Below are 54,876 nucleotides of genomic sequence, written 5' to 3' on the forward strand. Positions count from 1 at the left end.
TGGAGGACGCGGCCAACCGCGGCCGCCTGCTGGCGACCGGCTACTCCTGCCGCAGCCAGGCTGGGCGGCTCTCCGGCCAGGCGCTGCCCCACCCGCTCGAGGGGCTGCTGACGCAGCTACGCCGGCTAAGCTGGTGAAAAGGGGCCGGCGGCCATGCCGCCGGCCTTTCGGGACAGAAGCGGCGTGGTAACGAAAACCCGGAAGAGAGGAGGCAAATGTCTCGCACCCTGATTGTCATCGGCTTGTGCATCGTCGCCATCGGCCTGCTCTGGCCGTGGTTGTCCAAGTTGCCCTTCGGTCAACTGCCGGGGGACATCGCCATTCGCCGCGAGAATTTCGCTTTCTACTTCCCCATCACCACCATGATACTGCTGAGCCTGCTCATCAGCGGGTTATTGTGGCTCTTCAACCGTTGAGACGCGGCTCACCCGAACCACGCCATATGGACAGTAAGCAGGCGGGATAGATAAGTCTCCTCTTTGAAAGGTGCCTGCTATATCAGGCGATAGGAAAAATATATCGGTGTCGTGGCTAATGTCCTCCTAGGCTGATGGTGGCACGCCTCGCTTGGTTAAGGTCCACACCAGCGGCGAACAAGAACGCGAACAAGAACAAGGAGTCAACCATGTCTCCCGCTTTCCTGCAGCGCTTCGTCCTGACCGTTACCGCCTCTGGCCTGATCGGTGCCTCCTCTCTCACGGCGCTGGGCGACGAGCATGAACCCGCCTGGGCACAGGGCCGATCGTCCGGCATGGCCGACTCTCCCCTCTCGCCTCATGCCACCCCATTGACGGTCACGCCGGAGGAGGACATTCCGCTCGACCACCTGCGCATGCCCGACGGCTTCAGCGCCGAGCTATGGGCGCACGGTATGCCGGGGGCACGCATGATGGCGCTTGGCGATGAAGGCACGTTGTTCATCGGCACCCGCGGTATCGGACGGGTCTACGCGGTACGCGACAACGGCGACGAGCGCGAACACGTTATCGTTGCCGAGGGCTTGACCCAGCCCAACGGGGTCGCTTTCCACGAGGGCAGCCTCTACGTGGCGGCCATCAACCGAATCTTCCGCTACGACGATATCGAATCACACCTGGCCAACGGCGAAGACATCCCCGACCCCGAGGAATTGACCGACGCCTTTGGCCTGCCTGACGACGAGCATCATGGTTGGAAGTTCCTGGCCTTCGGTCCGGACGGACGGCTGTATGTTCCTGTCGGGGCACCCTGCAACGGCTGCGAGGTTGATCCCGACACCCATGCCACCATCCATAGTTTCGCGCCGGATGGCAGCGACATGCGCATCGAGGCTCGCGGTGTGCGCAACACGGTGGGCTTCGACTTCCATCCCGAAACCGGCGAGTTGTGGTTCACCGACAACAATCAGGACTGGATCGGCGAACACGGTCCCGGCGACGAGCTCAACCGGCTGGACGAGCCTGGTGAACACTTTGGTTTCCCCGTCTGTCATAGCGTCGGCTTCGTCGACCCCGAGTTCGGCGACACCGCCTCCTGCGATGACAAGGCGCTGCCCGCCGCGGTGACAGATCCCCACAGTGCCCCGTTGGGGATGCGCTTCTATACCGGGGAATTGTTTCCCGAGGAGTATCGCGACGCGATTTTCATCGCCCGTCGCGGTTCCTGGAATCGTACCCTGAGCGTGGGTTACGACGTGCTGGTGGCGAAACTCTCCGAGGATGGGACCCACGCCGACCTCTCGCCCTTCATGGTGGGCCTCCTTGATCCGCGCGAGAACACCTTCTCGGGGAGACCGGTGGATGTACTGGAGATGCCCGATGGCGCCCTGCTCGTTTCCGACGAGCAGAATGGCGCAATCTATCGCATCAGCTACGAGCCCCCCGAATACATGGAGTGAGCGATGCTCCGCCACGCTTGCGCGCCGCCTTGGCGGCGCGCCCTCGTTATTGCTTTGGCCTGGGGCGGGCTGCTGGCCCTGCCAACCTGGGCGCAGGATGGGCCGGCAGCGGGCCTGTCGATGGAAGAACAGATCCAGGTATGCGGGAGCTGCCATGGCGAAGACGGCAATGCCGCCGAGAAAGGCGTTCCTTCTTTGGCCGGACAACCCGCGCTCGCTCTCACCAACCAGCTGATCTACTTTCGCGAGCGCCTGAGACGCAACGAGATCATGACACCCCAGGCTCAGGGGCTCTCCGATGAGGAGATCCAGGCGCTCGCCGAGCACTACGCCGCGCAACCCCCGGCACCACCCGACGGGGAGCCGAACGAGGAATTGATGGAGCGGGGTCGCGAAATCGCCCGCGAGCATCGCTGCGCCAGCTGTCACCGCAGCGACTTCTCGGGCCAGGAACAGATGCCGCGCCTTGCCCACCAGCGGGAGGACTATCTGGCCCTGACCATGCGCGCCTACCGGGAACGAACACGCGGCGGGCCGGACACCACCATGGTCGAGGTTCTCCGCAACGTCGATGACGATGAGATCGACGCCCTGGCCCACTATCTCGCCCACTTCGAACGTGATTAGTCCGACAAGGCGCTTGCTATGGACGCCGCAGGCCACCTCACGTTGCCCGGCAGCGTTCCCGATCTGTCAGAGATCGTCAGTAAAACAACCGCCGTAGCGCCTCGCCCGGCTCGGCTTCGCGCATGAACGCCTCGCCGACCAGGAAACCGTGCACGTCGTGCTCGCGCATGCGCAGCACGTCGCTACGGGTGTGGATGCCCGATTCCGTCACGACGGTAACGCCGGCGGGGATGCGTGGCAAAAGCTCCAGGGTGGTTTCCAGCCGCGTCTCGAAAGTGTGCAGGTTGCGATTGTTGATACCCACCAGGCCGATACCCAGCTTGAGCGCGCGCTCAAGCTCCAGAGCATCGTGCACTTCGACCAGTACGTCCATGCCCAGCGCCGTTGCCTGCTGGTAGAGATCGGCCATTTGCGCATCGTCCAGCGCGGCGACGATCAGCAGGATGCAGTCGGCGCCGATGGCACGCGCCTCGCTGACCTGGTAGCCATGAACGATGAAGTCCTTGCGAATCACCGGCAGCTCGCACGCCTCGCGTGACTCGACGAGAAAATCCTCGTGGCCCTGGAAGAAATCGGCATCGGTCAGTACCGAGAGGCAGGCGGCACCGCCAGCGGCATAGTCGACCGCGATCTCGGCAGGACGAAAGTCCTCGCGGATCACACCCCGGGAAGGAGACGCTTTCTTGATTTCGGCAATCACAGCCGGATCGCCTTCGGCAATGCGCCGATCGAGGGCCGCGATGAAACCGCGCGGGTCGCTCTGCCGCCGAGCCTGCTCGAGCAGCTCGGCTTCGGATACGACGCGGCTGCGCTCTGCCACCTCCTCGTTCTTTCGCACAAGGATACGGTTCAGAATGGTCGGGACGTCCTGAGTTGGGCTCATGATACTGTCTCGGTACGGGCGGCGCGGGCCGCGGATAAGCCGGTAAGCGCCCCATCTTACCTAGCCCCGGTTCGACATGGAAAGCCAGAGTCGCATTACTGCCTCCATCGCCCAGCATGGCGCCGATGTGCCGGCCCGTGCCAGAATTCCCCCATGAACCCGTCTTCCTTTCTCGGCCCCTTCGCGACCGACTGGCCCTGGTCCACGCCCCTCCCGGGCGCCTACCTGGTCACTGCTCGATTCGATCCTGTCCTGTTCGACGAACTCGGCGCGGACGCAACCCCGGCCTGCCAAGGCGTTCCCCTTCCGCCACGCCTGCACGGAGCGATCGTCAAGCGGCGAGCGGAGTACGTCGCCGGGCGCCTGTGCGCACGTCGGGCGCTGGAGTTGCTTGACGGCCGCGACGCGACTCCTGAGATGAACGATGACCGTTCCCCCCGCTGGCCGGGAGATTGCGTGGGCGCCATCACTCACAGCGAGAGCTGGGCTGCCGCACTGGTTGCCCACCGGCAAGCCTATCGAGGAATCGGCCTGGATGCCGAACGACACTTGGGTCCGGAGGAAGCCAGACGGCTGGCCAGAAGAGTGCTGACCCCTGGGGAGCAATCTCGCCTGCTGCGGCTGGATTCCTCTGAAACAGCGCTCATGGTCGGCTCGACCTTTTCGCTCAAGGAGAGCCTGTTCAAGGCCCTCTACCCCTTGGTGGGTCGAATGTTTCACTTCCAGTCCGCAGAGCTGGTGGCCTGGCGTGGCCTCGGCGACATACGGCTGCGCCTGTTGGAAGACTTGGGCAATGGCTGGACGGCGGGTCGAGAAGTCTCAGGTGCAGTGTGCCTTCACGAAGGTCGGCTTTTGAGTCTGGTGGCACTGCCCGGACAGGATCACGAGCATCACCGGGACGACACGCCAAACCATACATGAGGGTAGTTGCCATCCGCATTCGTTCTGCATACGATAACGATTATCATGAACACGGATGGGTTGACTCATGGCCACAGTCGCACAGCGGCGGCCACGCATTCTGGTGGTCGAGGACGACCGAACGCTGAATGGACAGATTGCCGGCCTTCTGGAAGGCAAGGGTTATCGGACACACCAGTGTTATGAAGGCGAAGGGGCGCTGCTCTCCGCCCTGGGGCAGCATTTCGACTTGATCCTGCTGGACGTCCTGCTGCCGAAACTGGATGGATACGCCGTCCTCGACCGGCTACGCAAGACGCGCCGGACGCCGGTGATGATGCTCACTGCCTGCGGGGCGGAAGAGGAGCGCATTATGGGCTACCGCTGCGGTGCCGATGACTACGTTCCCAAGCCGTTCGGCTTCACCGAACTGCTGCTGCGCATCGAGGCTCTGCTACGTCGCACGCTGGGGGTCACCGACCAGCGGGCCGATCCGGAAGAACTGACAATGGGTCCGCTGACGCTCGACCGCGCCCGCCTCGAGGTTCGCCACGACGACATCCCTGTCGGCCTGACCCCGATCCAGTTCCGCCTGCTCTGGGTGCTGGTGCTTCACCAAGGCGAAGTGCTCAGCAAGCCGTACCTTTATCCGCTGGTACTCGAACGCGAGTTCAGCCGCTACGACCGTAGTCTCGACATGCACCTGAGCCGGGTCCGCCGCAAACTGGTAGCGGCGGGGATGGCTAACGATCGGCTGCAAACGGTACACGGCAAGGGGTACTGCTTCCTGTGAATCGGCGACTTTTCTGGAAGCTGTGCGGTCCCCTCACGCTTGGCACCCTGGTTCTGGTCTGGGTGGTTACCTTCCTCGGCGCCGAGTCCGAGCAGCAGATGAGTTTCATCGCCGAGCATCACCAGCAAACCCTGAAGCAGTGGGGAGCGACTGCCGAGCAGCTATACCACGCCGGCGACGAGCAGGCCCTGGCCGACTGGCTGGAGGCGTTGCAGGCCCGCGAGGACACCTGGGCTGCGGTAGTGCGTTCCGATGTCCAGCCCCTCGCCGGCAGCACGCTTTCCGCCCAGTTCCAGGAAGGGTTCCGGCTGGGTCGCAACGTGGAGTGGAAGATTCACCTCTACTTCACCGAGAACCCCATCATGGACCTCACTTTCGCCGATGGGCGCACCCACTTCCTGGTCACACTGCCCCAGCGCATGCGCCCCGGCACCTATCTTCCTGGGGTCAAGCTGCTGCTCAAGGTGGTGTTGCCCCTCGCCGTGCTGGTGGTGCTGGCGGTCGTGATCTATCGCCACTTGATGGGGCCCCTGCGCCAGCTCGAGTTGGCGACCCGTGCTTTCAGCGAAGGCAACCTGGGGGTGCGGGTGCGCTCGCTGCTGGGCCCACGCGACGACGAACTTACCGCCTTGGCAGAAACCTTCGACCGCATGGCCGAACGCACCGGCGACCTCATCCTGACCCAGCGTCGACTCATCGCGGACCTTTCCCACGAGCTTCGCACCCCACTGACCCGTATCGACATGGCGGTGAGCTGCGTTGAGGAAGGCATCGACACCTCGCAGCTCCTGCCGCGCATCCGCCGCGAATGCCGCTTGATGCGCGACCTGGTGGAAGATGCCCTGACATTGGCGTGGTTGGAGAATGAACAGCCCAGTCTCGATCAGGACAGCCTCGACCTCACCGATCTGCTCGACAGTGTCGTCGATGACGTCCGCTACGAATATCCCGCACATCACCTGGTAAGCGACCTTCCCGCCCAGGCGGAGATAAGCGGCAGCAGCCATCGCGCCCTGGCCCAGGCGATCGAGAACGTGATGCGCAACGCCTGCCACTACACGCCTTGGGGAGGCCACATTCGGGTCTGCCTCCGGACGGATGGCGAAGGCTACCGGCTCACCATCGACGATGAAGGTCCCGGCGTGGCCGCCGATCAGCTTGAGCGTATCTTCACGCCCTTCTACCGCACCGCCCAGGCGCGTGACGATCGCCCCGACGGCCACGGCCTCGGCCTCGCCCTGGCACGTCGGCAGATCGAAGCGGTGGGCGGCTGGATACGCGCCGAGAACCGTGCCGAGGGTGGCCTGCGCATGTCGCTCTGGTTCCCCGCGTCGCGCGCGACCCTGGCATGAAGGCAGATGGTAACAATTGTAAAAGCGGTTCACTTTGCCGGCGAGTTAAACAAGAATGCCCTCCAAATAAGAACACTTATCACTCAATGGAGCGCAGATGAAACCCATGATTCTCGAACGTCCCGGCAACAGCACTGGGCGGTATAACCCCCTGTGGCTGGCCATTGCCCTTCTTAGCGTCAACCATGCGGCCTCGGCCCAGAGCGATCCCCAGCAGCTCGACACTCTACAGGTGACAGCCGATCGCGCCACCGAAAGCGACCGTACCGTGGATTCAGACGAGCTCGACCGCCGCCAGGCCACAGACTTGCAGGACATCTTCGCCGAGTCGCCCGACGTCGCCGTGGGCGGCGGTGCCCCGGCGGCCCAGAAGGTCTACGTGCGGGGCCTGGAAGACACCATGCTCAACGTCAGTGTCGACGGCGCCACCCAGGCCGGTTATTTGTTCCACCATCAGGGTCGCCTGACGGTGGAGCCCGAACTGCTCAAGCAGGTCGATGTCGTGGCCGGCGCCGGGGAAGCGACGCATGGTCCCGGCGCCCTGGGCGGTGCCATTCGTTTCATGACCAAGGATCCCGAGGATCTGCTGCGTCCCGGGCAGAATTTCGGCGCGCTACTCAAGGGCGGTTATTTCAGCAACACCGACGGCTACAAGGCCTCCACTTCGCTCTATGGGCGTTTGACTGATGATTGGAGCGCGCTGGCCACGCTGACCCAGACCGATCACGGCGACTACGAGGATGCCGAGGGTAACGCCCAGCCTTATACGGGCTCCGAGCGGTTCACCGGGTTCGCCAAACTGGTAGGCCATCTCACTGATGAGCAGCGGGTCCGCCTGAGCTATGAACGCAGCGAGGACGAAGCGTATCGCCTGCATCGCCCCCATTGGCGTCCCAGCGCGGGCAACGCTCCCCTTGACCAGGAAGTCGTACGGGAAACCGTGACCGGTCAGTACGGTTTTACTTCCGACACGAATGACTGGCTCGACCTGGACCTGACGCTCTACCACACCGAGGCGTCGCTGGAGCATATCGCCGGTCCCTATGGCGACTACATCGGTACCATGCAGAGCCAAGGCGGTGACCTGCGCAACCACAGCCAGGTCGATGCTCTCAGCTTGACCTACGGGGTCGACTATCGCCAGGACGAGGCCAGCCTGCACAGTCCCCTTTATGGCACCGAACGCGAAGAAGGCAGCGTCGTGGGGCTTTACCTGCAGAATCATTATCAGCTGACCGACCGGCTGCGGCTCAGCGCCGGAACGCGTTACGATTGGTTCGAACTGGATGAGCGCCTCACCGGCAACACCTTCAGCGAATCCGGCTGGAGCCCCAACCTGGGCCTGCGCTTCGAGGCGACCGAGCAGCTCACTCTGCACGGCGGCTGGGCACGTGCCATTCGCGGCACCCAGGTCAAGGAACTGTACGTTCTCGATTACTATCGCAATGCGGAAGATCGCAGGGAAGAAGTCGCCGAGAACGTCGAGCTGGGCGCCACCTATCGCAGCGGCAACCTCCATCTGGCGGCGGAAGTCTTCGAGACGCGTATCGACGACGTCGTGGGCCAGGTCGAGCGTGGCGTGCTCGACAACCTCGGCGAGCTGGAATCCCGCGGCTTCCGTGCCAGCATCGGCTACGAGTGGGACCGCCTGGACGCCTCGCTCGCCTTCAGCCGGGCTCGACCCGAGCTCAACGGCGAGCCGCTGAGCGACGACGACATGGCGATCGGCACCAGCATCGGGGACAGCTGGGTGGCCAACGTGAATTATCAGGCAACCGACGATCTCGACCTCGGCTGGACAGGTCGTTTTGCCGAGCGGCTGACCCACGTGGCCGAAGGCTACCCCGAGAAAGCCGGCTACGGCGTCAATGACCTCTATGCCAACTGGCACCCTCTGGCCGATGATCGACTGGCCCTTTCGCTGCGAGTCAACAACGTCTTCGACAAGCAGCACGTCGACCATGCCAGCTATGGCGATGCCGGCGACATCGCCCATGGTCTGCCCGACCCGGGACGGGATTTCCGCCTGAGTGCCACCTATCGCTTCTGACCCGAACAACGCTAGGTGATGGAACGCAGAGGGGCGCCATATGGCGCCCCTTCTCATCTCATGCTCTTTTCGTGGCTGCCCCTTCCTCGCCATCCCGCACATTCGGCGTTACCGGGACGGGTCCGCCGTCGCAGGCCCGCTCCGGTTGCAGCTCAGCGACAGGCCACGGCGGTGGGCAGCTTTCGGCTCGCGGGGCTCAACCGCGAGCGCAACCGCTGCAGGTCGAGCTTCAGTACCTCATGGCAATCGGCCCCGAACCACTCCAGCGAGACGTCCATCGGCTCGCGGCACTCGCTGAGCCAGTCGAGCAAGGCAGAATAGTCGCAGGCGCCCTCCAGAACCGGCACCATTCCTTGGCGGCTGCCCGATGGCGAGTAGACGTTGTCCGGTGCGAAGACCGACAACTGGCTACGCTGGGCGATGTTCTTGAAATGGAAGTGACGCACCCGAGGAGCCAGCTCGCGCAATGCCGCCAGCGGATCGACGCCGGATTCCCATACGTGAAGCACATCGAAGTTGAGCGCGAGGTTGGGATGGTCCACCGCATCTAGCAATTCGCGGGTAGTCGCCAGGCTGTCCGCCAGGGTGTTGGGATGCGTCTCCACCACTAGCGTCAGCCCTTCGTCGGCCGCACAACGGGTCAGGGTAAGCAGGCGTCGCGCCAATTCGCCACGCTCGGCAGCGGAGAGCTCGGCGCTGGCACGATGGCCGGCGAAAGTGCGCAGCTTGTCGGCGCCCCACCGGCGGGCCAGGCGACACAGCCGCAGCGTAATCGCGATGGCCTCGTTTTCCGACCCCTCCAGCGGCAGGTAGTCGCTGATCATGGGGATGGTCAGCCCCTGGCGGCGGATCCATTCGCCATCGACGACGGCATGCTCGAGCAGGTGGCGGGCATGCACGCCCCACAGTTCGATACCGTCGAAACCCGTGCGGGTCGACCAGGCGGCGAGTTCCGGCAGAGAGACGAGGTGATGACGGAAAGAGATGGTACACAGGTGCAGCCGGATCATGACATGACTTCCTTGTGGGGAGCGGCCTGGGGTAGTGGCTGGTCTGCCTGGCCTAGCCACCAAGCGTCGAACAATGTCTGCAGGGCCCGCTTGATTCGAAGTTCCCGCTCGTCCTGCTCGTCCAGCAACGCCTCGACGCCGGGAGCGAGCGCCGAGTGACGCGTCATCGCCAGCTTCATGGCACGATACTGGATGCGGGTGTAGGTCTTCACCAGCACCTCGATCTCCTCGCACCAGCCTTCGAACCAGGCGTCGCCCTCTGCCTGGCGCCCTTGCGCTTCCAACAACCAGGCGAAGGCGTGTTCGTAGGCATACTTGCGGATCGCCATCACCGGAATCTCGCGAAAGGCTTGAGTGAGGTGAGCCAGTGGCTCGTGAGCCTCGGGCCCGACGTGTGCCCGCAGGATGCGTCGCAAGGCATCGGTGAAAGGGTTCTCGTCGCGCTTCATGCACTGGCGGAAGTAGGCGGCCACGGTATCCCGCGGGGTATGACGGATCTCCAGCCCGTCGAAGTAAAAGCCCCCGGCGACGGCCGGCGAGCGAACGGCGTCGAGTATGCGCGACTTGGGCAGCTCACCCTCCCAGCGGAAATCGGGATCCGACATGAACCACATCTCCGGGTCGGCAGTGGTTTCCAGCATCACGAAGTGAGGAAAGGGGTTCTGGTGGAATTTGTTCTCTCGCTCCGGCAGCCGGTACATGTCCAGCATCACCATCACCTGGCGATCCGCGGGGCGGCGCTCCACCAAGTCCACCAAGCGGGCGATATTGGCCTCCTTTTCCTGGCCGTGTTCGTACCACTCCTCGATCCGGATGCCGTAAAGCAGGCGATACCATTCGCGGAACCCTTCGTGACGGGTATTCGGGGAGTGGTAGGAGAGTTCGTGACGCGCGTTGACCGAAAAATCGGCGTCCCACACGCCGAAGTAGAAGGGTCGGTGGTCGACACCGCGGGTGCGCTTGATGATTTCGCAGACGCAGCTGACGAAGCAGTGCACCTTGATCATGAGGCCAGCTCCTCTTGCCAGCGCTGCAGCAGGACGACCAGATCCTCGACCCGCTGGAGGTCATCGCCGACCACGGCGTCCTCGGGAACCGCCAGGCCATGTTCAAGCTCGAGGTGGACGAAGAGCTGAAGCAGCATGATGGAATCCAGCGCCAGGTCCTCGTTGAGCCGGGCTTCGGGAGCGAAGCGGCTCAGCTCGGCCTGAGGCAGGTGCCGCCTCAGCACATCGACAATGGCCGCCAGCAAGGGCATCTCGGTGCGGGTCATGGTGTCGCCTCCTCGGCCTGGACACGCTGCGCTTCGGCGTAGGCCTGGACCAACCGCTGCCGGCTCACCTTGCCGTTGGGCAGCTTGTCGATCCGTTCTACCTGTTCCAGCATCATGGGCACTTGATGCGGCGCGAGCCGCTCGCGACACCAACGACGCAGCGCCTCGCTATCCAGCGCTTCACTGGCCACGAACTGCAGACAGACTCGCTCGCCGGCATAGGCATCGGGGCATTTGAAGGCCACCGCCTCTTCGACCAGCGGGTGGCGCAGGAACACGTTCTCGACATCGCCGGGATAGACGTTGATGCCCGCCACGTTGATGGTGTCATCCAGCCGCGCCAGGAAATGCAGCTGGCCCTGTTCGTCAACGAAGCCCAGGTCGCGGGTCGCAATGATGCGCTCGCCTTCCCCTTCGACGACGACGCGGATCTCCTCCGGGGCATCGATGGCTTCTCCCGCGCTCACTCGAAGGTGAGCCAGGGGCCGTCCCATCAGCCCGGGGGAGTCGGCACGCGCCGCGATGGCGATGCAGCCCGCTTCGGAGCAGCCATATTGCTGGCAGACCCGCCGGGCGCGAGAATCGAGGGTCTCGAGCAGCGGAGCCGGCAGGGTTGCGCCGGAAAGCATCACGGTATGAAAGCCTTGCCCCTGCGGCAGCATGCGCACCAGCAGACTCACCAGGGTCGGGGCGGCATACAGCACGTGGCGCGGATGATCGCGCAGGGTACCGAGTATGTAGCGCGGGTTGAGGTTGGTAACGACCCGGGGCGCCACGCCGCGGCGCAGGCCGGCGAGAACCCCGCAGATCAGGCCGTAGGAGTGTGTGACGGGGCAGGCAACGATCGGGGTAAGGCCCTCGGCCTCGGGAAAGGCCGCGAGGTAACTCTCCAGCTCCCGGTCGATGGCCGCCCAGGAACGCACGATGGTCTTGGGCTGGCCGGTGGTGCCTGAGCTGAGCTGGATCAGCTCCCCCCCGGGGAATGGTGAGTGCCCGGGCGCGGCATCCAGCGCTTCGAGCGTCGCACCGCCGTCATGCAACAGGTGGTCGCAGCCGGTTTCGCGGGCCAGGCACCGGGCCGCTTCGAGAGGTGTCGCGGGATGAATGGGCAGGACGCTTCCCCCCTGCTCCTTCAAATGAAGGCACAGCGCCAGCCACTGGAAGCTGTCCTTGAGACAGACGGCGAGACGCCGGCCCTGCGGCGCGGCAATGGCCGGGTGACGGCACAGGTCTTCAATGGCCCGGTCAATGTCATCGCGGTTATAAGGGGTGGTATCCACCACGAATAGGGGAGCTGAGTGAGTCACGCTAACCTCGGTCGTCGTTTCGATGGTCGGGAAAGTCGGCGTTCGCCAGGGCGTTGGGAACGCGGTGGTGGCATTCGGGGGCGCCGGGCCCGTGCAGCTTGCGAGTGAGTAACGCTTCGGCGGCAATCCTGGGTCGTCGGTAATCCAGTGCCCCCAATCGCTCGGCCAGCTCGGGATGCCGCCGGGCATAGGCTGTCAGGCAGCCGTTCACACGCGACCAGAAGTCGCTTTCGGGAAGGGAGTAGTGGCGCTCCATGAGCAGCGCCAGCTCGCTGAGGTGGTAGACGAAGAGGGTGTCCATCACCAGCTCGCGCAGGGCCTCGACGTTTTCCATGCGGTAGTAGCGCCCGTCCGGGGCCTGGTCGTAGAGGGGCTGGCGCTCAGCGAAATCGGGCCGGGCAGCCCCCGCGGGGAGGAAGGCCTCGACGTATTCCACGCTATCGTGAAAGTCGCGCAGCAACAGCGCTACCGGCCATCCATCACGTACCACCAGCAGGCCGTTCTGGGCGTGAGCCTCCACGCCGATGCCATGGGCCACCAGCAGGTGCCACACCGGCAGAACCACGCGGCGGATCGCCGCCCCCAGCCAGGACACCACGCCATACCGCTCGATCCAGGGCTGGATGAAAGGACGGCCGTCCGCCTCCACGGCGAAGAGCGCATTGAGCGGCACCGCCCTTTCCCCCTGCGCCAGCTGGGAGGCGATACTGCGACGCCAGATGGCCCCCAGTTCGCCGGCCACGGCCTCGCCTGCGGCGGGATGGTCGGGGTGTCCGGTATAGAGCAGGCCGGCGTACTCCTCCAACAGGCGCAGCGGGTACTCCCCATCGAAGCGAGGATCGCTCTCGACGGTTTCACGCAGCCAGCGGGAGATGCCGGGCGCCGAGGGCACCGAATGGGGCTCGAGGTGACGCCTTGTGGACGTGTTGCCGATACCCAGGGGCAACTTGATGCAGGCCTGGCCCGGTCGGCTGACGTTGAACAGTGAGCGCAGCGACTGGCTGGGCCGGTAGCGGTCGCCAAGCGGCCCGAGAGCGATGGCCTCGCCTCGCGCCAGGGCCGGCCCCAAGGCGCCATCACGTAGCGCCTTCCACTGCCAGGGGTGCACCGGCAGCACAGCATGGCGAAGCGGATCGGCTCCGGCCACATGCAGCCTCGAGCGCAGCGCCTGGGCGGTCTGCGCTCCCAGTTCCTGGCGCCAGAAGGCCTCTTCCACCTGGGGCAGGCAGGCCAGACGCTGCTCACGGGGCACGGCCAACCAGTGCAGGCGGAAAGTCGCCCCCGCCTCCGGCCCGTAGCGCAGCGGATCGTCGCCCTCGAAGCCGAGGCGGGCCTTGAAACACGGGTGGTAGGGATGCCCCTCGTGGAGCGCAGCATCGAGGGCTTCCGCATCCAGCTGGCGACGCTGTGTCACCCTGGGACAGTCTCGCGCGTTACGCACGGTCGCCTCCAGCTCCTCCAGCAAGGCCAGCCGACACCCGCGAGGTGCGGGCAACTGGTTGACCAGGTCTTCCAGGCTACAGGACACCCGCCGTCCATGACGTAGCAGGGACAAGCTCTGCACATTCAGCCGAATGCGGCCAAAGCCGCGAACTCGCCCCTTGCAGCGCCCCTGCAGTTCACCCAGAGAGAAGCGCAACCACTGCCAACCGGATGAAGAGGCATCGCCGCGATAGGGCATCAGGCTTTCGAACAGCAGGGCTTCCAGGAGCTGGCGGATCACACGCGACGCCACCGGCTCGCAGCGGGCCAAGGGGCCGGCGGCCACCGGCCGTCCCGGTACTTCAAGCCACATCATGGCGAGGCTCCCGCTCCTCCCGATGAGTGCCATGAGCACCGACAGGCACCGGTAACAGCGGGTTGGGAATACGGGTATACACCGCCATTTCCAACTCGGCATCCAGCTCGTCCACATCGTGGACGCGAGTCAGCAGGTTGCCCTTGTAGGGCAGGCTTGCCGTCTGCAGCAGCATGTCGAGCAGGGGCCCGGCGGGTCCCTGCATACGCTCGCGCCAACGCATCAGGGCTTGACGCAGCAGCGTCAGAAGCGAACTCTCCTCCAGCAGGCCATCTTGACCGAAGCGAGCAATCACCGAGAACAGCTGGTTGGCCACCAGGTAGTAGCAGAAGCGGTCGCGGATCATCTCGTCCCGATAGAAGAGTTCCGGGCTCTCGGCCACCTCGGGGCACAGGGACTCGAGCTCGGCCCGGCGCGCCTGCGAAAGATAGAAGCCCTGGTTGTCGCGGTAGTAGAAACGGGCGGGATAGCCGGCGCCGAGGTCAAGCAGGCTATTCTGCAGATGGGCCTCGAGGGCGATGCCGTGATCATCGTACAGGCGCAGCGCAGGCTTGATGGCACAGTGCAGGTAGTGGCGGAACCAGTCGCGACTGACGGCAGCCAGGCTGCGGCCCTCGTTGAGCGCCAGCCCCTCGATCAAACCATGGAGTCGAGAGGTTCGGCCCTCCAGGGGATCCTGGGTCAGGGTCGCCAGCGAGATCACGCCGCGGTCTCGCCCGGGAGCGAAGGGGTTCTCACGCAGGATCACCTCGAAGCCACTCTCGCGAAGCCCGTCCAGGCGCACGGTGAGAAAGGCCGGGTCCTGCAGAAAGCGAAAGTGCGGCTCGGCATCGAGGAAGCCGGTACGCTCGATCAGCCGCGCCATCACCATGCCGGCGCGCAGCTCGTGGCTCTTGTTGATCCTCAATGAATTGGTGACCTTGACCGGAATGGAGAACTTGAACATCCATTCCGCCTTCTCGCTATAGAGGGTGCGAACCGAGGATGTCGCAGTGAACAGGGGCCCCAGACTCCCCAGGGGCTGGATACGCCCTTTGGCGATGGCCTCGATTACCGCCGGCTGGGAGAGCAGCCACTGGGCCTGCAGCGGGTGGGCTGGTACCAGGACTCGATCGGCGGGCAAGTTTGGTGCGCCCTCCCCGCCCCCTAGTGCATCCGACACCATGGCCTCGGCATCGATATCGAGACAGGAGCCCTGCTCGACGAGATCCCGATGCACGGCAAAACAGGCCAGCTGGAAGCGCCCGGTCAGCTCGGGGGCATAGGTGTCGTGCTGCCATTCCGCCAGGCCCTGGCGACTCTTGGGAGTGGGATGGGCGGCATGCCCGAATAGCAGGGCTTGCTCGCTGTCGATGAAGCGGTCCGAATCCAGGCGAGGGTCGTGTCGACGCGCTGCCACGTAGCGGGTCATCACCCGATAGCTATCGGCGAGACGGTAGAACAGTTCCAGTTCCCGGGCCTTGCGCAGCTCCGGCACCATGCCGGTGGGACGGGCGTAAAGCTCGCGCACCAGCAGGCTCATGGCCTGCCAAGGTTCCAGCCGGTTCCAGTCCTGCTGAACGCCGCTACAAAACCAGATCCGACCGAAGCGATGGCGCCCAGCGCGGGAGCGATAGAGCACCTCAATGGCCAGTCGTGTCTCTTGGGCGGCCAGCTCCAACTCGCAAAGTGCCTCGGCCCGGCCAGCCTCGATCGCTCCAGTCGCTTCGTCGTTGCGGGTTCTCCATCGTCCCGCGTCGACCTCTCGAAGGTAGCAGTGCAGGAACGCCTGCAGGCTGGCCTGTTCCGCAACGGCCCTGGCGGAAGGTCCCATAACGATATCCCATGACGTTTTTCTGGGAACAATCTAAATGAGAAACATCCGCAAACGTAAATGGTTTTACAACTTTTACACTGCCGGTCCCTTTGGCGCGAGTAGCCGCTGGGGACGGAAGCGCACGGAGAGGGCCAGCGCCAGGCCGAAGGTGAGCCATTCGGCCAGTGGCAGGGCCACCAGCAAGGGCCAATGGGGAGTGAAATGGGCGATCAGCATCAGGAGCAGCGCCGGCAGTACCAGGCTGCGGGAGAGAGCCACGGCAGCGGAGGGCAACGGCTGCTGCATGGCGGTCAGGTAGACCGAAAGCAGCACGTTGAGGCCATTGACCAGGAACAGCGGCCACAGGATGACCAGGAAGCGATCGGCGAGCCCGGCGATGGCCGGGTCGGCGGCAGGATCGAGGAAGAGCCGCACCATAGCGCCGCCCTGGAACCACACCGCCAGCACCAGCATGCCCCCCAGCCCCAGGATCACGCCGACACCGCAGATCAGGAAGGTGCGAATCCGCTGGGCATTACCCGCCCCCAGGTTGTGGCTGAGCAGGACGTGCATGGCATCGGCGATGCCGTAGAACACCATCAGGCTGAGGAAGATGAGATAATTGACCACGGTGAAGGCGGCCACGCCTGCCACGCCATGGAGACTGATGAGGAGCCAGTTGATCAGTAGCATGATCAGCCCCACCGAAGCCTCGTTAATCCACTCGGAGACACCGTTGCCCCCCGCCTTGAATACCTCGCTCCAGGCAGCCTGACGCAGGCGGAAACGCAGGCGACGACGCTTGGAAGCGAAATAGCGCAGCAGGACCGCGAGCTGGAGCAGCTGGGCGATGCCGGTGGCCAGGGCAGCACCGCGAAGACCGTAGTCCAGATAACCCAACAGCAAGGCATCCAGCAGGATGTTGGTAACGGCGCCTGCCAACAGCGCGGCAGTGGCAAGCCCCGGAAAGCCGTCCACTCGGACGAAGTAATAGAGCACCATGGTAACCAGCTGCACCACCAGCACCCAGGCGAAGACCAGGAAATACTCTGACATGAGTGCAAAGAGTTCGGGAGAGGCGCCCAGCAGACGGTACAGCGGTTCATGCAACGCAACGCCCAGCAATGCGGCGGCCAGCCCCAGGACGAAGGTGGCGACCAGGCACTTGCTGAAGATCGCCGAAGCCGAGGCGTGATCCTCTTCACCCAGTGATTTGCCGGCCCGCACCGTGCCACCGATGGCCAAGGCCAGCGCCAGGCCGAACAGCATGGCGAAACAGGGGATAAGCAGGTTGAGCGCGGCCAGCGCCTCGCCGCCGACAAAATTGCCGATGAAGATGCCATCGACGATGCTGGCTGTGGTCAGCGCCAGGAGCCCCGCCACCGAGGACACGGCATAGCGAAAGAATACCGGCCAGTGGGGGCCGGCGAGAATGGGATCGTGCCGCTCAGCAACGGTAATGGCAGCCATGGCGAGATTATCCTGACCGATCGGCGCTCGTCATGGCTAGCTCGGCTCTGCGCCAGGCAGGAAGGACGGCTCGACACGCTCTCCGACCCGCATGACATGCGTCGAAATGAGAATGAAAAGCAGCCACAATACCGTGAAAAGCGCGTTCAGGAAATCAGCACGCGGGTGAAATCAGCCAGTTCCTTCATTTTTTCCAGCGGCAGCTTGGAGGCCTGGGCATCCTGAGCCATCAACACGCCCTCCTTCAGCGTATCGGCGATACCGGCACAGTAGAGTGCCGCCCCGGCATTGAGCGAAACGATATCGGCCGCCGGGCCTTCACCCACCAGCGCTTCTCTCACCAGGCGCAGGCTATCCTCGGCGCTGACTACCTTGAGCGGAGCGAGCTCCTGGCGTTCGATGCCGAAATCCTCCGGCGCGATGGTATAGCAGTGAATCTCGCCGGCCTTGAGTTCGGCAACCCGAGTGGGCGCCGCCAAAGAGATCTCGTCAAGGCCATCCTCGGCATGCACGACCATTACATGACGGCTGCCGAGCTGACGCAGCACCTCGGCCATCAGCGGCACCAGCTCGGCGGAGTAGACCCCCAGTACCTGGTTGGGCGCGCCGGCGGGATTGGTCAAGGGGCCCAGGATATTGAACAGGGTGCGTACGCCCATCTCGCGCCGCGGGCCGATGGCGAAGCGCATGGCGGGGTGATGATTGGGCGCGAACATGAAGCCCACGCCCACCTGCTCGATGCAACGCGCCACCTGCTCCGGTCTGAGGTCCAGGTGGATACCCGCCATATCGAAGAGATCGGCGCTGCCCGAGGAGGAGGATACGCTGCGATTGCCGTGCTTGGCCACGTGAGCGCCGGCAGCGGCGGCAACGAAGCTCGAGGCAGTCGAGACATTGAACAGGTTGGCCCCGTCGCCTCCGGTACCGACGATGTCCACCACGTTTTCGGTGGCGAGAGGCACCCGCTTCATCAATTCGCGCATCACCTGGGCGGCGGCACCGATCTCCTCGGCGCTCTCTCCCTTCATGGCCAGGCCGACCAGCAGCCCCCCGATCTGGGCGTCGGTGGCCTCCCCGGTCATGATCTGGTGCATTACCGCATGGGTATCGTCGAAGCCAAGGTTTTCACGGCGCATCACCGCGGCAATGGCATCTCGCATCTGCATGGACAGGCACTCCTCTCTCTTCGTGCGGATCAGCGACGCTTCAGGAAATTGGCCAGCAGTTCATGCCCCTGGCGAGTCAGGATCGACTCCGGATGGAACTGCACCCCCTCGATGTCGAGCTCTCGATGACGCAACCCCATGACGAGGCCGGGCGTCACGTCGCTATCGCCCGTCCAGGCCGTGACCTCCAGGCACTCGGGCATGGTATCGGCTTCCACCACCAGGGAATGGTAGCGAGTGACCTCGAGTGGATCTTCCAGGCCGGCGAATACGCCCTGGCCATTGTGATGAATTCGCGAGGTCTTGCCATGCATCACTTCTGGCGCACGTATCACTTTACCGCCATAGACCTGGCCGATCGCCTGGTGTCCCAGACAGACCCCGAGGATGGGCAGGCGACCGGCGAAATGGCGGATGGCGGCCAGGGAAATGCCCGCCTCGTTGGGCGTGCAGGGGCCCGGCGAGATCACCAGATGACTGGGTGCCAGCGCCTCGATCTCCTCCAGCGTAATGGCATCGTTTCGATAGGTAACCACCTCGGCACCAAGCTCGCCGAGGTATTGCACCACATTGAAAGTAAAGCTGTCGTAGTTATCCAGCATCAGCACGGACATGGCGTAAGGTCCCGTTCAATCTGTGCAGTGTTTCCGTCATCCCGGCCAGCCGTGCAGGGCCTGCTTCGGACACAAAAAAGCCGCCCTGACGGCGGCATTTTCTTCAGTCGTCAGCGTGCCGCCCCTCGCTCAGGAGCGCCACCACTGGATCGAACTTGGCATGTAGGCGTTGGCATTCATCGTGTCATAGTGCCGTCGTGGCGGCCAGGATGTCAACGCACGATAGACCCTGCCGCATCACAGGGCACGGGGAGACGACATGACTGGCGATAGCGATCACGGCTGGCCAGGGTACCCCCTAATCTCTATCATCGGGCATGCGCTACCGCAAAAAGGAGATTGACGATGCGCTCACACCGCCGTGCCGGTTTGTGGCTGGCTCTACCTTTCGCCGCCATGGCAGGCAGCGTTGAGGTAGCAGCAGCCAACCCCAAGGTGGTCGCCAGCTTCTCGATCCTCGGCGATCTCGTTCATCAGGTGGGCGGTAACGATATCGAGCTGGTGGTGCTGACTCCGGTCGACGCCGAAGTGCACGAGTGGGAGCTGACGCCGAACAACTTCATCGCGCTGGAGGACGCCGACCTGGTGCTCTACAACGGCTACCAGCTCGAGCAATGGATGCGTCAGGTTCACGCCACCGTGGGTAACCGAGCACCGCTGGTACCCGTCGCAGAAGTGTCGGAGTATCCGACACACCCGATCGTCACCGGTGAATACACCGGCGAACCCGATCCTCACTTGTGGATGGACCCGCGTGCCGTAGCGGCGTATCTCGAGGTGATTGCCGAACAACTGGCCGAGCTCCACCCCGAAGCAGCCGACGAGTTCCGGGCGCGAGCCGCTGCCGCCAAGGAGACTCTCGCTGCGCTGCATGAGGAATTGAAGGAAACGCTGGACGAAATACCCGAAGAAAAGCGGACCTTGATCACCACCGAAGCGGCCCTCGTCTATTTTGCCGACGCCTACGGCTTTCGCCACGACGGCGTCTGGGGCAACAACGCCGAATCCGAAGGCTCACCGCAGCAGGTCATGCGCATCGTCGAGCTGATCGAGCAGACACGACCCGGTGCACTATTCTGGGAGAGCACGCTGTCGGATCGCTATGTTCGCAGTATCGCTGCCGATACCGAAACGCCCGTCGCCGGCCCGCTCTACGTCGATTCCCTCGGCGACCCCGATAGCGACGCCTCGAACTACGTGGCCATGATGCGCCACAATGCCAGCCTCATACGCAGCGCCCTGGCCGTCCGAGACGATGAGAAAGAGACACAAGGCGATGAGCACCTAGAGGAGGAGTGCCAAGAGGACGAGGAACGAGAGGCTGAGCAGCGGAAGAAAGAGGAACGAAAGGAAGACGCCAGCAGCGAGTGACCCCGAATCACTGACGAGTTCAGCCGACCTGCCCCCTCAGCAACGAGGACAGGGGCGGCTAGCGGATGTAATTGGCGTGCTAAAGGTTATCCAGCCCCTGCTCGGCCATCGCCACGGCGCGGAAAATGGCGCGTCCTTTATTCAGCGTCTCCTGCCATTCGAGCTCGGGAACGGAATCGGCCACCACGCCTGCGCCGGCCTGCACGTGCAGCTCACCCTCCTTGATCACCGCCGTGCGTATGGCGATGGCAGTGTCCATGTTGCCATGCCAGGAGAGATAGCCCACGGCACCGGAATAGATGCCACGCTTGACAGGCTCCAGCTCGTCGATGATCTCCATCGCCCGGATCTTGGGCGCCCCGGAGAGCGTGCCCGCCGGGAAGGTGGCGCGCAGCACGTCCATGGCGGTGAGGCCCGGCTTGAGCCGTCCGGTGACGTTGGAGACGATATGCATGACATGGGAGTAGCGCTCGACGGCCATCCGGTCGGTCACCTGCACCGAGCCCGTCTCACTGATGCGCCCCACATCGTTGCGCCCCAGGTCGATCAGCATGAGGTGCTCGGCGATCTCCTTGGGGTCGGCAAGCAGGTCGGCTTCAAGCGCACGGTCCTCTTCCTCGGTCTTGCCACGCACGCGAGTGCCGGCGATCGGCCTCACCGTCACCGCGCCATCTTCTAGCCGAGTGAGAATCTCGGGAGATGAACCCACCACATGATGGTCGTCCAGATTGAAGAAGAACATGTAGGGCGAAGGGTTGAGGCTACGCAGCGCGCGATAGAGATCGAGAGGAGAGGCCCGGTAGGGGATCGACATGCGCTGGGACGGCACGCACTGCATCACATCGCCGGCCAGCACGTACTCCTTGATCTTGCCTACCGCCGCCTTGAAGCCCTCTTCGGTGAAGCCTGAGGTGAAATGGCCCTCCTCCACCGCGCTGCGTCCCGTGCCGGGGCTTGCGGCATGCACGACGGCGCTGCGCAGGCGCCGCTCCAGCCCCTCGAGGCGCGTCACTGCCATGGCATAGGCGTCGTGGCCGGCGGGGTCGACGTGGGTCCACAGGGTCAGACGCCCCGACAGGTTGTCGAACACCACCAGGTCATCGCAGACCATCAGCAGGATATCAGGCACGCCGAGCGGATCGGGCTTCTCGATGCCTCTGAGACGCGGCTCGATGTAGCGGATGGTGTCATAGCCGAAATAGCCGACCAGGCCACCATCGAAGCGTGGCTGGTCGTCGAGCCTGGGCACATTGAAACGCGCCTGGAAGCGCTCGATCCATGCCAGGGGATCCTCCACTTCGATGCGTTCCCGGCATTCGCCATGCAGGAAGTGGCTGACGGCTTGGCCGCGCACTTCGATCCGCTCATGGCTCGGCAGGCCGATGATCGAGTAACGTCCCCACTTCTCCCCCCCCTGCACCGACTCGAGCAGGAAGGTCCAAGGCTCGTCGGCCAGTTTGAGATAGGTCGACAGCGGCGTGTCCAGGTCGGCCAGCACCTCGCGGGTGACCGGTATGCGGTTATAGCCGGCCTCGGCCAGTGCATGGAAACGTTCAAGAGTCATCATGTCCGGTTCCTCGATGGTAGGGCAGTGACTAGTTCCGCCAATGAATCCACCAGCGCATCGGGCCCGCTGTCGCGTACCGGTTCACCGTGGTTGTAGCCATAGGGCACCGCCAGGGTGCGAAAACCGGCGGCGCGCCCTGCCGCCACGTCGTGGCGGGAATCGCCCACCATCAGGCAGGCCGACGGCGGCAGGCCGAAATGCGCGGCCAGGTGCAGCAGCGGGGCCGGGTCGGGTTTCTTCTGCGGCAGGCTGTCACCGCCAAGGCAGTAGGCGAAATGCCGCTCGAGCCCGAACTGCGAGAGGATCGGCTGAATAAACGCGAATGGCTTGTTGGTTACCAGCGTCAGGATCCAGCCGCCTGCCTGCAGCCTATCCAGCGCTTCGCGCACGCCGGGATAGAGGCACGTGCGGGCACCGGGATCGCGCCCGTAGTGTTCCAGAAAGGCCTCGTGGGTGCGAGCCAGACGCTCCTCGCCGGGCGCCTTTCCCAAGGAAAAAGTCAACGCCCGCTCCACGAGCTTCTTCGAGCCGTTGCCGACCCAGTCGCGCACTCGCGCTTCACCTGCCGGTGGCAACCCGAGCTGGTCCAGGCTGGCATCGATGGCCGCCGCCAGGTCGGGGACCGAGTCGACCAGCGTACCGTCGAGGTCGAAGCTGATCAGACGAATGTCGTTCAGGATGGGATGCATGTCGCTTCCTTGCTGTTCTGCCGGTCGCTCATCCATATCCGCTTGCGTGCGGCCGTGAGGCGCTTGACCTCGGCCTCGAGTCTGAGGGCATCGCCGTGGCTGCCCACCGGCTCGTGATGCCTAAGCACGAACGGCCCGCGTCCCCGCAATGCCTTTGCCCCGCGCCCCGAGGCATGCTGGTCCATGCGCCGGGCAACGTCGGTGGTAATCCCGGTATAGAGCGCCCCCTCCGCCGTCTCGAGCACGTAGAGGAACCACAGGCGAGGCGATGCATTCACGCGTCGTCGAACCTGACCGTGGCGAGCTGCTCGCGGAAGTCGCGGATAACGCTATCGTAGCGGTGAGGATCGCTGTCATTTCCCGCCTTGAACACCGCCGAGCCGGCCACGAAGGTATCGGCACCGGCACGAGCGATCTCGGCAATGTTGTCGACCTTCACGCCGCCGTCGATTTCCAGGCGAATGTCGCGACCCGAGGCATCGATGCGGCGCCGCGCCTCGCGCAGCTTGTCTAGCGTGCCGGGAATGAAGGCCTGCCCACCGAAACCGGGGTTGACGCTCATCAGCAAGATCATGTCGACCTTGTCCATGACGTAGTCAAGGTAGGAGAGCGGCGTGGCCGGATTGAATACCAGCCCTGCCTTGCCGCCACCGTCGCGGATCAGTTGCAGCGAACGGTCGATATGCTCGGAAGCCTCCGGATGGAAAGTGATGTAGCTGGCACCGGCGTCGATGAAGTCCCCGATCAGCCGATCCACCGGCTTGACCATCAGGTGTGCATCGATGGGCGCGGTGACGCCGTGCTTGCGCAGCGCTTCGCAGACCATGGGCCCGATCGTCAGGTTGGGAACGTAGTGGTTGTCCATGACATCGAAGTGGACGATATCCGCACCGGCGGCCAAGACATGGTCCACTTCCTCGCCCAGCCGGGCGAAGTCGGCGGAGAGGATCGAGGGGGCTATCAGGAAGTCGCGGTTCGCGTCGCTCATTGGTTCCAACCATCGCACCGAATAATAAGAGCCGCCATGTTACCAGACCGGACTGTCCGTCGGGCAGCGGCGATTGCGTGGTTCAGCCGGCGTCCTGGGGCGGCCGCGACCAGGCCATCAGCGTCTCGTTCTCCCCACTGAGGGGTTCACGGCGCTCCTCGACGATGCGAAAACCCAGCCGCCGGTAGAAGGAGACCGCCCTTATGTTGCGAGAGTAGACGCACAGGGTGATACGCTCCCGCTGGCTCATGGCATGCGCCATCAGCTGACTGCCGTGACCGAAGCTCTGCACCTCGGGGTCGATGAACAGTGCCTCGAGATGGTCGTCGTTGAGAGCGGCAAAGCCCACGGGGCGGCCGGCTGCCTCGAGCACATAGGTTTCCGCTCCAGGCAGATGGATGCGCGCCATGTCGTCGGCGCGCTCGTGCCAGAACGTTGACGGAATGAAGTCATGAGCCAGCAGCGAGGCGCGCAGCCAGATATCGACGAGCTGGGGAATATCTTCGGGAACGGCCGGACGTATCATGAGCGCCTCCTCACTCGAAAGTCGTAGTGTAACCGCTTCCCTCGGCCATGGCTCAACGCTGTTGCCGCCATGCGACTGGCGATATACTGCGCCTGTCATCGAAGCCGAGGCTCTGTCGCGGCTTCCCCGCCGATACCCCGGGCCACGCCTGGCCCCGCCCGACGATTTCCGGAGTGAGAATGAACCGACGCCATGCCCTGCGTGCCGCTGCCGCCCTGTTGGCTACCGTCCTGCTGGTTGGCTGCGCCAGCCCCCACTATCTACAGTTGAACCCCAAGCGTAGCGTCTCGGTACCGCAAGCCGGTAGCGGGCAGGCGGTAACGGTAGCCGCCGCGGACGAGCGCGAGGGCGACGTGATCGGCACGCGGACCGGCAGCGCCATGTCCACCGCCGTGATCACCGTCAGCGCCCATGAGCTGGTCCCGCAGCTGCAACGCGAAGCCGAGCGCGCCGTGAGTGACATGGGTTTCTCGCCCACTACCCAGCCCGGCAACGAACGCCCCAGCATGACGGTGACGCTGTTGCGTCTTGGCTACGAGCGCGGCGAAAGCCGACCGGTCATCGACGAAGCCCGCCTGGAAGCCGTACTCGAGGTCAAGGTCAACAATCAGGGCAGTACCTATACCGGCACCTACACCTCGCGGCGCACCCAGAGCTATGCCGTGCGTCCCGATCGCGACGCCAATACGCGCATGCTCAATGACCTGATCGGTGACGCCCTGGATCGCGCCTTCAGCGATCCGGAGCTGGCGCGGATGCTGGCACGTTAAGGCAGTCGCTCTGCCGGGCCGCGCTGGCGGCCCTTGGCTACCCACTCACACAGACGGCCCGCGCCTGACCAGCGCCCACACGCTTTCGCGGAACCCGCTCTCGATCTGCGGCTCTCCATCCTCGAGGTGCACGATCTGGAAATTGGGCTCGAACAGCTCGTGCACCTCCTCGGCAGGAACGTGAAAGGGTGGCCCTCCCGCCTCGTCTCCCGGCGCGCGCGACAGCGTGACCAACAGCCCACGCACGCCGGGAAGTACCAACTCGGCCAGGTGGAAGGCATAGCGCTGGCGGGTGGCGGGTGGCAGGGCGATGAGCGCCGCGCGATCGTAGAAAGCACCGATCTCGGCCGCCTGATCGAAGTGAAAATGAAAGAAATCCCCGCACCATAGCTCCACGCTGCCCTGGCGACAGATGGCGAAAGGATCCTGCTGGTAGCGCGAAACACTGCCCACCCCTTCGGCCACGAACTGCTCGATGGCTTCCTGGGCCAGCTCGATGCCGAGCACCGGGTGGTCGTGGCTCGCCAGCCAGCGCATGTCGAGACTCTTGCCGCATAGCGGCACCAGCACCTTGCTTCCCGGCTTCACGCCAAGCCGGGGCCAGTGGCGAACCAGTGCCGGGTGCGCTTCCTGGCGATGGAAGCCGATGCGGCCCTCGCGCCAACGGTCGAGCCATTCACTCATGTCAGCCTCCCCGCGCTAGAACCAGCGGTCGCGCTTGCGCCGCTTGCGCGGCAGGTGCGGAATGATCAAGCCGACCAGCAGGCCGGCACCGGCCACGCCACCGCCGTACATGAAATAACGCATCAGGAGATCTTCCTCCTGAGTGTCCAGGCGCGCCTGGAGCTGGCGAATGGTGCGACGCGAACCGTCGGCCTCGCTTTCGAGCTCCTGGTTGCGGGCCTCCAGCTCGGCAATGCGCTGTTCGCGCACCTCGAGCGTCTCGGTCATGGCCGAGACCCGCCCCTCCCATGTCTCGTTGATGCCATCGAGCTCCGCTTCCAGCTGTTCCACCTGTGCTTCCAGCTCCGGCAACCGGTCACTGGCACTCGGCTCTTCCTGGAGTTCACTGCTCAGAATCCACACCCGATCGCCTGCGTCGCTCTCGACCCGGCTGTAGTCGCCACTGGTTTCGAGCAGGGTGACCGGTTCGCCTGCCGTCAGAGTGCCGACGATGCGATAGCCATCGGTCGGGCCACTGCGGACATAGGTGGTCAGTTCGTCGGAAACCCAGCGAGTGGCACCATCTTCCTGCTGGGCCTGCAGCGGCGACGCCACCAGCACCAGCGCGACGCCCGCGAAGAAAAACTTGTTTCGATGCTTCATGCCGTCGTCCTGGCTATCCTGGCCACGGCACCGTCGAAACAGCGCTTCGTGGCTCATGTCGTACAGCGGCTATCCACAGATGCTGTGGATAAGCCCCGGGAAAAACGCTGTAAAGACCGCGTAAAGGCGCTCCGGTACTGGCTCGAGCGTCACGGGTCGTTTCATGAGCGGCACAGATCGCGCCTAGCGGAATCGGCTGCCACTCAGCGCTCGCTACGAGGCGGCGGCATGGGGCCGCGAGGAAATTCCGCCACGCGCCCTTCGCTCTTGACCGCCCTTGCCGGCCCTTCGCGCTCCACCTCGTCGATACGCACGATGGCGTTCAACGGCAGGTAACTGCGCTTGACGCCGTCAAAGGTGTGTCGCAGGCGGTCGGCCGAGGGATCCACCACCAGCTTCGAACCATCCTCGAAGACGAATTCCTCGACCTCGATGAAGCCCCAAAGTTCGCTCTGGTAGATTTCCCTGGCGTAGAGTTCCCAGATTTCACCCTGCTGGTGAAATACCACCCGGTAGATCGGTTTGGCCGCCATATGGCCGTCTGTCCTCAACGTTCGGTTACGCTTCGAGCCCTGCTGTGGGGCCTGCCAAGGCGCAAGCGTACCATAGTCGCGTGGGGTCGAGATGCCCCTACTGGCCCCATCGGACGTGCTTACGTATAATGCTGCCACCTTCGAGAACGGCTTTGCGAAGCCCATTCCCGCGACACTCCACTCACCGGTGACGCACGCGTCGGATAACCGACCTTCGATTCTTATGGCGAAGAAACTCTTCATCAAGACCCACGGCTGCCAGATGAACGAGTACGATTCCGCCCGCATGGCGGACCTGCTCGGCGAATCGCACCAGCTCGAATTGACCGACGACGAAGGCGAAGCCGACGTCATCCTGCTCAATACCTGCTCGATTCGCGAAAAGGCCCAGGAAAAGGTATTCCATCAGCTCGGCCGGTGGAAGAAACTCAAGGAAACCAACCCGGACCTGGTGATCGGTGTCGGCGGCTGCGTGGCCAGCCAAGAAGGCGAGGCCCTGCGCAAGCGTGCGCCTTATGTCGACATGGTCTTCGGTCCCCAGACCCTGCACCGCGTGCCGGCGATGCTCGACGCCCGCCGCCAGGACCAGATCTCGGTGGTCGATGTCACCTTCCCCGAGATCGAAAAGTTCGATCATTTGCCCAAGCCGAGTTCCGACGGCGCTACCGCCTTCGTTTCGGTAATGGAGGGGTGCTCGAAGTACTGCACCTTCTGTGTCGTGCCCTACACGCGCGGCGAGGAAGTCTCACGCCCCTTCGAGGCAGTAATGGATGAAGTGATTCATCTGGCCGACCAGGGCGTGCGCGAGATCAACCTGCTGGGTCAGAACGTCAATGCCTACCGCGGCCGCAACCAGCTTGGGGACGAGATCGATCTGGCCGAACTGATCGCCTGCGTGGCGGCGGTGGAGGGCATCGACCGGATTCGCTTCACCACGTCTCATCCGGTGGAATTTTCCGACAGTCTGGTCGAGGCCTATGGCGAGATCCCCGAACTGGTCAGCCACCTGCACCTTCCGGTACAGGCCGGTTCCGACCGTATTCTCGCCGCCATGAAGCGTGGCCACAGCGTCGCGGAGTATGTCGACAAGATGGAGCGGATTCGCGCCCTGCGCCCCGACATCAGCTTCTCCTCCGATTTCATCGTCGGCTTCCCCGGCGAAACGGAAGAGGATTTCGAGGCGACCATGGACCTCATCCATCGCATCGGCTTCGACCACTCCTTCAGCTTCGTCTATTCGGCCCGGCCCGGGACACCGGCCGCCGCACTGCCCGACGACACCGACGAAAGTGTCAAGAAGCAGCGGCTAGCCATCCTGCAGGCGCGCATCAACCAACAGGCCATGCAGATCTCGCGGCGCATGGTGGGCACTACCCAGCGCATACTGGTGAGCGGCTTTTCGCCCAAGGACCCTGGGCAGTTATCGGGTCGTACCGAGAACAATCGCGTGGTGAACTTTCGCGCCGCCAACCCCACCGAGTTGATCGGTTTTTTTGTCGACGTGACGATTACCGAGGCACTGCCCAATTCACTTCGCGGCGAACTGGCCTCGCCAGCGCTACACTGACCGCAGGGAGCGACCCTGCTGCTAGAGCGGGCTTGGGCGCTCATCTTGCGAAAGGATTGCCCTGCCGGAAGACAGGGCAGTAAGCTGGGTCCAATACACGCAACGCAGGGATTTTTCCACCTTGAGTGAAAACGCCTCACAGGCCAACCGCATCATCACATTGAGCCTCGAGCCCAATGACCCACAGCGTCTCGCCAACCTATGCGGTCAGCGCGACGAACATCTCAAACTGGTCGAGTCGCGTCTCGGCGTTACCCTGCGCAATCGTGGCAACGTGTTTCAGCTGGCCGGTCCCGGCCACCGGGTCAAGGCTGCGGCGAACGTACTGGAACATCTCTACCGCGAGGCCGAAGCCAGTGAGCTCACCCCCGACACGGTGCATCTGTTCCTGCAGGAGTCGGGGCGCGAGGCGCTCGATGAGGAAGAGGGCCCGGGCGACGGCGAGATCCTGCTGCGCACACCCAAGGTATTGATCAAGCCACGCGGCCAGAATCAGCAGAATTACGTGTCGAGCATTCGCCAGCACGACATCAACTTCGGTATTGGCCCGGCCGGTACCGGCAAGACGTACCTGGCCGTGGCCGCGGCGGTGGAAGCGCTCAACCAGCAGGAGGTGCGCCGCATCCTGCTGGTGCGCCCCGCGGTGGAAGCCGGCGAGAAGCTCGGCTTCCTGCCCGGCGATCTGGCGCAGAAGATCGACCCCTACCTGCGACCGCTCTACGACGCCCTCTACGAAATGCTCGGCTTCGAGCAGGTCGGCAAGCTGATCGAGCGCCAGGTGATCGAGATCGCCCCGCTGGCCTACATGCGGGGCCGCACCCTGAACAATGCCTTCATCATTCTCGACGAGAGCCAGAACACCACGCGCGAGCAGATGAAGATGTTCCTGACCCGCATCGGTTTCGGTTCCACGGCGGTGATTACCGGCGACGTGACCCAGGTCGACCTGCCGCGAGGCCAGAGTTCCGGACTCATCCAGGTGCTCGAGGTACTGCGGGGTACCGCCGGCATCGGTGTGACTCACTTCGCTGCCAAGGACGTGGTACGCCACCCGCTGGTACAGCGAATCATCGAGGCCTACGAGAGCTTCGAGGCCGAACAGGAAGTGCAGGAACGCGCTCGACGTGAGGCACGCGAACGCGAGCGTGAAGCGCTGCGCCTGGAACGTGCCCGCAACAGGGACGACGGCGAGCGATGAGCCCCGCACCGATCGTCGACCGCCAGCTTGCCGTTTCCGGGGAAGACCTGCCGGGACAGAGCGAGCTGGAAGCCTGGGTGGGGGCAGTCCTGACCCGCTTCGAGCACGAGGCGCGCCACGAGGTCACCATTCGCTTCGTCGACGGAGAGGAAGGCCAGGCGCTCAATCGCGATTACCGCGGTCGCGACAAGCCCACCAATGTGCTCTCCTTTCCCTTCGAGGCGCCCCCAGGCGTCGAACTGCCGCTTCTGGGCGATCTGGTGCTGTGTCATCCGGTAGTGCTGCAAGAGGCCTCCGAGCAGGGCAAGTCGCGGAAGGATCACTACGCCCACCTGGTGATACACGGCATGCTTCATCTACTGGGCCACGATCATCTCGACGCGTGCGAGGCTGAGGCGATGGAGCGGCTCGAGCGCGAGATCCTGGCCGGCTTCGCCATTGCCGATCCCTATGCACCGCCCCCGGGCGACGAACAACAAGACGACAGCAAGGACGAGAGACGCATTCGATGAGTGACGACCGAACGACCGGCCAAGGCGGAAGGTCTTGGCTCGACAAGCTGCTCGGCGCCCTCTCGGGGGACAGTGAAGGTCCCAGCTCACGCGAAGAGCTGATGGCGTTCCTGCGCGAGGCGGCCACCCGACTCAAGCTGGATCAGGACGCCATGATGATCATCGAGGGCGCCCTGCAGATCAGCGATCAGCAGGTGCGTGAGGTCCTGATCCCCCGCTCGCAGGTCGCCGCCATCGCCGTCGACCAGCCCGCCGAGGAATACCTGGCCCTGATCAACGAAACCGGCCACTCCCGCTACCCGGTCATCGGCGAAAACCTCGACGAGGTCAAGGGGCTGCTGCTGGTCAAGGACCTGCTCCAATTGCTCAACCGCCCCGCCGAGGAGCGCGAACGTTTTCGGCTCGAGGACGTGCTGCGCCCCGCCATGTTCGTGCCGGAATCCAAGCGCCTCAACAGCCTGCTCAAGGAGTTTCGCGACACGCACAACCACATGGCGGTCGTGGTCGACGAGTATGGCGGTACCGCCGGCATCGTCACCATCGAGGACATCCTGGAACAGATCGTCGGCGACATCGAGGACGAACACGACACCGACGAGGACGACGACATACGCGAGCTGGGTGATGGCCGCTACGCCATTCGTGCCCTGACGCCCATCGAAGATTTCAACGAACGCTTCGGCACGCGCTTCTCCGACGACGAGTTCGATACCGTGGGGGGGCTGGTCATGCAGCGCTTCGGCCATCTGCCCGGACGCGGCGAGCATACCGAACTGGGGGGCTGGCGCTTTACCGTGCTCAATGCCGACAATCGCCGCATACGCCTGCTCGAGGCCGTCATGCAGGACGAATCGACACTGGCCCAGGACTGAACGACGGCTTGCTCAGGAATCGACACGTCATGACACTCTCCCCTCCCCTCCCGGCGCTCGGCTACCTGGCGGCGCTGGTCGCAGGCGTGCTGACCACCCTCACTGCATCGCCCTACGGGCTGTGGTGGCTGGGCCCCCTGGCCGTCGGTCTCGTCTACTGGGCTCAACTGCCGTTGCGCCCGCGCCAGGCCGCCCTGCTGGGCTGGTGCTACGGCCTCGGCCTGTTTGGCTCCGGCGCCTCCTGGGTCTACGTCTCGATACACGACTACGGTTACACCGGCGTACCGTTGGCCCTGTTCCTGACCGCTCTGTTCGTCTGCGCCCTGGCGCTGTTCATCGCCGCGACGCTATGGCTCTACCGCTTGGTGTGCGGCCCGCGCCTGGCCTTCCTCACCTTCGCCGGCGCCTGGGTGCTGGGTGAGTGGCTGCGAACCTGGTTGTTCACGGGCTTTCCCTGGCTGCTGCTGGGCAGTTCGCACGTCGACTCTCCTCTCGCCTCCTGGGCGCCCATCGGCGGGGTCTACCTGCTGTCGCTGATCGTCGCGCTCTCCGGCACCCTGGGCGTGGAGTTTCTGCGTCGTCGCTGGTGGGCGGCCATGCCGGTCGCCGCGCTCTGGCTCGCGCCCCTGGCCCTGCCCACGCAATGGACCGAGCCCGCCGGCGAGCCGCTGCGCGTCGCGCTGCTGCAAGGCAACCTGGATCAGCTGATCAAGTGGACCCCGGAAGGCCAGCGTACCGCCGCCAATACCTACCTGGAGATGACTCGCGAGCACGCGGATGAAGCCGACCTCATCGTCTGGCCCGAAGCGGCGCTGCCCATGTTCGCGGAGGACGCCGAGCCGGTATTGGCCAGAGCCCAGGCCCATATGGCCCCGGGCAGTGCCCTGGTGACAGGCATCCTCCAGCGCGAGGGGGACGGGCTCTACTACAACAGCGTGATCGGACTGGGCAACGCCGAGGGCGAGTATCGCAAGCAGCACCTGGTGCCTTTCGGCGAATACCTGCCGTTGGAACGTTGGTTGCGCGGCACCATCGCCTTCTTCGATCTACCGATGCCGGCCATGACGCCAGGCCCTTCGGGCCAGTCGGCGATCCGTGCCGTCGGTACGTCGATCGGCAATGCGATCTGCTACGAAATTATCTACGCCGACCTGGTGGCCGAGCGCGCCCGGGAGGCCGAGCTGTTGCTGACGGTATCCAACGATACTTGGTTCGGCGAGTCGATCGGACCGCTACAGCACCTTCAGATGGCACGGCTGCGCGCCCTGGAGAATGGCCGCTATGTGGTACGCGCCACCAACAATGGCGTCACCGCGGTAATCGACCCTCAGGGACGAACCGTGGCCCGGGCACCTCAGTTCGAAACCGTGACACTGCTCGCCGAGGCCGTGCCCATGCAGGGCTTGACGCCGTTCACTCGCACCGGCAGCTGGCCCGTCTGGCTGCTCAGCGCATTGCTGTTACTGCCGGGCCTTCGCCTGCTGCAGCGGAAGTTGTGAAACGATGTACAGCCCAACGCAACGAGGCCCGCGCAAGCGGGCCTCGTCGGTTTCCAAGCGGCAAGATTCAGTCGTCGTTCGCTGACGCCTCGCCCAGCACCTCCGGTATCGTCATGCGCACGTAGCGACCGGGCGCTTCCTCTAGCAGCTTGAGCTCACCCTCGCCCGGCTGGCGTGCCGGCACCATCTTGCCGGTGTCGGCATAGCCGCCCTCGGTCATCCACTGCTGCCAGTGCGGCCACCAGGAGCCCTCGTGATGCTCGGCTCCTTCCAGCCAGGTCTCGTGGTCCTCCGGCAGCGTGTCGTTGGTCCAGTAACCGTACTTGTTGCGCGAAGGCGGGTTGACGATGCCGGCGATATGGCCCGACCCCCCCAGCACGAACGTCACCGGCCCCTTGGGCAGCAGTGCACCGTAGTAGGTGCTGTTCCACTTGGCGATGTGGTCGTCGCGGGTGGAGACGAAGTAGCTCGGTGTCGAGACCTTGCGCAGGTCGATCTTGACTCCATCCAATTCGATACCGCCAGGCTCCACCAGCTTGTTTTCCAGATACATGTGGCGCAGATACCAGCCATGGGTGCTCGCGGGCAGGTTGGTACCGTCGGTATTCCAGTAGAGCAGGTCGAACGCCGCCGGGTTTTCGCCCTTCAGATAGTTATTGACGAAGAAGGACCAGAACAGGTCGTTCTCGCGCAGCAGGTTGAAGGTGTAGGCCATGGAGCGGCCGTCCAGATAACCGTCCTGCTCCATCCTTGCCTCGATGCCCTGCAGGATCGGCTCGCTGAGCAGTACGCCAAGCTCGCCGGGGTCGCGGAAATCCTGAAGCGTGGCAAGGTAGGTGGCGGATTTTACCTTGCGCCCGCGCCGGGTGCTGGTGAGATAGGCCACGGTGGAGGCCGCCAGGGTACCGCCGATACAGTAGCTGACCAGGTTGACGGACTTCTCTCCGCAGGCCTGCTCGATGGCTTCCATGGCGGCGATCGGCCCCAGCTGCATGTAGTCGGCCCAGGTCAGGTCGCGCTGCTCGGGCCCCGGGTTGCGCCAGGAAATCAGGAACACGGTATGCCCCTGGTCCACCAGCCACTTGACGAAGGAGTTGTCCTGGCGCAAGTCGAGGATGTAGTACTTGTTGATCCATGGCGGCACGATCAGCAGCGGAGTCTTGAATACCGTGTCCGTGGTCGGGGTGTACTGTATCAGCTGAATCAGCTCGTTCTCGTAGACCACGTAGCCCGGCGTCACGGCAATGTTGCGCCCTATCTCGAAGGCACTGCGGTCGGTCATGGCCACGTTGAGGCCGTCGGCCGAATTGGTCAGGTCGCGGCGCAGCTGGGCAAGCCCCTCGATGAGATTCTGGCCCTTGGTTTCCAAGGTACGGCGCATCACCTCGGGATTGGTGGTGGCAAAATTGGTCGGTGCCATGGCATTGACCAACTGCCGGGCATAGAACGCCAAGTTGCGCTTTTGCCGCTCGGGCAGGCCGTCGAGCTGCCCGATCAGCTCCTCGACCGCTTCGGAGAACAGCAGGTACTGCTGCATGATGGCGCGGTAGAACGGCTCCTGATGCCAGGCCTCGTCCTTGAAGCGTCGATCGCCCTTGGAAGGCGAGACCAGCGGTTCATCCAGATTGCCTGACAGGGCCTGCAGGCTCTGTTGCCACAGCTGGTACTGATCCTGGATCAGGCGCGCTTGTGTCTGCCACAGCAGCTGGGGGTTGCGCATCAACGACTCAACCCCCGCCTGGAAGGCTTCCCGCATGTCGGTCTGGATCGAGTCCGCAGCCGCGTCAGGCACCATGCGCCGGAGCAGCTCCTGCAGTAATGCCTGGTAATGCTCGCCCATTTCCTGAAGCTGTTCTTTCCACTCCTCCAGTTCGACCTGGGAGGTAACCGCATCCCCTGACTGCATAGTCCACTCCTGTTCTCGGCCTGTTGCGGACCCTGCGATCCGATGACGACGGGATAGCTGCAGCCGCCTTCAAGAAACCCACCGGAGGTTCCAAGAAGGCGGCTTCGCCTCCCAGCTCAGGCGACCTAACGCTTCAACTCTTGCGTGACGCCTGGCTGCTGGCCTTGGCAGGGGCATCAGACTTGGTCGATGCGGTCGGCTTGGCATCCGCCTCGGCCGGCTGGGCCTTCTGGGACTGCTGGGCCTGGTCGGTCAACTCCTGGCTGACTTCTCCGAACAGCCTCTCGAGTTCGCTACGAAACTGTTGGCTCATCTCGCCGAGGGCCTGGGCGTCCTCCATCATCTGGCGCGAGAGTTCGCTCATCATCTCGACTTGCTGCGCCCCGAAGTTCTGAATGTCCTGGGCATCGCGTAATTCCGAAGCGCTGCGCATGCGCTCGGTACCCATCTGGCTGTAGCGCTTCAACGCCTCGAGCTGATACTCGGTCATCTTTTCCATATTGCCGAGCATCAGCGAATTGAGCTTGCGCATCGGTTCGAAGAAACGCCGCGTCTGCTGATTGAATTCGTCGAGCATCTTGTCCTGCATGGGGTAACCTCCTGTGGACCGAAACATGCGGGTCAGCGCCAGAACTACGCTTGGCTATCGCCATCTGGCGACTTCCCAGCGCCGACTGATATCGCCGTGGGTATGCGCGCACGACGTGGCGCGGCACCTATGCTGCACCGCACAAAGCGTAGCCTGCGCGGGGCTTCGCTGCAATACCCTTCCACTGCGGCAGAGGTCGGCGGCCCTCCTCGTGGCGTCATCTACTCCGAGCGTCGAGAACGAGAGCGTGCACTAGCCGCCCCGGCCCTACCCTGCGGCTCGGCCTTGCCTTGAGGCTCAGCCTTCGCCTCGCTGGTTTCGGCCGGCTCGCGAGCCGACTTGCCCATGGAGTTGCCGGCCTGGCGCAGCATGTCGAGCATCATCTGCTGATAGGTGCCGAAACTGGCCAGCCCTTGGGAAAGCCCCTGGCTCATATCCTGTTGGAACCCTGGCTGCAGGAAGGGTTTCATCAGGCTCATGGGATCGTAGCCTTCCACACCGGATTCCATCTGCTTCTGGATCCGGTTCAACAGCTCCTGCTGGAAGGCTTCGACGTCGGGCAGGCCCAAAGAGCGGCGGAACTCCTCGGGCGTCAGGTCGAACTCGACGTTAATCTTCATGGCTTCACTCTGCTCCAGTGTCTTTGTCAGTGTAGCAACCCGGCGCCAGACGCAACCCCTAACCGGCTCAACGCAGCACCGGCGTCTCGACCCGTACATCGACATTTTGTGCCCGATGCCGCAACAGATGGTCCATCAACGTCAATGCCATCATCGCCTCGGCGATCGGCGTGGCGCGGATGCCAACGCAAGGGTCGTGACGTCCTTTGGTCACCACTTCTACCGGATTGCCTGCCACGTCGATGCTCCGCCCAGGTAGCGTGATGCTGGAAGTGGGCTTGAGCGCCAGGTGGGCGATCAAGGGCTGCCCGGATGAGATGCCGCCGAGCACGCCGCCGGCATGATTGGAAAGAAAGCCTTCGGGAGTCATCTCGTCGCGATGCTCGCTACCTCGACTTGCTACCGCGGCGAAGCCGTCGCCGATCTCCACGCCTTTCACGGCATTGATGCTCATCAGGCCGTGGGCCAGTTCGGCATCCAGGCGGTCGAATACCGGCTCGCCGAGCCCGGGCGGCAATCCTTCGGCCACGACGGTAATCCTCGCCCCCACCGAATCCTGTTCGCGACGCAGCTCATCCATGAAGGCCTCGAGCTCGGGCACGCGCTCGGGGTCGGGGCAGAAGAAGGGATTGTCGTCGACCGCTTCCCATTGCTTGAAAGCGATCTCCAATGGGCCGAGCTGACTCATGTAGCCGCGTACCTTGATGCCTTGACTGGCCAGGTACTTCTTGGCAATGGCGCCTGCGGCCACCCGCATGGCGGTTTCGCGGGCGCTGGACCGTCCGCCACCGCGGTAGTCGCGAATGCCGTACTTATGGTGATAGGTATAGTCGGCGTGGGCGGGCCGGAACCGGTCCTGGATGTTGCCGTAATCCTTGGAGCGCTGATCGGTGTTCTCGATGAGAAGGCCGATCGCAGTGCCGGTGGTCATGCCCTCGAACACGCCGGAAAGAATGCGCACGCGATCGGGCTCACGTCGCTGAGTGGTATGTCGCGAGGTGCCGGGGCGACGCCGATCCAGGTCGTGCTGCAAATCCTCTTCGCTGAGCGGTAGCCCCGGTGGACAACCGTCGACGATGGCGCCCAGCGCCGGGCCGTGGCTCTCGCCGAAGGTGGTGACGGTGAACAGCTTGCCGAAAGTGTTGCCGGACATGGGCGTGCCTCCCGATATCTTGAGTGTTGGATCAGGCGAAGGACGCCGCATGGGCGTCGAGTTCCTCGGCAGTGAGGGCGAACACTCCCTGACCGCCGCGCTCGAAGTCGAGCCACAGGAAGGGGACGTCCGGGAAGGCCGCCTCGAGGTGATGATCGGAGTTGCCGACCTCGACGATCAACACGCCGTTCTCGGTGAGGTGGTCGCGCGCCTCGCGCAGGATACGCCGTACGATGTCGAGCCCATCGGCACCGGCGGCCAGGGCCAACTCCGGCTCGTGGCGGTATTCCGCCGGCATGGTGGCGAGATCGCGGGCATCCACGTAGGGCGGGTTGGAGACGATCAGGTCATAACGCTGCCCCGCCAGCCCCTCGAACAGGTCGGAAAGTACCGCACGCACCCGCACCCCCACGTCATGTCGCTGGATGTTCCGCTTCGCGACGGCCAGGGCATCGGCGCTGAGGTCGGACAGATCCACCTGGCTGGTGGGCAGATGGAGCGCAGTGGCGATGCCGATGCAGCCTGAGCCGGCGCAGAGATCCAGCACACGCCTAGGCGGTTCCTCGGGGAACCAGGCGGCAAAGCCGGTCTCGACCAGCTCGGCTATGGGAGAACGTGGGATCAGCACGCGCTCGTCGACGTCGAAGGGGAAGCCGGCGAAGAACGCCTCGCCCAGCAGATAAGGCAGGGGCCGGCGCGTGACGATACGCTCCCGCACCAGGCCGACGATGCGCGCCCGCTCCATGGGCAGCAGCCGCGCCTCGAGCACCGCCGGGTCGACGTTCCAGGGTAGGTGCAGTGCGCCGAGTGTCAGCGCCACGGCCTCGTCCCAAGGCGAGTCGGTGCCGTGGCCGTGGAATAGCCCGGCCAGGTGGAACTCGCTGGCGGCCCAGCGCAGATAGTCGCGCAGCGTGACGAGGTCGCGGCACAGCGCCTCGTCGTCCAGGGTCAGGGTCGAGCGGGAAACGGTGGAAGAGTTGGGCACGAAGGGTCCTGCAGGTCGTTTAGGATCGATGGCTCGATTGTACCCGCGGCGGCAGGCGGTTCACAGCCACGCTCAGGCGGCTATACTGGCCGCTCGACGACACCACGCGAGCCCCCATGAGCCAACGCCGCCCACCCGACGATGATGATGACGACACGAATGCCTTTCGCCGGGCACTGCGCGAAGCCGGCGTACGCCGCATTGCCGTCAACCGCGCCGATCCGGGACGGCCCAGTCGCCGGGACCCGGCGGCGGCAGAGCGGCGCGCCGCCGCCGTAGCAGCGGATACCCACGACACTGCCAGCCGCACCAGTGACGGTCGCGTCGAACCGGTGCGCCCCTCAGAATTCCTCGACTTCGCCCTGCCCGACCTGCCCTTTCGCACGCGCAGCCAGTTGAAGCGTGGCCAGATCGCCTGGGAGGCGGGCCTCGACCTGCATGGCTACAGCCTCGACGAGGCACGCCTGGAGCTGGAAAGCTTCCTCAAGGAAGCCGTCGGCAACCGCATGCGCTGCGTACTGGTGGTACATGGCAAGGCCTGGGGCAGTACGGCGGACTATCCGGTGATCAAGAGTCACGTCAACGCCTGGCTGCGGGAGTGGCCCACGGTGCTGGCCTTCTGCTCAGCCCGTGAGGTCGACGGCGGTACCGGGGCCGTCTACGTGTTGCTGCGGCGCCGTGGGCAAGCCTTCTAGTCGCCACTCGACTCGCGGTCGGCCGGCATCTGTGGCGGCTCGACGATAATACCCGCACCGCCCCCGTTACCCGAGTGGCTACGCCCCTCGTAGCGATCCAGTGCCTCCATGGTCAAATGGCGTCCCAGGCGAATCAGCGCTTCGGCACGATGGAACTCGAAGGCGCCGCACACCGTCTTGGGAACTTCGATCAGCACATCGGGCGGGTAGCCCGCCACCTTGTACTTGGCCAGCGAGGCTTGGGTGATATCAAACGAGGCCAGGATCATGTCCAGCCGGCCCCAGGCCCGCCGGCCGCTGGCCGAGCGCCCCGCCTTGCCGACCGTTTCACTGGCTTCGGGTCCGCCGAAGCCATCGAACAGCCACCGCGTCGCGCCGCGGACGTCCATCCACTTGCGCGCGGCGGCTTCCGCCTCGTCTTCGGCTTCCTCCTGTTCCCCGGGGGGCAGAAGATCCTCGAGCGAAACCGGCCGAGCGCTGTGGGCCGTCACGTTGACGGCCAGCACCATGTCGGCATGAGCCGAAACGGTCGGCGTGATCGGCAAGGGATTGAGCAGTCCGCCGTCGACCAGGGTACTCTCGCCGATGTGCACCGGTGTGATGACGCCGGGAATGGCGATGGAGGCGCGGATGGCACGCAGAAGCGGCCCCGCCTGGAACCATACCTCGCGCTGGCGCACCAGGTCGGTGGCCACCGTGGTGAGAGGAATCGGCAGGTCCTCGATCAGGATGTCGCCGATCAATTCCTCGAGCTTGCTCATCACCTTGTTGCCACGCATGGCGCCCATCGGGCTAAAGGTGACGTCGACCAGCTTCAGCACGTCGAAATAGTCGAGCTGGCAGACCCAGTCGCGGTAGGCCTCGAGCTGCCCCGCGGCATGCACGCCGGCAATGACCGAGCCCATCGAGCAACCCGAGATGGCGACAATCTCGTAGCCCCGCGCTTCCAGCACCTCGATCACGCCGATATGCGCATACCCGCGCGCCCCGCCGCTGCCCAGGGTCAACGCCACGCGCTTACCCAATTCCACCGCCTGCCTGCTGCTCATTACACTCTCCCCACTCACACCCGGCGCGCTTGCTCCGACCACTCCACGATCGCTGACGCTACGCTGGAAACCACGCTTGGCTCCAGATGCAGATGATGACCGCCCGGCAGCACCTTTCGCTTCAGATGTGGCACCGCCGCCCGCGCTGCCCTGGCCATGTCGCGCTCGCCAAGAATGCCTCTCTCTCCCTCGATCAGCAATGTCGGTGCACGAATCGCGCCCAGTAATGCCAACGCCTGCTCGGGGCTCAGCCGCACGGGAGAAGGCCATAGCAACCGGCCGTCGGTGCGCAGCCGCACGCGTCCGTCCGCCTCGCGTGCCAGGTTGCGCTCGACCAGCGGCGTTGCCGTCTCGGCGTCGATCGGCGTTACCCCGCCGGCCACGCGGGCCGCCACGGCAGTCACGCTGTCAGGATAGCGCGGCGCCCCCGAGCGCGGGCGGCGGGCGGCTTGCAATCCCTTGCGTAGCTGATCGGCACTCTCCTCGGCCACCGTTGTCACGGCCCCCAGGCCATCGAGCAGCACGAGCTGTTCGACGCGCTCGGGCAGTGCCGCCGCGGTCAGGCAGGCCACCCCCGCGCCCATGGAGTGGGCCAGCAGCGAGGCCCGCTCCAGGCCCAGTTCGTCGGCGGCGTCCAGCAGGTCGTGGCAATAGTCCCACAGGGCATAGTCGCCCTCGCGATGCGTTGAATGACCATGTCCGGCAAAGTCCAGGGCAACAATGCGAATGCCGAGGTGTTCGACCAGCAGCGGCGCCAGCCGGCTGAAGCTGGCGGCATTGTCCAGCCAGCCATGCAGCGCCAGCCAGGTGGGCGCAGCCGGTTCGCCCCAGGCAAGCGCCGCCAGGCGCCCCCCGGCCAGGGACAGCGCTTGCGTTTCGCTCATGCCGCATCCTCCAGCAGGTCATCGAGCATGGCCTGCAGGGCCTGGCGAGTCTCGACGGGATGCTCCATGGGAAACATATGGGTGCCCGGCACCAGGGCAAGCGGGATGCCGTGAGCCGCCAGGCGACGGCGCCGCTTGGGCGTGATCAGGTCGGAGTCGCTGCCTGCAATGACGCCGAAGGGAATCTTCAATCGCCGCGGCAGGCGGGTCAGGTGATCGGGCAGGTTACGAAAGATCTCGGTCTCGACGCTCGGGTCGTAGATCAGCTCGGCGCTGCCATCGTCGCGCAGACGGGTCCCGCCTTCGACATAGTCGTGCAGGGCATCGGGCGTAAAGCGCCGGAACAGTCCCCGGCGTCGCAGGTGATTGGCCATGGCATCGCGGTCGGGCCAGGCCACACGCCTACCCTTGCTCTTGCCCGCCGGCGTGACGCGGTCGACGAAGCCAAAGCGCTTGGCGACCTTCATGCTCCAGGCATCCAGGCCCAGCATCAGCGGTGGGTCGAGCATCACGACGCAGCGAAAACGCTGCGGGGCGTGCTCCGCGGCCATGGCCATGAGCACACCGCCCATGGAGTGGCCCACGCCAATGACCGGACCATCGGCATCGATGACGTGCTCGAGCAGTTCGTCGCGCAGCGCCAGCCAGTTGGCCCCCACCGGATAGTCGGGGTGGTGCCCGAGCCGGTCGACCGGATGGATGTCGAAGCTGTCATGCAGCGGGGCGAGCAGGCTACGGTAGCTCATGCCGGGAAAACCGTTGGCGTGGGCGAAGACCAGTCGCGGTCGCTGTAGGGGGCTACGTTCTTTCATGAAGGAATCCAGTGTCGGAGCAGGCAGGCTGCCGGTGGCGATAGCAGGCTAACGGGTTTACTCTATCTCGCCAAGTCGACCTCCGGCCCATGTCGTCCGCTTTATTCTGGAGTCAGCCATGCCTCGTCCCCCCCACCCCCGGCGCGACACGCGCGTGCGCAACCGCCTGTTCTGGATCACCGTGATCGCCGCCGTCATCGTCGGCTTGTGGTTGGCACGCTGACATGGGCCTGTACGAACTCTTTTTCGCCACCCTGGAAATTACCCTACCCGTCTTTGCCATGGTCTTCGTCGGCCTGGGCCTCAAGCGCCTGGGCTGGATCGACCAAGCCTTCATCGCCACCGCTTCGAGCCTGGTCTTCAAGGCCACCATGCCGACGCTGATCTTTCTCAGCATCATCAAGGCCGACCTGGACGCCACGCTCAATCCGAGCCTGCTCGGCTTCTTCGCCCTGGCCACCCTGGCCAGCTTCCTGCTCGCCTGGGGCTGGGCCCTCCTGCGCGTCCCCTACGCCGACCGAGGGGTCTACGTGCAGGGAGCCTTTCGCGGCAACTGCGGCATCGTCGGCCTGGCGCTGGCCGCCGGCATGTACGGCGACTACGGGCTCTCCGCCGGCGGGCTGCTGCTCGGTGTCGTGATTCTTACCTACAATGCCTTCTCGGTCATCGTCCTGGCCAGGTATCAGCAGAATCGGAATGCCAATTGGCGCAGCATCGCCAAGCACATCGCCCGCAACCCGCTGATCCTGTCCGTAGTCGCCGCCGTACCGGTCGCTGCCCTGGAGCTTCGTCTGCCCGGCTGGCTGATGACTTCCGGGCAGTACTTCGCCTCCCTGACCCTGCCGCTGGCGCTGATCTGCATCGGCGCCACCCTGTCGCTGGGCTCGATCAAGGCGTCGGGCGGGCTTGCCACCGGCGCCAGCCTGATGAAGATGGTGACCCTGCCGCTCGGCGCCACGCTCGCCGCCCGGCTGGTCGGCTTCGAGGGGCGCGAACTCGGCGTGCTATTCCTTTTTTTCGCCAGCCCCACGGCGGCCGCCAGCTTTGTCATGGTCAAGGCGATGGGCGGCAATGCCGCGCTCGCGGCCAATATCATCGCGCTGACCACCTTGATAGCCAGCCTGACCATTACGCTGGGGGTGTTCGCCCTCAAGGCGATCGGCTGGGTCTAGGCCGGCAGCAGGTCAAGCGTGAGTGCGTACAATCACTTCGAACTGCTCCAGCCCGCCGCCCTCGCCGACCGCCTCCTTGGGCATGGGGTTGGCATGGGCACGCTTGAAGTCCTCGCTGTCCAGCCAGGCACGAAACGCCTCCTGGCTTTCCCATTCGGTTTCCACCACGAAGGGGGCCTGGTGCCCTACCGGGCGCAGCACGCGCATGGCGACGAAACCGGGCTGCTTGCCGATCTCGCCGGCACGGACCCGGAAGCGAGCCTCGAACGCCTCTTCAAAGCCCGGCTTGACGACAACGCGATTGTTGACGATGAAGTTCATGATGAAGTCCCTTTCCTCAGCGGATGTCGTGTGGTGCGGTAAAGCGTAGCAGCCTGGCGCATCCCGCGGCCCAGACCGCGCTCTCGAGCTCGGCCACGGCGGCGGTCGCAAAGGCGAGCCCGCGCTGAGCCCGGCCTTCCACCAGCAGCTCGGTGAGCAGGCCCACCAGTGGCATGTGGCTCACCAATACGGTAGGCGCGGCGCCATCGGCATTGGCCAGCAGCCAGTCGCAGACCGCAACCGGCGAGTCGTCCGGCGTGATGATAGGCAATACCTCGGGTTCGACGCCCAGTGCCTCGGCCACGGGCGAGGCCGTCTGGCGCGCACGCACGAAGGGACTCGCATAGAGCCGAGCTCCTACCAACGCCTGGTGACCAAGCCAGTCGGCCATGCGCTCGGCCTCGGCATGGCCGCGGGCAGTCAGCATGCGTTCGCTGTCGGGGTGTCCCGGGGCCGCCTCGCCATGGCGCATGATCAAGAGCCGGCCGTTCATGGCTTGCCCTCGCCCGCCTCGACCCGCCGATGGGCCTGTTGCACGTCTTCTCGCGACAGCACGAACTCCACGTCGCTGCTCTGCTCGCCGCGCATCAGCATGCGAGCCATCTCACGAGCCGGCACCCCTTCGAAAAGCACCTGGTAGAGTCCCTCGGCCAACGGCATGTAGACGCCCTCCGCCCGGGCCTTGTCGCGTACCAGGCGGATCGTGTTGACCCCCTCCGCCACCTGGCCCAGCGCCTCGACCGCCTCGTCGAGGCCCTTGCCCTGGCCCAGGGCGTAGCCGACCCGATAGTTTCGTGACAGCTGGGATGAGCACGTCACGATCAGGTCGCCCACCCCGGCAAGCCCCAGAAAGGTCATGGGGTTGGCCCCCAGGCTCACGGCGAAGCGACCCATTTCCGCCAGCGCCCGGGTCATCAGCATGCTGCGCGTGTTCTCGCCCATGCCCAGCGCCGCGGCCATGCCGGCCGCAATGGCGTAGATGTTCTTGAGCGCACCGCCCAGCTCGACGCCGTAGCGGTCATTGCTCGCATAGACGCGAAAATAGTCGCAGCCAAGCGCCTGCTGGACTCGGGTGCGCGTCAATGCGTCGTCGCTGGCGACGACGGTGGCGGTGAGCTGTTTCTGGGCGATCTCGGTGGCCAGGTTGGGCCCGGAAATGACGCCGATGTGGCTAAAGCCCGTCTCCTCCTGGAGGAGCTGGCTCATCAACTTGAACCCCTCCTCCTGGATTCCCTTGGTGGTGCTGACGAGGATCTGCTGCGGCTCGAGCCAGGGACGTGCCTGGCGGACCACGTCACCGAAGGCCTTGGAGGGAATCGCCACCAGCACCAGCTCGGCCCCTGCAAGCACCGCCTGCATGTCGCTCGAGGCACGTACCGCCGGGTTGATGGCGTAGTCCGGCAAATAACGCGGGTTGCGATGCTCACGGTTGATCTGCGCCGCCAGTGCGGGGTCCCGCAGCCATTGGCACACCCGGGCGCCGTTATCCGCGGCGATGCTGGCAAGCGCGGTGCCGAAGCTGCCGCCACCCAGTACTGCTACCCGCATGGGATCGTCTGACATGTCTGCCCCGCGAATCGGTCGATGAAACTGGAGAAACCGTCAAGAGTGTAACGAAAAATGCCCCCTTCCGGGGGCACCTCTCGTCACTCGCAGCGGAACGACTAGCTGGCGAGCATCAGTCGATCTGCGACAGCAGCGAATCGATGCTGGTCCGGGCGTCGCCGTAGAACATGCGCGTGTTCTCCTTGAAGAACAGCGGGTTCTCGATCCCGGAATAGCCGGTTCCCTGGCCGCGCTTGCAGACGAAGACCTGCTTGGCTTCCCACACCTTGAGCACCGGCATGCCGGCGATGGGGCTGTTGGGATCCTCCTGGGCCGCGGGATTGACGATATCGTTGGAGCCGATGACGATCACCACGTCGGTGCTGGCAAAGTCGTCGTTGATCTCATCCATCTCCAGCACGATGTCGTAGGGCACCTTGGCCTCGGCCAGCAGGACGTTCATGTGGCCGGGCAAGCGACCGGCTACCGGGTGGATGCCGAAGCGCACCTGCTTGCCTGCGGCACGCAGCTTGCGCACCAGTTCGCTCACGGCGTTCTGGGCCTGGGCCACGGCCATGCCGTAGCCCGGCACGATGATCACGCTGTCGGCGTCGTTGAGTGCGCTGGCCACGCCACCGGCATCGATGGCCACCTGTTCGCCCTCGATCTCGGCCGCTGGTCCCTGGCTGCCACCGAAACCGCCGAGAATGACGCTGACGAAGTTACGGTTCATCGCCTTGCACATGATGTACGAGAGGATGGCACCCGACGAGCCCACCAGGGCGCCGGTGACGATCAGCAGGTCGTTTGAGAGCGTGAAGCCGATGGCCGCCGCCGCCCAGCCCGAATAGCTGTTGAGCATCGACACCACCACCGGCATGTCGGCACCGCCGATGCCCATGATCAGGTGATAGCCGATGAAGAAAGCCAGCGCGGCGATGAGCAGCAGTGTCCAGAAACCCGCTCCGTTGAGGTAGAGGATGGCCAGCAGCAGCGACAGTGCCGCGGCACCGGCGTTGAGCAAGTGCCCGCCGGGCAGCTGCTTCGGCTTGCCATCCACCTTGCCGGCCAACTTGCCGAAGGCGATCACCGAACCGGTGAAGGTTACCGCCCCGATGAAGACGCCAAGTACCACCTCGATCTGCAGGAACATCAGCTCGTCGGGTGCCTTGGTGGCGACCAGGGCGGCGAAGGCCGAGAACTCCTCGGCGCCCGCACCCAGCGCACGAGCCGCCAGCACACGCCGCCGCTCGAGGTCGGCGCTCCAGGCCACGAACACCGCCGCCAGGCCGACAAAGCTGTGCAGTGCCGCCACCAATTGCGGCATCTCGGTCATGTCGACCTTCTTCGCCACGTAGGCACCGGCCACCGCACCGATGATCATCATCGGGATCATGACCCAATAGGCACCGATGCCCGGCCCGAAGGCGGTAAAGAATACCGCCACGGCCATGCCGACGATGCCGTACCACACCGCCCGCTTGGCCTTCTCCTGATTGCTCAGCCCCCCCAAGGAGAGAATGAACAGCACGCTTGCCGCAATCGCCGCGGCAGACACGAATCCTTGACTCAGCATGTGTTGTCTCCGCCGCTTACGATTTCTGGAACATGGCGAGCATCCGGCGCGTCACCAGGAAGCCGCCCACGATGTTGATGGTGGCGATCAGCACCGAGATGGCCGCCATCAGCACGACGAGCCAGTTTCCCGACCCGATCTGCAGTATCGCCCCGAGGATGATGATCCCCGAGATGGCATTGGTGACCGCCATCAGCGGCGTGTGCAGTGAGTGGCTGACGTTCCAGATCACCTGGAAACCGACGAAGCAAGCCAGCACGAAGACGATGAAGTGCTGCATGAAGGAGGCCGGAGCCACCTGGCCGAGCAGCAACATCAGCAAGCCGCCAGCGCCCAGCAGGGTCGCCTGCCGCTTGGTCTGGGCCTTGAAGGCAGCGTGTTCGGCAGCCCGCCTCTCCTCGGGTGTGGGCTCCTTCTCCTTGGGCTTGGGCTTCGCCGCGGCAATCGCCTTCACCTTGGGCGGCGGCGGCGGGAAGGTGATTTCGCCCTGGTGGGTCACCGTGGCGCCACGGATGACGTCGTCCTCCATGTCGTGGACGATGGTGCCGTCCTTCTCTGGCGTCAGGTCGGTGAGCATGTGGCGAATGTTGGTGGAATAGAGCAGCGAGGCTTGCGTCGCCATGCGTGAAGGAAAGTCGGTATAGCCGACCACGATCACGCCGTTGTCGGTGACGACCCGCTCGTCCGGGCGCGTCAGGTCGCAGTTGCCCCCCTTCTCGGCCGCCAGATCGACGATCACCGAGCCGGGTTTCATCGCCATGACCATGTCCTCGAGCCACAGCTTGGGCGCCGGCCGGCCCGGAATCAGCGCCGTGGTGATGACGATATCGACCTCGGGCGCCTGCTCGCGGAACAGTGCCAGCTGCTTCTCGCGAAACTCGGGGCTCGAGGGCGCCGCGTAACCCCCGGTGCCGGAACCGTCCTGGCTATCCTCGAAGTCGAGGAAGAGGAACTCGGCGCCCATGGACTCGATCTGCTCGGCCACCTCGGGGCGCACGTCGAAGGCGCGCACCACCGCCCCCAGGCTGGTGGCGGTCCCGATGGCGGCAAGGCCCGCCACACCGGCACCGACCACCAGCACCTTGGCCGGCGGCACCTTGCCGGCCGCCGTTACCTGGCCGGTAAAGAAGCGCCCGAAGTTGTTGCCCGCCTCGATCACCGCCCGGTAGCCGGCGATATTGGCCATGGAGGACAGGGCGTCCATTTTCTGGGCTCGCGAGATCCGCGGCACCATGTCCATGGCGACGACGGATGCCCCCTTGGCCCGGCACCTCTCGAGCAGCGCTTCGTTCTGGGCCGGCCAGAAGAAACTGATCAGGGTCTGGCCTTCGCGCAGCCGCTCGGCCTCCTCTTCGCTGGGCTCGCGCACCTTGATGACGACCTCGGACGCTTGCCAGAGCGCGTCGGCGCTCTCCACCACCGTGACGCCGGCCGCGCGATAGGCGTCGTCATCGAAACCGGCAGCAACGCCGGCCCGGGTTTCAATCAGGCATTCGTGTCCAAGCTTCTGGATGAGCTGCGCACTGTCAGGGGTCAGCGCGACACGCGCCTCTCCTTTGGCGAGCTCCTTGGGTGCACCAATCTTCACGTTGGATCTCCCTTATGGTTATAGAAAAGTCGAATAGGGCAAACGGTTATTCATACCTGAGCGTGCCGCGATGCACAACCGCAGCGCAGCCTTCCGACTCTCCCTGAATGTAACACTATGCAGCTGAAATCACGGAAAAAATGCCAAGGTGACGTTAACGTCAAGGGCGGATCGGCAGGTTGAAGCAGGCAAGCAGAAGGCCGCCCGAAGGCGGCCTGAAGGGTGGTTTCGTCGCGATGTCGTTCTGAAGATCGGTCAGTTCGTCAACAAGGCGTTGAGGCGGCGCACATAGGCGGCGGGGTCGTCGAGATGCCCACCTTCGGCGATGATCGCCTGGTCGAGCAGCACCTGGGCCAGGTCGTCGAAGCGCTCGCCTTCGGCCCCTTCGAGCCGCGCTACCAGCGCATGCGCCGGGTTGAGCTCGAGGATCGGCTTGACCTCGGGCATCTTCTGCCCGGCAGCTTCCATGATGCGGCGCATCTGGTAGCCCATCTCGTGCTCGGGCAGCACCACGCAGGCCGGCGAATCGGTCAGGCGATGGGTCACCTTGACCTCCTGCACCGCGTCGCCCAAGGCCTCCTTGACCCGCTTGACCAGATCCTCCTTGGCCTTGGCGGTTTCCTCCTGGGCCTTTTTCTCCTCCTCGCCCTCGATCTCGCCGAGGTCGAGTTCGCCCTTGGCCACGTCGACGAAGCGCTTGCCCTCGAATTCGTGCAGGTGGCTCATCAGCCACTCGTCGATACGATCGTGCAGCAGCAGCACCTCGATGCCCTTCTTGCGGAAGATTTCCAGATGCGGGCTCGACTTCGCCGCGTTGAAGCCGTCGGCGACGATGTAGTAGATCTTTTCCTGGCCCTCCTTCATGCGCGCGACGTAGTCGGCCAGCGACTGGTCCTGGGTGGCGCTGTCGGTATGGGTGGAGGAGAAGCGCAGCAGCGCGGCGATCTTTTCGCGGTTGGCGTAATCCTCGGCCGGGCCCTCCTTGAGCACGCTACCGAAAGTGTTCCAGAAAGTCTGGTAGGCCTCCGGGTCCTTGGCCAGCTTTTTCAGCATGTCCAGCGCCCGCTTGGTCAGCGCGCCCTTGATCTTCTCGACCTTGGGGTCCTGCTGCAGCAACTCGCGCGAGACGTTGAGCGACAGCTCCCGGGTATCCAGCACGCCCTTGATGAAGCGAAGGTAGAGCGGCAGGAACTGCTCGGCGTCATCCATGATGAAGACACGCTGGACGTAGAGCTTGACCCCGCGTGAACCGTCGCGCTCATAAAGATCGAACGGCGCTCGCCCCGGCACGTAGAGCAGGCTGGTGTACTCGAGCTTGCCTTCGACCTTGTTGTGGCTCCACGTCAGCGGATCGCTGAAGTCGTGGGCCACGTGCTTGTAGAAGGCCTTGTACTCGTCGTCCGAAATCTCGCTCTTGGGCCGCACCCACAGCGCCGTGGCCTCGTTGACGGTCTCCCAGGTGGTGACCTCGCTGCCTTCGATCTCATTGCCGTCGTCGTCCTTGGCCGTCTCGACCTTGGGCATGCGCACCGGCACCTCGATGTGGTCGGAGTACTTGCGCACCAGGCTACGCAGACGGAAATCGTCGGCGAATTCCTTGGCGTCCTTCTTCAGGTGCAAGACGATTTCCGTGCCGTGCGCTTCGCACTCGACATCGGCAACGGTGAACTCCCCCTCGCCCTTCGAACGCCACTCGACGCCTGCCTCCTTATCGGTGCCCGCCTTGCGGGTGCGCACCGTCACCTCGTCGGCGACGATGAAGCTGGAGTAGAAACCCACGCCGAACTGGCCGATCAGCCGCGCGTCCTTCTGCTGCTCGCCGGATAGCTGCTTGAGGAACTCCGCGGTACCGCTGCGTGCAATGGTGCCCAGGTTCTGGATCACTTCGTCGCGGTTCATGCCGATGCCGTTGTCACGCACGGTGACGGTACCGGCCTTGGCGTCATGCTCGATCTCGATGCGCAGCTCACTGTCGCCTTCATACAGGGCGTCATTGTCCAGGGCGGCATAGCGCAGCTTGTCGCAGGCGTCGGCGGCATTGGAAATCAGCTCGCGCAGGAAGATCTCCCGGTTGGAGTACAGGGAGTGGATCATCAGGTGCAGCAGTTGCTTCACCTCGGTCTGGAAGCCGAGGGTTTCCTCGTGAGCGGTCGTGGACATGGATCGGTTACCTCATGGCTTGAACCCGCGGCGACGCGTGGCGCGCCGCCGTTTTCTGAACTGTTCAGCGATATGGGGTCCGACTTCAGCTTTTCAAGCGTCGCTCGGCTCCAGCGTAGCCAGCACCAGATGCAAACGGGCCGTGGCCACCGGCCGATCCTCCGCTTCCTGCCAGGCAGTGACCTGCACGTTGGCCAGGCGTCGTCCCTCGCGCAGCAGGCGACAACGGGCGTGGGTGGGTACCACCCGGGCCGTGCGCAAATAGTCGATGGAGAAGTCGACGATGCGTGGCAGTCGCGGCTCACGTGCCGACAGCATCAGATCGAGAGTGCCCGCGGTTTCCATGAAGGCCGCTACCACGCCGCCATGCAGCGCGGGCAACAGGATATTGCCGATGTTGTGCTCTCGCGGCTCGAGATGGAAGACCAGGCCATCGCCGGCGGCATCCACGGAGGCCGACACGCCGAGATGTCGCGCATAGGGAAGCCGCTCCAGCCAGGCGGCAACGTCGCCCTGGGCGCGGGTGCGGGTCATCCAGGCCACGTCATGAAAACCTTCAGGCATGATCGGCCTCCGCAAACAACGCCTCGGCAAAGCCCTCGGGCGTATTGCGCTCTCCCAGGCGGACGAAGTTGCCTATGCCACGGGCGATGGGCCTCCCGGGCTCCTGCCACAGCGTGCCCTCGGTGAAAACCATGGCATTCGTCACTCTCAGCACCCGTGCTTCGGCCATGATCGCCCTGCCCGCTTGCGCCGGCCGATAGTGATCGACGCGCAGGTCGAGCGTCGGACAGACTTCCGGCGCCGGCAGCCCGCACAGCACCGCCGAGCCGCAAACGGTATCCAGTAGCATGGTCAGCACGCCGCCATGTACCAGCCCTCGCTCGGTATCGCCCAGTAAGGTGTCACGCCAGGGCAGGCGCATGGTCACTTCGGGCGGAGCGACGGAAACGACTTCGAGCCCCAACTGCCGGGTATGCGGAATCACGGCCACGAAGCGCGCCAGGGCGGTTTGCCATGCGTCAGCGGTGGGGGACTCTGGATTGGGCATGGCGAGGCCTCGCAAGGGGTGGGTTTCAAACGATCGTATCAAGTTTACTTGCCGTCGTCCCCCTTCTCTGCGATGGGAAGTCCCCGCCAGGCGCGGTAGGCTTCCAGGCTGCGGTCGACCCGACTCAACAGCCATCCGACGATCACCAGGTCATCGACGACACCAATCAGCAGCAGCCAGTCGGGAATCAGGTCCAGCGGCGAGAGCAAATAGGCCAACGCCGCCAGCATCCAGCCGAAGGCCGCCCAGGGCGGGGGCCGGTAGCGCCCTTTCACCACGTCACGGCACATGGGCATGAACAGCTTGAGGGCTCGTGCGATATGGCCAAGCGCCCGCGAGCGGCGGCGCAACCGCCCCACAATGTTCCAGGGTTTCACGCTTCGCATCCCTCCTCGTTTCGCCGATGCCGCCTTCGGCTTTCACGATAGGCGATCCTCGGCCGAACGCCTACCTGCAAAACCTGTCGGAGTGGGACGACACTTCTCAAGCTGGCGTCGATCGGCCACCATGTCGTCAACACCGCTCGCGATTCGCACGAGGTAGTCCCATGTCGCCGATGCTCCGCCTAAGGCAGTACCTGCGGCAACGCCGCGTTCTGGTCATCACCACCCTGCTGTGCCTGCCGCTGGTCGGCCAGGCCGACGACAATGCCATGCGCGACGCGCTCGAAGCCGCTCGCAATCAGCAATGGGAGCGTATCGACGAGGCCGCGATAAGCGGCCACGTGCTGGAAGGCTACGTGGAGTACCACCGTCTGCGCAGCCGTCTGCCCCAGGCCGAGCCCGGTCAGGTGCTGGATTTCATCGAGCGCCACCGGGACTCACCTCTCGCCGACTGGATGCGCAGCCAGGCGATCATTCGCTATGGCGATGCCGGTCGCTACGGCAGTCTGCTGGCCGTGGCCGATGGCACGCCCAGCGGCACCGAGCGAGAGTGCCACTACTACACGGCGCTGTACGGCAGCGATCCGCAGGCAGCCGCCGAGGGTGGCCGCGAACTGTGGCGTGTAGGCCATTCGCAGCCGTCGGCCTGCGACACCTTGTTCAATCGCCTACGCGCCAGCGGCGAGATCGACGAATTCGATATCTGGGAGCGCAAGATGCTGGCCTGGGAGCGAGGCGAAACCGGCCTGGTCAGCTACCTGGGCCGGCTGCTCGACAGCCGTTGGCAGGACGGCCGCGATGCCGTTGAGCGGTTGCAGCAACGCTACGCCGACATCACACGCGTTCCCACCTGTATCGGTCCCGAGTGCCGTGGCAGCGGTCCGCTGTTCGTCACCGCCATGCGAGGTTTCATACGCGCCGACACCGAGGCCGCGATGGAGGCATGGCGCAAGATCGCGCCGCACCTGCCGATCGAAGAGGACGATCGCCACGCCATCGAAGAGGATCTTGCCTTCTATTCCCTGGTTCGTGATATCGACCACAACTTGGGCTGGGTCGACGAGGCCCTGCCTCGAATCGGCACCACCCGCGTGCTTGAACTGCGCATCCGTCACGCCTTGGCCCATCGCGACTGGCGCGACGTGCTGCGCTGGGTCGACCACCTGCCGGAAGACGCCCGCGACGAGGGCCGCTGGCAGTATTGGAAGGCGCGCGCGCATGAACAACTGGGCGACCCGGAGCGGGCCGACGTGGCATACGCACGCGCGGCACAGGAGCGCAGCTTCTTCGGGTTCGCCGCCGCCGATCGCATCGACCGGCCGTACTCCCTGAACCTGGACCGCAGCCGTTTCGACGATGCATTCCGCGACGAGGTGGCAGGCTGGCCAGCCGTTCAGCGCACCGAGGCGTTGCTGCGGATCGGCGAGGAGGGCCTGGCCAACAGCGAGTGGTTACACGCCGCCGCCACTGCCTCCCCCCGCGAGGTGAGGGCACTGGCCGACTACGCCGAGCGGCGGGGCTGGCATGCGCGCCTGGTACAGACAACCATCACCGCCCAGCTCTGGGATGCGCTCGACTGGCGCTTCCCCGAGGCCTACCGCGAGCACTTCCTGCGCTGGGGCCAGCAAACCGGCGTGGATCCCTACCTGCTGATGGGTATCGCCCGCCGCGAAAGTGCCTACAACCCCCAGGCGCTCTCGCCTGCCGGGGCACGAGGGCTCATGCAGCTCATGCCGGGTACGGCCACGCTGCTCAGCCGCCAGCTCGGCATCAGCGACCCCGGCCCCCACGGCGTGCTAGACCCTGAGCTCAACATTCGCCTGGGCAGTACCTATATCCGCGACATGACCGACCGCTACCGGGGCAACCGTCTGGCCGCGGCGGCGGCCTACAACGCCGGACCCGGCCGGGTCGACCGCTGGCTGCGCGATGCCCCCGAGGAGTTCGACCTGTTCGTCGAGTCGATCCCCTTCCGTGAAACCCGTGACTACGTTCAGGCCGTGCTCTCGTACCGGGTGATCTTCGAAAGCCTGGCCAACGGCGGAAGCAGCGAGGGCGTGTCGATGCTCAGCGACGCGGAGAAGACCGTGCGCTACGATGCGTCGTTGCTTGCCCGAAACTGACCCCCTTGTGCGTCAGGCTGGCTGACGCTCCAGCGCCAGCTTGACGCCGAAGAGAATCAGTACCGCGCCGGTCGCCCCGTTCAATGCACGGGAGAAGAGCCGACTGCCAAGCCAGCGACCGGCGCTGCCGACCATGAGCACGATGGCGATCTGCCAGAGGTTGGCGACCAGGAAGTGCACCCCGGCTAGCCATAGCGACTTGAGCAACGCCGGGTCCGTCGGGGCGATGAATTGGGGCAGGAAAGCCATGTAGAAGACCACGGTCTTGGGGTTGAGCACGTTGGACAGCAACCCCTCGCGCAAAGGTCGCCATACCGGCACGGTGCGTCGCTCACCCTGCACCGCACCCAACGGCAGCCCACCGCCACGCCAAGCGGCCATCAGGCCGTTCATGCCCAGCCACATCAAGTAGGCCGAGCCCACCAATTTGAGCGCACTGAAAGCCCAGGCCGACTGCAGCAGGATCAGTGAAATGCCGAGCGCCGAGATCGTGGCATGCACGAACAGGCCGCAGCAGATCGCAAGGCTGGTGAGTACGCCATCGCGTATTCCACCGCGTGCTGTGTTGCGTATGACCAGCAAGGTGTCGACACCCGGACTCATCGACAGAAGGGTGATGGCGATCAGAAAGGGCCAGAACTGTGCATCCAGCATGACGTAACTCCGGTGATCGATAGTGACTGGAGCCAGGCGCTGCGCCTGTCCGGTGCCTTCCAGGGTTAACTTCGTGGTACATGAAGCATTGCCAATATAAGACAACGGATTCTCTGGACGCTCGGATTTTTTCTATCTACAGTGGATTGAGCGGTTGGCATGCTTGGAGTGTGCTTCCGCTGCGCTGGCCGGAAAGAAAGTCGTTCTTATGGCGCGTTCCACGCACTGAAGCGGACTTTTTCTTCTCGTGCCTTCGCACTTCGGGCCCGGTATTGCCGAGTGCCCAGCACGATCAAACTGTAAGCAAGGAAAATCGACAATGGCAACTGGCACTGTCAAGTGGTTCAACGATACCAAGGGCTACGGCTTCATCTCTCCGGACGACGGCGGTGATGACCTGTTCGCGCATTTCTCCGAGATTCAGGCTGAAGGCTTCAAGACCCTGCAGGATGGTCAGAAGGTGACCTTCGAAGTGACTCAGGGCAAGAAAGGCCTTCAGGCCTCCAACATCCGGGTTTCCAACTGAGGCCACTCCTCCGTTGACCCGGCGCCGGACCCTCCAGGAGGGTCCGGTGTCAAGACGAAAGGCCCACTTTTGCAAGTGGGCCTTTTTCATGTCGGGCCAGGCCGTTACTGCTCGTCCTCGGTTTCGACGCGCGGTGCATCGCCACCCGGTTCACTCTGTTCGGCTTCCTGAAACTGCTCGTCGAGCTCACGCTGCGCCTCTTCGAAGCGACGCTCGGTCTCTTCCAGCCAGGCATCGACGTCGGATTGCGTGACCTCGCCGGTACGTTCCGCCTCCCGTTCGATGTCGGACGCGGTGGCGTCCTCGCCGCTTTCCATGGGCTCGAGGCGCAGGTCGAGCTCCGACGAACTCTCCATCGGCTCGAGCTCGGGGCCACGCTGCTCCGCCTCTTCAAATTGCTGATCGATCCGGCGCTGTGCTTCCTCGAAGCGACGCTCGGTATCCTCGAGTATCGCTTCAATATCGTCGCGGGTGGGCTCACCCGGTAGCGCACCCCCTTCTTCCAGGGTATCGACGGGAGACTCCCCCAGCGTCTCGCTTTCGAGCTCGGCCTCGTCACCGGAGCCAAGTGCCGCCTCCCCCTCCGCGCCGGCAGATATCGACTCGTCCTCGGTCGTCGGCTCGTCTTCCTCAGCAGGGGGCGGGGTCGCGGGTTCCTCCTCTGTGGCTTCTACCTCGGGCTCTGTCCCGTTCGCTGGCGCCGATTCGGCCGCGGGCTCGTCGTCCTGGGCTGGCGCGTTCGCCTCATCGCC

General features: G+C 64.5%; 55 protein-coding genes (1 of these 55 only partly in view). 18 read left to right on the forward strand and 37 right to left on the reverse strand.

Going from position 1 to position 54,876, the window contains the following annotated elements; translation table 11 throughout:
- Positions 1-215 precede the first annotated feature (215 nt).
- From ACOJCM_RS13015 to ACOJCM_RS13025, 3 genes are all read left to right on the forward strand, one after another.
- On the forward strand, positions 216-416 hold the full coding sequence (locus ACOJCM_RS13015; protein ID WP_445212486.1) for a DUF2905 domain-containing protein: 201 nt from the start codon (positions 216-218) through the stop codon (positions 414-416).
- A gap of 209 nt (positions 417-625) precedes the next feature.
- Positions 626-1,876, forward strand: coding sequence for a PQQ-dependent sugar dehydrogenase (locus ACOJCM_RS13020; protein ID WP_445212487.1), 1,251 nt, complete (start codon positions 626-628; stop codon positions 1,874-1,876).
- Between the two features lie 3 nt (positions 1,877-1,879).
- A complete protein-coding gene (locus ACOJCM_RS13025; protein ID WP_445212488.1) occupies positions 1,880-2,503 on the forward strand; it encodes a c-type cytochrome in 624 nt (207 codons plus the stop codon).
- 76 nt (positions 2,504-2,579) lie between these two features.
- On the opposite strand, the gene trpC is transcribed toward ACOJCM_RS13025, so the two are convergent.
- Positions 2,580-3,386 carry an indole-3-glycerol phosphate synthase TrpC gene (gene trpC, locus ACOJCM_RS13030; protein ID WP_445212489.1) on the reverse strand — a complete coding sequence of 269 codons (807 nt, stop codon included), beginning with the start codon at positions 3,384-3,386 and terminating at the stop codon, positions 2,580-2,582.
- A 153-nt stretch (positions 3,387-3,539) separates the two neighbouring features.
- Here trpC and ACOJCM_RS13035 point away from each other — a divergent pair, with 153 nt between their 5' ends.
- The 4 genes from ACOJCM_RS13035 (at position 3,540) to ACOJCM_RS13050 (ending at position 8,481) form a co-directional block, all read left to right on the forward strand.
- Complete coding sequence (locus tag ACOJCM_RS13035; protein WP_445212490.1) at positions 3,540-4,307, forward strand: 4'-phosphopantetheinyl transferase family protein; 768 nt, start codon at positions 3,540-3,542, stop codon at positions 4,305-4,307.
- A 67-nt stretch (positions 4,308-4,374) separates the two neighbouring features.
- Positions 4,375-5,079 carry a response regulator transcription factor gene (locus ACOJCM_RS13040; RefSeq protein WP_445212491.1) on the forward strand — a complete coding sequence of 235 codons (705 nt, stop codon included), beginning with the start codon at positions 4,375-4,377 and terminating at the stop codon, positions 5,077-5,079.
- Positions 5,076-6,431 (forward strand): histidine kinase sensor domain-containing protein, encoded by a 1,356-nt coding sequence (locus ACOJCM_RS13045; RefSeq protein ID WP_445212492.1) that lies wholly within the window; start codon positions 5,076-5,078, stop codon positions 6,429-6,431. Before ACOJCM_RS13040 ends, ACOJCM_RS13045 begins: the two co-directional genes overlap by 4 nt.
- 97 nt (positions 6,432-6,528) lie before the next feature.
- Positions 6,529-8,481: a TonB-dependent receptor domain-containing protein gene (locus ACOJCM_RS13050; RefSeq protein WP_445212493.1), complete on the forward strand. Its 1,953-nt coding sequence runs from the start codon at positions 6,529-6,531 to the stop codon at positions 8,479-8,481.
- Between the two features lie 152 nt (positions 8,482-8,633).
- Here the strand turns inward: ACOJCM_RS13050 and ACOJCM_RS13055 are convergent, their stop codons facing one another.
- The 9 genes from ACOJCM_RS13055 to ACOJCM_RS13095 all read right to left on the reverse strand — a co-directional run bounded on the left by ACOJCM_RS13055 (position 8,634) and on the right by ACOJCM_RS13095 (position 18,914).
- A complete protein-coding gene (locus ACOJCM_RS13055) occupies positions 8,634-9,491 on the reverse strand; it encodes a sugar phosphate isomerase/epimerase family protein (RefSeq protein WP_445212494.1) in 858 nt (285 codons plus the stop codon).
- Positions 9,488-10,498 (reverse strand): DUF6005 family protein, encoded by a 1,011-nt coding sequence (locus tag ACOJCM_RS13060; RefSeq protein WP_445212495.1) that lies wholly within the window; start codon positions 10,496-10,498, stop codon positions 9,488-9,490. Before ACOJCM_RS13060 ends, ACOJCM_RS13055 begins: the two co-directional genes overlap by 4 nt.
- Positions 10,495-10,764 carry a phosphopantetheine-binding protein gene (locus tag ACOJCM_RS13065; RefSeq protein WP_445212496.1) on the reverse strand — a complete coding sequence of 90 codons (270 nt, stop codon included), beginning with the start codon at positions 10,762-10,764 and terminating at the stop codon, positions 10,495-10,497. Before ACOJCM_RS13065 ends, ACOJCM_RS13060 begins: the two co-directional genes overlap by 4 nt.
- On the reverse strand, positions 10,761-12,071 hold the full coding sequence (locus ACOJCM_RS13070) for an AMP-binding protein (RefSeq protein ID WP_445212497.1): 1,311 nt from the start codon (positions 12,069-12,071) through the stop codon (positions 10,761-10,763). Before ACOJCM_RS13070 ends, ACOJCM_RS13065 begins: the two co-directional genes overlap by 4 nt.
- Position 12,072: 1 nt before the next feature.
- On the reverse strand, positions 12,073-13,869 hold the full coding sequence (locus ACOJCM_RS13075) for an IucA/IucC family protein (protein WP_445212498.1): 1,797 nt from the start codon (positions 13,867-13,869) through the stop codon (positions 12,073-12,075).
- Complete coding sequence (locus ACOJCM_RS13080) at positions 13,856-15,682, reverse strand: IucA/IucC family protein (RefSeq protein ID WP_445212499.1); 1,827 nt, start codon at positions 15,680-15,682, stop codon at positions 13,856-13,858. Before ACOJCM_RS13080 ends, ACOJCM_RS13075 begins: the two co-directional genes overlap by 14 nt.
- Before the next feature lie 75 nt (positions 15,683-15,757).
- Positions 15,758-17,134, reverse strand: coding sequence for an MATE family efflux transporter (locus ACOJCM_RS13085; RefSeq protein WP_445212500.1), 1,377 nt, complete (start codon positions 17,132-17,134; stop codon positions 15,758-15,760).
- 146 nt (positions 17,135-17,280) lie between these two features.
- Entirely contained in the window at positions 17,281-18,300 is a 1,020-nt protein-coding gene (gene trpD / locus ACOJCM_RS13090; protein ID WP_445212501.1) for an anthranilate phosphoribosyltransferase, read from the reverse strand.
- 29 nt (positions 18,301-18,329) lie between these two features.
- Positions 18,330-18,914 carry an anthranilate synthase component II gene (locus tag ACOJCM_RS13095; protein ID WP_445212502.1) on the reverse strand — a complete coding sequence of 195 codons (585 nt, stop codon included), beginning with the start codon at positions 18,912-18,914 and terminating at the stop codon, positions 18,330-18,332.
- A gap of 345 nt (positions 18,915-19,259) precedes the next feature.
- On the opposite strand from ACOJCM_RS13095, the gene ACOJCM_RS13100 reads away from it, so the two are divergent.
- The gene (locus ACOJCM_RS13100; RefSeq protein ID WP_445212503.1) at positions 19,260-20,285 is read left to right on the forward strand and encodes a metal ABC transporter solute-binding protein, Zn/Mn family; all 1,026 of its coding nucleotides are present in this window, start codon (positions 19,260-19,262) and stop codon (positions 20,283-20,285) included.
- A 79-nt stretch (positions 20,286-20,364) separates the two neighbouring features.
- On the opposite strand, the gene trpE is transcribed toward ACOJCM_RS13100, so the two are convergent.
- The 5 genes from trpE to ACOJCM_RS13125 all read right to left on the reverse strand — a co-directional run bounded on the left by trpE (position 20,365) and on the right by ACOJCM_RS13125 (position 24,055).
- Positions 20,365-21,849 (reverse strand): anthranilate synthase component I, encoded by a 1,485-nt coding sequence (trpE, locus tag ACOJCM_RS13105; RefSeq protein ID WP_445212790.1) that lies wholly within the window; start codon positions 21,847-21,849, stop codon positions 20,365-20,367.
- Positions 21,849-22,541 carry a phosphoglycolate phosphatase gene (locus ACOJCM_RS13110; RefSeq protein ID WP_445212504.1) on the reverse strand — a complete coding sequence of 231 codons (693 nt, stop codon included), beginning with the start codon at positions 22,539-22,541 and terminating at the stop codon, positions 21,849-21,851. The genes trpE and ACOJCM_RS13110 overlap by 1 nt, the downstream gene beginning before the upstream one ends.
- Positions 22,526-22,819 (reverse strand): GIY-YIG nuclease family protein, encoded by a 294-nt coding sequence (locus ACOJCM_RS13115; RefSeq protein ID WP_445212505.1) that lies wholly within the window; start codon positions 22,817-22,819, stop codon positions 22,526-22,528. The genes ACOJCM_RS13110 and ACOJCM_RS13115 overlap by 16 nt, the downstream gene beginning before the upstream one ends.
- Positions 22,816-23,529 (reverse strand): ribulose-phosphate 3-epimerase, encoded by a 714-nt coding sequence (gene rpe, locus ACOJCM_RS13120; protein WP_445212506.1) that lies wholly within the window; start codon positions 23,527-23,529, stop codon positions 22,816-22,818. Before rpe ends, ACOJCM_RS13115 begins: the two co-directional genes overlap by 4 nt.
- An 82-nt stretch (positions 23,530-23,611) precedes the next feature.
- Complete coding sequence (locus tag ACOJCM_RS13125) at positions 23,612-24,055, reverse strand: GNAT family N-acetyltransferase (RefSeq protein WP_445212507.1); 444 nt, start codon at positions 24,053-24,055, stop codon at positions 23,612-23,614.
- A gap of 179 nt (positions 24,056-24,234) precedes the next feature.
- Between ACOJCM_RS13125 and ACOJCM_RS13130 the strand changes: the two genes are divergently transcribed.
- Positions 24,235-24,825, forward strand: coding sequence for a YajG family lipoprotein (locus ACOJCM_RS13130; RefSeq protein WP_445212508.1), 591 nt, complete (start codon positions 24,235-24,237; stop codon positions 24,823-24,825).
- A gap of 45 nt (positions 24,826-24,870) precedes the next feature.
- Here the strand turns inward: ACOJCM_RS13130 and ACOJCM_RS13135 are convergent, their stop codons facing one another.
- The 3 genes from ACOJCM_RS13135 to ACOJCM_RS13145 form a co-directional block, all read right to left on the reverse strand.
- On the reverse strand, positions 24,871-25,509 hold the full coding sequence (locus ACOJCM_RS13135) for a thiopurine S-methyltransferase (RefSeq protein WP_445212509.1): 639 nt from the start codon (positions 25,507-25,509) through the stop codon (positions 24,871-24,873).
- Positions 25,510-25,524: 15 nt separating this feature from the next.
- Positions 25,525-26,151 (reverse strand): TIGR04211 family SH3 domain-containing protein, encoded by a 627-nt coding sequence (locus ACOJCM_RS13140; RefSeq protein ID WP_445212510.1) that lies wholly within the window; start codon positions 26,149-26,151, stop codon positions 25,525-25,527.
- Between the two features lie 203 nt (positions 26,152-26,354).
- A complete protein-coding gene (locus ACOJCM_RS13145) occupies positions 26,355-26,684 on the reverse strand; it encodes a DUF1820 family protein (RefSeq protein ID WP_445212511.1) in 330 nt (109 codons plus the stop codon).
- Between the two features lie 223 nt (positions 26,685-26,907).
- Between ACOJCM_RS13145 and miaB the strand changes: the two genes are divergently transcribed.
- The 5 genes from miaB to lnt all read left to right on the forward strand — a co-directional run bounded on the left by miaB (position 26,908) and on the right by lnt (position 32,332).
- Entirely contained in the window at positions 26,908-28,251 is a 1,344-nt protein-coding gene (gene miaB / locus ACOJCM_RS13150) for a tRNA (N6-isopentenyl adenosine(37)-C2)-methylthiotransferase MiaB (protein WP_445212512.1), read from the forward strand.
- Between the two features lie 121 nt (positions 28,252-28,372).
- Positions 28,373-29,449, forward strand: a complete 1,077-nt coding sequence (locus ACOJCM_RS13155; protein WP_445212513.1) for a PhoH family protein — start codon at positions 28,373-28,375, stop codon at positions 29,447-29,449.
- Entirely contained in the window at positions 29,446-29,961 is a 516-nt protein-coding gene (ybeY, locus tag ACOJCM_RS13160) for an rRNA maturation RNase YbeY (RefSeq protein WP_445212514.1), read from the forward strand. Before ACOJCM_RS13155 ends, ybeY begins: the two co-directional genes overlap by 4 nt.
- Positions 29,958-30,833: an HlyC/CorC family transporter gene (locus ACOJCM_RS13165; RefSeq protein ID WP_445212515.1), complete on the forward strand. Its 876-nt coding sequence runs from the start codon at positions 29,958-29,960 to the stop codon at positions 30,831-30,833. The genes ybeY and ACOJCM_RS13165 overlap by 4 nt, the downstream gene beginning before the upstream one ends.
- A 29-nt stretch (positions 30,834-30,862) precedes the next feature.
- Positions 30,863-32,332 (forward strand): apolipoprotein N-acyltransferase, encoded by a 1,470-nt coding sequence (gene lnt, locus ACOJCM_RS13170; protein WP_445212516.1) that lies wholly within the window; start codon positions 30,863-30,865, stop codon positions 32,330-32,332.
- Positions 32,333-32,399: 67 nt separating this feature from the next.
- On the opposite strand, the gene phaC is transcribed toward lnt, so the two are convergent.
- The 5 genes from phaC to prmB form a co-directional block, all read right to left on the reverse strand.
- Positions 32,400-34,238 (reverse strand): class I poly(R)-hydroxyalkanoic acid synthase, encoded by a 1,839-nt coding sequence (gene phaC / locus ACOJCM_RS13175; RefSeq protein ID WP_445212517.1) that lies wholly within the window; start codon positions 34,236-34,238, stop codon positions 32,400-32,402.
- 133 nt (positions 34,239-34,371) lie between these two features.
- The gene (locus tag ACOJCM_RS13180) at positions 34,372-34,827 is read right to left on the reverse strand and encodes a phasin family protein (RefSeq protein ID WP_445212518.1); all 456 of its coding nucleotides are present in this window, start codon (positions 34,825-34,827) and stop codon (positions 34,372-34,374) included.
- 221 nt (positions 34,828-35,048) lie between these two features.
- Positions 35,049-35,447 (reverse strand): DUF6489 family protein, encoded by a 399-nt coding sequence (locus ACOJCM_RS13185; RefSeq protein WP_445212519.1) that lies wholly within the window; start codon positions 35,445-35,447, stop codon positions 35,049-35,051.
- Between the two features lie 67 nt (positions 35,448-35,514).
- Positions 35,515-36,600: a chorismate synthase gene (aroC, locus tag ACOJCM_RS13190; protein WP_445212520.1), complete on the reverse strand. Its 1,086-nt coding sequence runs from the start codon at positions 36,598-36,600 to the stop codon at positions 35,515-35,517.
- A 31-nt stretch (positions 36,601-36,631) separates the two neighbouring features.
- Positions 36,632-37,585 carry a 50S ribosomal protein L3 N(5)-glutamine methyltransferase gene (gene prmB / locus ACOJCM_RS13195; RefSeq protein ID WP_445212521.1) on the reverse strand — a complete coding sequence of 318 codons (954 nt, stop codon included), beginning with the start codon at positions 37,583-37,585 and terminating at the stop codon, positions 36,632-36,634.
- Positions 37,586-37,701: 116 nt separating this feature from the next.
- On the opposite strand from prmB, the gene ACOJCM_RS13200 reads away from it, so the two are divergent.
- The gene (locus tag ACOJCM_RS13200; protein ID WP_445212522.1) at positions 37,702-38,280 is read left to right on the forward strand and encodes a Smr/MutS family protein; all 579 of its coding nucleotides are present in this window, start codon (positions 37,702-37,704) and stop codon (positions 38,278-38,280) included.
- Here the strand turns inward: ACOJCM_RS13200 and ACOJCM_RS13205 are convergent.
- Genes ACOJCM_RS13205 through ACOJCM_RS13215 form a run of 3 tightly spaced genes read right to left on the reverse strand, consistent with a single transcriptional unit; the run spans position 38,277 to position 41,025 of the window.
- Positions 38,277-39,329: a patatin-like phospholipase family protein gene (locus tag ACOJCM_RS13205; protein ID WP_445212523.1), complete on the reverse strand. Its 1,053-nt coding sequence runs from the start codon at positions 39,327-39,329 to the stop codon at positions 38,277-38,279. The two genes, ACOJCM_RS13200 and ACOJCM_RS13205, sit on opposite strands and share 4 nt — an antisense overlap.
- A 14-nt stretch (positions 39,330-39,343) precedes the next feature.
- Entirely contained in the window at positions 39,344-40,213 is an 870-nt protein-coding gene (locus ACOJCM_RS13210; protein WP_445212524.1) for an alpha/beta fold hydrolase, read from the reverse strand.
- Positions 40,210-41,025 (reverse strand): alpha/beta fold hydrolase, encoded by an 816-nt coding sequence (locus ACOJCM_RS13215; protein ID WP_445212525.1) that lies wholly within the window; start codon positions 41,023-41,025, stop codon positions 40,210-40,212. The genes ACOJCM_RS13210 and ACOJCM_RS13215 overlap by 4 nt, the downstream gene beginning before the upstream one ends.
- A gap of 224 nt (positions 41,026-41,249) precedes the next feature.
- On the opposite strand from ACOJCM_RS13215, the gene ACOJCM_RS13220 reads away from it, so the two are divergent.
- Positions 41,250-42,197: an AEC family transporter gene (locus tag ACOJCM_RS13220; RefSeq protein WP_445212526.1), complete on the forward strand. Its 948-nt coding sequence runs from the start codon at positions 41,250-41,252 to the stop codon at positions 42,195-42,197.
- Positions 42,198-42,209: 12 nt separating this feature from the next.
- Here the strand turns inward: ACOJCM_RS13220 and ACOJCM_RS13225 are convergent, their stop codons facing one another.
- From ACOJCM_RS13225 to ACOJCM_RS13265, 9 genes are all read right to left on the reverse strand, one after another.
- The gene (locus tag ACOJCM_RS13225; RefSeq protein ID WP_445212527.1) at positions 42,210-42,518 is read right to left on the reverse strand and encodes an antibiotic biosynthesis monooxygenase family protein; all 309 of its coding nucleotides are present in this window, start codon (positions 42,516-42,518) and stop codon (positions 42,210-42,212) included.
- 16 nt (positions 42,519-42,534) lie between these two features.
- Entirely contained in the window at positions 42,535-43,011 is a 477-nt protein-coding gene (gene sixA, locus ACOJCM_RS13230) for a phosphohistidine phosphatase SixA (RefSeq protein WP_445212528.1), read from the reverse strand.
- Positions 43,008-44,081 (reverse strand): NAD(P)H-dependent glycerol-3-phosphate dehydrogenase, encoded by a 1,074-nt coding sequence (locus ACOJCM_RS13235; protein ID WP_445212529.1) that lies wholly within the window; start codon positions 44,079-44,081, stop codon positions 43,008-43,010. Before ACOJCM_RS13235 ends, sixA begins: the two co-directional genes overlap by 4 nt.
- A 115-nt stretch (positions 44,082-44,196) precedes the next feature.
- Positions 44,197-45,639, reverse strand: a complete 1,443-nt coding sequence (locus ACOJCM_RS13240; RefSeq protein ID WP_445212530.1) for an NAD(P)(+) transhydrogenase (Re/Si-specific) subunit beta — start codon at positions 45,637-45,639, stop codon at positions 44,197-44,199.
- A 16-nt stretch (positions 45,640-45,655) separates the two neighbouring features.
- Positions 45,656-47,227, reverse strand: coding sequence for a Re/Si-specific NAD(P)(+) transhydrogenase subunit alpha (locus tag ACOJCM_RS13245; RefSeq protein ID WP_445212531.1), 1,572 nt, complete (start codon positions 47,225-47,227; stop codon positions 45,656-45,658).
- A gap of 255 nt (positions 47,228-47,482) precedes the next feature.
- On the reverse strand, positions 47,483-49,387 hold the full coding sequence (gene htpG, locus ACOJCM_RS13250; protein WP_445212532.1) for a molecular chaperone HtpG: 1,905 nt from the start codon (positions 49,385-49,387) through the stop codon (positions 47,483-47,485).
- A gap of 93 nt (positions 49,388-49,480) precedes the next feature.
- A complete protein-coding gene (locus tag ACOJCM_RS13255) occupies positions 49,481-49,951 on the reverse strand; it encodes a PaaI family thioesterase (protein WP_445212533.1) in 471 nt (156 codons plus the stop codon).
- Positions 49,944-50,438: a PaaI family thioesterase gene (locus ACOJCM_RS13260; RefSeq protein WP_445212534.1), complete on the reverse strand. Its 495-nt coding sequence runs from the start codon at positions 50,436-50,438 to the stop codon at positions 49,944-49,946. The genes ACOJCM_RS13255 and ACOJCM_RS13260 overlap by 8 nt, the downstream gene beginning before the upstream one ends.
- Positions 50,439-50,482: 44 nt before the next feature.
- A complete protein-coding gene (locus ACOJCM_RS13265) occupies positions 50,483-50,824 on the reverse strand; it encodes a YkvA family protein (RefSeq protein WP_445212535.1) in 342 nt (113 codons plus the stop codon).
- A gap of 161 nt (positions 50,825-50,985) precedes the next feature.
- On the opposite strand from ACOJCM_RS13265, the gene ACOJCM_RS13270 reads away from it, so the two are divergent.
- On the forward strand, positions 50,986-52,944 hold the full coding sequence (locus ACOJCM_RS13270) for a transglycosylase SLT domain-containing protein (RefSeq protein WP_445212536.1): 1,959 nt from the start codon (positions 50,986-50,988) through the stop codon (positions 52,942-52,944).
- Positions 52,945-52,956: 12 nt separating this feature from the next.
- Here ACOJCM_RS13270 and ACOJCM_RS13275 read toward each other — a convergent pair whose 3' ends face one another.
- A complete protein-coding gene (locus tag ACOJCM_RS13275) occupies positions 52,957-53,598 on the reverse strand; it encodes a LysE family translocator (RefSeq protein WP_445212537.1) in 642 nt (213 codons plus the stop codon).
- Positions 53,599-53,917: 319 nt separating this feature from the next.
- Here ACOJCM_RS13275 and ACOJCM_RS13280 point away from each other — a divergent pair, with 319 nt between their 5' ends.
- The gene (locus tag ACOJCM_RS13280) at positions 53,918-54,124 is read left to right on the forward strand and encodes a cold-shock protein (RefSeq protein ID WP_181514718.1); all 207 of its coding nucleotides are present in this window, start codon (positions 53,918-53,920) and stop codon (positions 54,122-54,124) included.
- A 104-nt stretch (positions 54,125-54,228) separates the two neighbouring features.
- Here ACOJCM_RS13280 and ACOJCM_RS13285 read toward each other — a convergent pair whose 3' ends face one another.
- Positions 54,229-54,876 carry the 3' portion of a hypothetical protein gene (locus ACOJCM_RS13285; RefSeq protein WP_445212538.1) on the reverse strand. 75 nt of this gene lie beyond the right edge of the window, so 648 of the gene's 723 nt are visible here — the last part of the coding sequence; the start codon falls outside the window, past its right edge; the stop codon is at positions 54,229-54,231.

It is taken from the genome of Billgrantia hypersalina (assembly GCF_052584175.1).

What these genes read in the sequence shown, in the direction of transcription:
- ACOJCM_RS13095 (WP_445212502.1), bottom strand. Translation starts at nt 18,914, where the DNA reads ATGTCCGTGCTGATGCTGGATAACTACGACAGCTTTACTTTCAATGTG.
- ACOJCM_RS13225 (WP_445212527.1), bottom strand. Translation starts at nt 42,518, where the DNA reads ATGAACTTCATCGTCAACAATCGCGTTGTCGTCAAGCCGGGCTTTGAA.
- ACOJCM_RS13235 (WP_445212529.1), bottom strand. Translation starts at nt 44,081, where the DNA reads ATGTCAGACGATCCCATGCGGGTAGCAGTACTGGGTGGCGGCAGCTTC.
- ACOJCM_RS13260 (WP_445212534.1), bottom strand. Translation starts at nt 50,438, where the DNA reads ATGCCCAATCCAGAGTCCCCCACCGCTGACGCATGGCAAACCGCCCTG.
- trpE (WP_445212790.1), bottom strand. Translation starts at nt 21,849, where the DNA reads ATGACTCTTGAACGTTTCCATGCACTGGCCGAGGCCGGCTATAACCGC.
- ACOJCM_RS13185 (WP_445212519.1), bottom strand. Translation starts at nt 35,447, where the DNA reads ATGAAGATTAACGTCGAGTTCGACCTGACGCCCGAGGAGTTCCGCCGC.
- ACOJCM_RS13060 (WP_445212495.1), bottom strand. Translation starts at nt 10,498, where the DNA reads ATGATCAAGGTGCACTGCTTCGTCAGCTGCGTCTGCGAAATCATCAAG.
- aroC (WP_445212520.1), bottom strand. Translation starts at nt 36,600, where the DNA reads ATGTCCGGCAACACTTTCGGCAAGCTGTTCACCGTCACCACCTTCGGC.
- ACOJCM_RS13020 (WP_445212487.1), top strand. Translation starts at nt 626, where the DNA reads ATGTCTCCCGCTTTCCTGCAGCGCTTCGTCCTGACCGTTACCGCCTCT.
- ACOJCM_RS13265 (WP_445212535.1), bottom strand. Translation starts at nt 50,824, where the DNA reads ATGCGAAGCGTGAAACCCTGGAACATTGTGGGGCGGTTGCGCCGCCGC.
- ACOJCM_RS13220 (WP_445212526.1), top strand. Translation starts at nt 41,250, where the DNA reads ATGGGCCTGTACGAACTCTTTTTCGCCACCCTGGAAATTACCCTACCC.
- miaB (WP_445212512.1), top strand. Translation starts at nt 26,908, where the DNA reads ATGGCGAAGAAACTCTTCATCAAGACCCACGGCTGCCAGATGAACGAG.
- ACOJCM_RS13135 (WP_445212509.1), bottom strand. Translation starts at nt 25,509, where the DNA reads ATGAGTGAATGGCTCGACCGTTGGCGCGAGGGCCGCATCGGCTTCCAT.
- trpD (WP_445212501.1), bottom strand. Translation starts at nt 18,300, where the DNA reads ATGCAGATGCGAGATGCCATTGCCGCGGTGATGCGCCGTGAAAACCTT.
- ACOJCM_RS13205 (WP_445212523.1), bottom strand. Translation starts at nt 39,329, where the DNA reads ATGAGCAGCAGGCAGGCGGTGGAATTGGGTAAGCGCGTGGCGTTGACC.
- phaC (WP_445212517.1), bottom strand. Translation starts at nt 34,238, where the DNA reads ATGCAGTCAGGGGATGCGGTTACCTCCCAGGTCGAACTGGAGGAGTGG.
- ACOJCM_RS13240 (WP_445212530.1), bottom strand. Translation starts at nt 45,639, where the DNA reads ATGCTGAGTCAAGGATTCGTGTCTGCCGCGGCGATTGCGGCAAGCGTG.
- ACOJCM_RS13215 (WP_445212525.1), bottom strand. Translation starts at nt 41,025, where the DNA reads ATGAAAGAACGTAGCCCCCTACAGCGACCGCGACTGGTCTTCGCCCAC.
- ACOJCM_RS13065 (WP_445212496.1), bottom strand. Translation starts at nt 10,764, where the DNA reads ATGACCCGCACCGAGATGCCCTTGCTGGCGGCCATTGTCGATGTGCTG.
- ACOJCM_RS13050 (WP_445212493.1), top strand. Translation starts at nt 6,529, where the DNA reads ATGAAACCCATGATTCTCGAACGTCCCGGCAACAGCACTGGGCGGTAT.
- ACOJCM_RS13255 (WP_445212533.1), bottom strand. Translation starts at nt 49,951, where the DNA reads ATGCCTGAAGGTTTTCATGACGTGGCCTGGATGACCCGCACCCGCGCC.
- ACOJCM_RS13275 (WP_445212537.1), bottom strand. Translation starts at nt 53,598, where the DNA reads ATGCTGGATGCACAGTTCTGGCCCTTTCTGATCGCCATCACCCTTCTG.
- ACOJCM_RS13270 (WP_445212536.1), top strand. Translation starts at nt 50,986, where the DNA reads ATGTCGCCGATGCTCCGCCTAAGGCAGTACCTGCGGCAACGCCGCGTT.
- ACOJCM_RS13080 (WP_445212499.1), bottom strand. Translation starts at nt 15,682, where the DNA reads ATGGGACCTTCCGCCAGGGCCGTTGCGGAACAGGCCAGCCTGCAGGCG.
- ACOJCM_RS13075 (WP_445212498.1), bottom strand. Translation starts at nt 13,869, where the DNA reads ATGATGTGGCTTGAAGTACCGGGACGGCCGGTGGCCGCCGGCCCCTTG.
- ACOJCM_RS13085 (WP_445212500.1), bottom strand. Translation starts at nt 17,134, where the DNA reads ATGGCTGCCATTACCGTTGCTGAGCGGCACGATCCCATTCTCGCCGGC.
- ACOJCM_RS13180 (WP_445212518.1), bottom strand. Translation starts at nt 34,827, where the DNA reads ATGCAGGACAAGATGCTCGACGAATTCAATCAGCAGACGCGGCGTTTC.
- ACOJCM_RS13100 (WP_445212503.1), top strand. Translation starts at nt 19,260, where the DNA reads ATGCGCTCACACCGCCGTGCCGGTTTGTGGCTGGCTCTACCTTTCGCC.
- lnt (WP_445212516.1), top strand. Translation starts at nt 30,863, where the DNA reads ATGACACTCTCCCCTCCCCTCCCGGCGCTCGGCTACCTGGCGGCGCTG.
- ACOJCM_RS13280 (WP_181514718.1), top strand. Translation starts at nt 53,918, where the DNA reads ATGGCAACTGGCACTGTCAAGTGGTTCAACGATACCAAGGGCTACGGC.
- trpC (WP_445212489.1), bottom strand. Translation starts at nt 3,386, where the DNA reads ATGAGCCCAACTCAGGACGTCCCGACCATTCTGAACCGTATCCTTGTG.
- ACOJCM_RS13145 (WP_445212511.1), bottom strand. Translation starts at nt 26,684, where the DNA reads ATGGCGGCCAAACCGATCTACCGGGTGGTATTTCACCAGCAGGGTGAA.
- rpe (WP_445212506.1), bottom strand. Translation starts at nt 23,529, where the DNA reads ATGAGCGACGCGAACCGCGACTTCCTGATAGCCCCCTCGATCCTCTCC.
- ACOJCM_RS13040 (WP_445212491.1), top strand. Translation starts at nt 4,375, where the DNA reads ATGGCCACAGTCGCACAGCGGCGGCCACGCATTCTGGTGGTCGAGGAC.
- htpG (WP_445212532.1), bottom strand. Translation starts at nt 49,387, where the DNA reads ATGTCCACGACCGCTCACGAGGAAACCCTCGGCTTCCAGACCGAGGTG.
- ACOJCM_RS13165 (WP_445212515.1), top strand. Translation starts at nt 29,958, where the DNA reads ATGAGTGACGACCGAACGACCGGCCAAGGCGGAAGGTCTTGGCTCGAC.
- ACOJCM_RS13210 (WP_445212524.1), bottom strand. Translation starts at nt 40,213, where the DNA reads ATGAGCGAAACGCAAGCGCTGTCCCTGGCCGGGGGGCGCCTGGCGGCG.
- ybeY (WP_445212514.1), top strand. Translation starts at nt 29,446, where the DNA reads ATGAGCCCCGCACCGATCGTCGACCGCCAGCTTGCCGTTTCCGGGGAA.
- ACOJCM_RS13015 (WP_445212486.1), top strand. Translation starts at nt 216, where the DNA reads ATGTCTCGCACCCTGATTGTCATCGGCTTGTGCATCGTCGCCATCGGC.
- ACOJCM_RS13125 (WP_445212507.1), bottom strand. Translation starts at nt 24,055, where the DNA reads ATGATACGTCCGGCCGTTCCCGAAGATATTCCCCAGCTCGTCGATATC.
- ACOJCM_RS13130 (WP_445212508.1), top strand. Translation starts at nt 24,235, where the DNA reads ATGAACCGACGCCATGCCCTGCGTGCCGCTGCCGCCCTGTTGGCTACC.
- ACOJCM_RS13140 (WP_445212510.1), bottom strand. Translation starts at nt 26,151, where the DNA reads ATGAAGCATCGAAACAAGTTTTTCTTCGCGGGCGTCGCGCTGGTGCTG.
- ACOJCM_RS13035 (WP_445212490.1), top strand. Translation starts at nt 3,540, where the DNA reads ATGAACCCGTCTTCCTTTCTCGGCCCCTTCGCGACCGACTGGCCCTGG.
- ACOJCM_RS13200 (WP_445212522.1), top strand. Translation starts at nt 37,702, where the DNA reads ATGAGCCAACGCCGCCCACCCGACGATGATGATGACGACACGAATGCC.
- ACOJCM_RS13025 (WP_445212488.1), top strand. Translation starts at nt 1,880, where the DNA reads ATGCTCCGCCACGCTTGCGCGCCGCCTTGGCGGCGCGCCCTCGTTATT.
- sixA (WP_445212528.1), bottom strand. Translation starts at nt 43,011, where the DNA reads ATGAACGGCCGGCTCTTGATCATGCGCCATGGCGAGGCGGCCCCGGGA.
- ACOJCM_RS13055 (WP_445212494.1), bottom strand. Translation starts at nt 9,491, where the DNA reads ATGATCCGGCTGCACCTGTGTACCATCTCTTTCCGTCATCACCTCGTC.
- ACOJCM_RS13110 (WP_445212504.1), bottom strand. Translation starts at nt 22,541, where the DNA reads ATGCATCCCATCCTGAACGACATTCGTCTGATCAGCTTCGACCTCGAC.